This window comes from Bacillota bacterium, assembly GCA_012842395.1.
In the GTDB taxonomy this organism is placed as follows: Bacteria; Bacillota; SHA-98; order UBA4971; family UBA4971; genus UBA6256.
The window spans coordinates 1-57,671 of record DUSX01000030.1 but is presented as its reverse complement, the minus strand read 5'-3'; the positions used below and the strand labels follow the sequence as shown (position 1 = coordinate 57,671).

The 57,671-nt window shown below is 59.3% G+C and carries 36 protein-coding genes (1 of these 36 running past the window's edge); 12 read left to right on the top strand and 24 right to left on the bottom strand.

Annotated features, from left to right (window positions below; all coding sequences use genetic code 11):
* The 8 genes from GX515_09035 to GX515_09000 all read right to left on the bottom strand — a co-directional run.
* A protein-coding gene (locus GX515_09035) for an ABC transporter substrate-binding protein (protein ID HHY33140.1) crosses the window boundary here: on the bottom strand, window positions 1-114 show its start. It extends 1,020 nt beyond the left edge of the window; only the first 114 of its 1,134 coding nucleotides appear in the window; the start codon lies at window positions 112-114; its stop codon lies off the left edge, out of view.
* A gap of 109 nt (window positions 115-223) precedes the next feature.
* Window positions 224-1,447, bottom strand: coding sequence for an amidohydrolase (locus tag GX515_09030; GenBank protein ID HHY33139.1), 1,224 nt, complete (start codon window positions 1,445-1,447; stop codon window positions 224-226).
* 609 nt (window positions 1,448-2,056) lie between these two features.
* On the bottom strand, window positions 2,057-3,007 hold the full coding sequence (locus GX515_09025) for a PHP domain-containing protein (protein HHY33138.1): 951 nt from the start codon (window positions 3,005-3,007) through the stop codon (window positions 2,057-2,059).
* 398 nt (window positions 3,008-3,405) lie between these two features.
* Entirely contained in the window at window positions 3,406-3,870 is a 465-nt protein-coding gene (rpiB, locus tag GX515_09020) for a ribose 5-phosphate isomerase B (GenBank protein HHY33137.1), read from the bottom strand.
* Window positions 3,871-3,886: 16 nt separating this feature from the next.
* Window positions 3,887-4,828, bottom strand: a complete 942-nt coding sequence (locus GX515_09015; protein HHY33136.1) for a transketolase — start codon at window positions 4,826-4,828, stop codon at window positions 3,887-3,889.
* Window positions 4,829-4,853: 25 nt separating this feature from the next.
* Window positions 4,854-5,654, bottom strand: coding sequence for a transketolase (locus tag GX515_09010; protein ID HHY33135.1), 801 nt, complete (start codon window positions 5,652-5,654; stop codon window positions 4,854-4,856).
* A 200-nt stretch (window positions 5,655-5,854) separates the two neighbouring features.
* Window positions 5,855-7,033 carry a transaldolase gene (locus GX515_09005; GenBank protein HHY33134.1) on the bottom strand — a complete coding sequence of 393 codons (1,179 nt, stop codon included), beginning with the start codon at window positions 7,031-7,033 and terminating at the stop codon, window positions 5,855-5,857.
* Between the two features lie 609 nt (window positions 7,034-7,642).
* Window positions 7,643-8,332, bottom strand: coding sequence for a GntR family transcriptional regulator (locus GX515_09000; protein ID HHY33133.1), 690 nt, complete (start codon window positions 8,330-8,332; stop codon window positions 7,643-7,645).
* Window positions 8,333-8,801: 469 nt separating this feature from the next.
* Here GX515_09000 and GX515_08995 point away from each other — a divergent pair, with 469 nt between their 5' ends.
* From GX515_08995 to GX515_08980, 4 genes are all read left to right on the top strand, one after another.
* A complete protein-coding gene (locus GX515_08995) occupies window positions 8,802-10,370 on the top strand; it encodes an ABC transporter substrate-binding protein (protein HHY33132.1) in 1,569 nt (522 codons plus the stop codon).
* A gap of 243 nt (window positions 10,371-10,613) precedes the next feature.
* Window positions 10,614-11,561, top strand: a complete 948-nt coding sequence (locus GX515_08990) for an ABC transporter permease (GenBank protein HHY33131.1) — start codon at window positions 10,614-10,616, stop codon at window positions 11,559-11,561.
* Entirely contained in the window at window positions 11,554-12,438 is an 885-nt protein-coding gene (locus GX515_08985; GenBank protein HHY33130.1) for an ABC transporter permease, read from the top strand. Before GX515_08990 ends, GX515_08985 begins: the two co-directional genes overlap by 8 nt.
* A 130-nt stretch (window positions 12,439-12,568) precedes the next feature.
* Entirely contained in the window at window positions 12,569-13,945 is a 1,377-nt protein-coding gene (locus tag GX515_08980) for a hypothetical protein (GenBank protein HHY33129.1), read from the top strand.
* Window positions 13,946-14,147: 202 nt separating this feature from the next.
* On the opposite strand, the gene GX515_08975 is transcribed toward GX515_08980, so the two are convergent.
* The gene (locus GX515_08975) at window positions 14,148-15,311 is read right to left on the bottom strand and encodes an iron-containing alcohol dehydrogenase (protein HHY33128.1); all 1,164 of its coding nucleotides are present in this window, start codon (window positions 15,309-15,311) and stop codon (window positions 14,148-14,150) included.
* A gap of 823 nt (window positions 15,312-16,134) precedes the next feature.
* Between GX515_08975 and GX515_08970 the strand changes: the two genes are divergently transcribed.
* Window positions 16,135-16,860 carry a response regulator transcription factor gene (locus GX515_08970; protein ID HHY33127.1) on the top strand — a complete coding sequence of 242 codons (726 nt, stop codon included), beginning with the start codon at window positions 16,135-16,137 and terminating at the stop codon, window positions 16,858-16,860.
* Between the two features lie 73 nt (window positions 16,861-16,933).
* Here the strand turns inward: GX515_08970 and GX515_08965 are convergent, their stop codons facing one another.
* Both GX515_08965 and GX515_08960 read right to left on the bottom strand, forming a co-directional pair.
* A complete protein-coding gene (locus GX515_08965) occupies window positions 16,934-23,485 on the bottom strand; it encodes an AAA family ATPase (protein HHY33126.1) in 6,552 nt (2,183 codons plus the stop codon).
* A gap of 763 nt (window positions 23,486-24,248) precedes the next feature.
* Window positions 24,249-26,765 (bottom strand): sigma 54-interacting transcriptional regulator, encoded by a 2,517-nt coding sequence (locus GX515_08960; protein HHY33125.1) that lies wholly within the window; start codon window positions 26,763-26,765, stop codon window positions 24,249-24,251.
* Window positions 26,766-27,523: 758 nt separating this feature from the next.
* On the opposite strand from GX515_08960, the gene GX515_08955 reads away from it, so the two are divergent.
* Window positions 27,524-27,757, top strand: a complete 234-nt coding sequence (locus tag GX515_08955) for a hypothetical protein (GenBank protein HHY33124.1) — start codon at window positions 27,524-27,526, stop codon at window positions 27,755-27,757.
* A complete protein-coding gene (locus GX515_08950; GenBank protein HHY33123.1) occupies window positions 27,709-28,251 on the top strand; it encodes a hypothetical protein in 543 nt (180 codons plus the stop codon). The genes GX515_08955 and GX515_08950 overlap by 49 nt, the downstream gene beginning before the upstream one ends.
* A gap of 1,277 nt (window positions 28,252-29,528) precedes the next feature.
* Here GX515_08950 and GX515_08945 read toward each other — a convergent pair.
* The 6 genes from GX515_08945 to GX515_08920 form a co-directional block, all read right to left on the bottom strand.
* Window positions 29,529-30,335 (bottom strand): class I SAM-dependent methyltransferase, encoded by an 807-nt coding sequence (locus GX515_08945; GenBank protein ID HHY33122.1) that lies wholly within the window; start codon window positions 30,333-30,335, stop codon window positions 29,529-29,531.
* A gap of 567 nt (window positions 30,336-30,902) precedes the next feature.
* The gene (locus GX515_08940) at window positions 30,903-31,949 is read right to left on the bottom strand and encodes an SAM-dependent chlorinase/fluorinase (GenBank protein HHY33121.1); all 1,047 of its coding nucleotides are present in this window, start codon (window positions 31,947-31,949) and stop codon (window positions 30,903-30,905) included.
* 743 nt (window positions 31,950-32,692) lie between these two features.
* Window positions 32,693-33,841 (bottom strand): hypothetical protein, encoded by a 1,149-nt coding sequence (locus tag GX515_08935; GenBank protein HHY33120.1) that lies wholly within the window; start codon window positions 33,839-33,841, stop codon window positions 32,693-32,695.
* 94 nt (window positions 33,842-33,935) lie between these two features.
* Window positions 33,936-34,769, bottom strand: a complete 834-nt coding sequence (locus tag GX515_08930) for a hypothetical protein (protein HHY33119.1) — start codon at window positions 34,767-34,769, stop codon at window positions 33,936-33,938.
* Window positions 34,766-35,491 (bottom strand): ABC transporter ATP-binding protein, encoded by a 726-nt coding sequence (locus GX515_08925; GenBank protein HHY33118.1) that lies wholly within the window; start codon window positions 35,489-35,491, stop codon window positions 34,766-34,768. Before GX515_08925 ends, GX515_08930 begins: the two co-directional genes overlap by 4 nt.
* The gene (locus GX515_08920; protein HHY33117.1) at window positions 35,433-35,894 is read right to left on the bottom strand and encodes a GntR family transcriptional regulator; all 462 of its coding nucleotides are present in this window, start codon (window positions 35,892-35,894) and stop codon (window positions 35,433-35,435) included. The genes GX515_08925 and GX515_08920 overlap by 59 nt, the downstream gene beginning before the upstream one ends.
* A 1,116-nt stretch (window positions 35,895-37,010) precedes the next feature.
* Here GX515_08920 and GX515_08915 point away from each other — a divergent pair.
* The gene (locus GX515_08915) at window positions 37,011-37,856 is read left to right on the top strand and encodes a class I SAM-dependent methyltransferase (GenBank protein ID HHY33116.1); all 846 of its coding nucleotides are present in this window, start codon (window positions 37,011-37,013) and stop codon (window positions 37,854-37,856) included.
* A 559-nt stretch (window positions 37,857-38,415) separates the two neighbouring features.
* Here GX515_08915 and GX515_08910 read toward each other — a convergent pair.
* The 4 genes from GX515_08910 to GX515_08895 all read right to left on the bottom strand — a co-directional run bounded on the left by GX515_08910 (window position 38,416) and on the right by GX515_08895 (window position 44,541).
* A complete protein-coding gene (locus GX515_08910) occupies window positions 38,416-38,649 on the bottom strand; it encodes a hypothetical protein (GenBank protein HHY33115.1) in 234 nt (77 codons plus the stop codon).
* Window positions 38,650-39,013: 364 nt separating this feature from the next.
* Window positions 39,014-39,892, bottom strand: coding sequence for a hypothetical protein (locus tag GX515_08905; GenBank protein HHY33114.1), 879 nt, complete (start codon window positions 39,890-39,892; stop codon window positions 39,014-39,016).
* 586 nt (window positions 39,893-40,478) lie between these two features.
* Window positions 40,479-42,500 carry a UvrD-helicase domain-containing protein gene (locus GX515_08900; protein ID HHY33113.1) on the bottom strand — a complete coding sequence of 674 codons (2,022 nt, stop codon included), beginning with the start codon at window positions 42,498-42,500 and terminating at the stop codon, window positions 40,479-40,481.
* A complete protein-coding gene (locus GX515_08895; protein HHY33112.1) occupies window positions 42,493-44,541 on the bottom strand; it encodes an AAA family ATPase in 2,049 nt (682 codons plus the stop codon). The genes GX515_08900 and GX515_08895 overlap by 8 nt, the downstream gene beginning before the upstream one ends.
* Window positions 44,542-44,820: 279 nt before the next feature.
* Here GX515_08895 and GX515_08890 point away from each other — a divergent pair, with 279 nt between their 5' ends.
* The 3 genes from GX515_08890 (at window position 44,821) to GX515_08880 (ending at window position 51,602) form a co-directional block, all read left to right on the top strand.
* The gene (locus GX515_08890) at window positions 44,821-45,180 is read left to right on the top strand and encodes a hypothetical protein (protein ID HHY33111.1); all 360 of its coding nucleotides are present in this window, start codon (window positions 44,821-44,823) and stop codon (window positions 45,178-45,180) included.
* Between the two features lie 221 nt (window positions 45,181-45,401).
* Window positions 45,402-47,597, top strand: a complete 2,196-nt coding sequence (locus GX515_08885; GenBank protein HHY33110.1) for an AAA family ATPase — start codon at window positions 45,402-45,404, stop codon at window positions 47,595-47,597.
* 354 nt (window positions 47,598-47,951) lie between these two features.
* Window positions 47,952-51,602, top strand: coding sequence for an AAA family ATPase (locus tag GX515_08880; protein HHY33109.1), 3,651 nt, complete (start codon window positions 47,952-47,954; stop codon window positions 51,600-51,602).
* A gap of 173 nt (window positions 51,603-51,775) precedes the next feature.
* Here GX515_08880 and GX515_08875 read toward each other — a convergent pair whose 3' ends face one another.
* Complete coding sequence (locus tag GX515_08875; protein HHY33108.1) at window positions 51,776-53,533, bottom strand: ABC transporter ATP-binding protein; 1,758 nt, start codon at window positions 53,531-53,533, stop codon at window positions 51,776-51,778.
* A gap of 611 nt (window positions 53,534-54,144) precedes the next feature.
* Between GX515_08875 and GX515_08870 the strand changes: the two genes are divergently transcribed.
* Complete coding sequence (locus tag GX515_08870; protein ID HHY33107.1) at window positions 54,145-55,557, top strand: MATE family efflux transporter; 1,413 nt, start codon at window positions 54,145-54,147, stop codon at window positions 55,555-55,557.
* A gap of 226 nt (window positions 55,558-55,783) precedes the next feature.
* Here GX515_08870 and GX515_08865 read toward each other — a convergent pair whose 3' ends face one another.
* Window positions 55,784-56,077, bottom strand: a complete 294-nt coding sequence (locus tag GX515_08865; GenBank protein ID HHY33106.1) for a hypothetical protein — start codon at window positions 56,075-56,077, stop codon at window positions 55,784-55,786.
* Window positions 56,070-57,134, bottom strand: coding sequence for a hypothetical protein (locus GX515_08860; protein HHY33105.1), 1,065 nt, complete (start codon window positions 57,132-57,134; stop codon window positions 56,070-56,072). The genes GX515_08865 and GX515_08860 overlap by 8 nt, the downstream gene beginning before the upstream one ends.
* Window positions 57,135-57,671 lie beyond the last annotated feature (537 nt).

Genomic DNA, 57,671 nt, shown 5'->3' with positions numbered 1-57,671 from the left:
GAATGGCGCCACCAGGCCTATTTTGTAGGTAGGCTCAGCACCAATCGCAATGGGGGCTAGGCTTGTGACCAACAGGACAGCTACAATAGTTGCGATCGAAAGCCGTCTGAACACTTGAAACCGCCCTCCTTAAAGTCAATATGGTTTCGTCTGAAGGCCGCCACGGGATTCACTGCCGCATTGTCTCAGCCCTTCGCCACCACCTCCCACGTGTTAACGTCTCTTATGGTCTAGCGATCCGGTCATGGTCCCGCCGTGGGCTTTTGAATCTCTCCAGGTAGCTCACTGCGATCTGCGACAGGACCCATACCCCAACTTCCAAGACATCTTCGTTGAACATGAACTTCGGATGATGTAAAGGGTGGTTCCCAACACTGCTATCACCTATCCCGAGAAGGAAGATGGCCCCTGGGACGCGCTCGAGATAGTATGCGAAATCCTCTCCTGCCATCACCGGACGAGCTATCTGGAAAGCCTTGTCCCTTCCGAGCAACTCTCCCGCCACTTCTCGCACAAACCTCGCCATCTCATGGTCGTTCACCACGGGCGGATATCCGAATCTATACTCGAAGCTGTGCTGTATTCCGTAACTCTCTTGAAGACCACGGAGCCTGTCGGAGATCTTCTTCTCCATAACCTGGCGTAGGTCTGGGTTTACGACTCTAACGGTCCCGCCCAGCATGACCTTATCCGCAATCGCGTTGTATGCCGTCCCTCCGCATACCTGTCCGATGCTTACAACCGCGGGTTCAGTCGGGTCGATTTCCCGGCTGACAATGGATTGCAGCTCTAAAATGAATGAGGCCGCGCCTAGTACTGCGTCTATGCTCCTGTGAGGAGTTGCTACGTGTCCACCCTTGCCATAGATCTCGATATGTATCTCGTCGAGCGCGGCCATAGCTGGTCCCTCGTGCACTCCGACGCAACCAAAGGGAACGTCCGGCCACAGGTGCGCCGCGAAAATCGCGTCGACATCAGGGTCCTCGAGCACTCCTCTCTCGATCATTGGAAGCGCCCCGCCTGTGCGTTCCTCTGAAGGTTGGAATATGAACTTCACGCTACCGTGAATGAGGTCCCTCACTCCAGATAGAACCATCGCAGTTCCGAGCAGCATCGCCACGTGACCGTCGTGCCCACACGCATGCATCTTCCCTGGGACAGTGGAGGAAAACGCCAGCCCGGTGTCCTCGGTTATCGGCAGTGCGTCCATATCTGCCCTAAGCGCCACAGTATGCCCGGTATCGCGGCCGTGCAGGACGCCTACGACCCCTGTGCCGGCCACTCCTGTTCTGACCTCTAAGCCCAAAGGCTCCAAAACCTCCGAAACCAGCTTCGAGGTCTCGTGTTCCTCATACCCGAGTTCAGGATGGGCATGAACCTTTCTCCGGATCTCGATGACCCTGCCCATCACTTCTCTGACACGCGAGCGTTCAATTCGAGAGTTCACACTATTCCCCCGCGAGAAACCGATTTGTTGCCGCCTGATCAGGGCCATATCTGCTAGAACTCGTTTGGTGCACTATTTCACCGCATACACACAGAATCCTTTGTCCATAACGATGAAAGATGACGGCAATTTTTGTCTATTACAGATATAGCCGATCGCCGATTGCACGGTGCCCAGAGTTCACGGGGCTTGGGGAAGTGGTTCCCGGCTCCGTTACGGCAAGATGGGACTATACAAGATGGGACTATGGAGGGATCTAGGAGGGAACCGCCGATGTGAACGTAAATGTGTCTGTGCGCTGATCGACGTGTTGGTCATACACATTGGTTGGATGTGGGTGGCGGAACACATGATGGCCCGCGTGCTCGGCCTCGACATTCACGGTGAGAGATACGCAGTCGGGCTGCTAGGACGGTGCCACGCAACGTTCAGCACATCCTACAGGGTCCTCAAGAAATGGGAAGGGCTACCGGGCGCGGGGTCAGGCGGCGGCGCGAAGGTAAACCAGGCCCTAAGGTGCACTGAACGGAAGCTCCGCGATGATCCGACACCCTCCGCTGAACCCAGCCGCCGCTTCGCTCACCCGTCTATCGTGGACTGTTTATTCATCTATCGCGTAAGGAAAGGCCTGATCGCCTCGTATTCTTCGAAGGATATGCCGGCCTCCCCAATGTATCTGGGGTTGTTCACGCCCTTTCGTGCGTCTGCGTGGTAGTCCGAGCCGCCGGTGATGATCTTGACTTTGCCGGTGTATTCTCGGCGGATGTAGTCCTCGGCCTCCGCGTCGGACATGCGGCCCTTGTAGCTTGTCTTGCCATACGTGTAACGTGCCTCTATTCCATCCAGGCCTTGGGCTATGAGCCTCGCAATGTATTCCTCGCGCGTCAAGACCTTCCCGTCCGGGTACCGGATTATCTCATCTATGAGGAGCGGATGGGCAAGGACTGCTGTCCCCCCTAGCTCCTTAATGAGGCGGATGGCTTCGCCTGGATCGATCTTCTCTCTTCTGACGTTCAATTCCGGGTCGTCCCTGACGAGCAGTTTCGCGTCCTTCCAACTCGGGGCGTAGCCCTTTCTGGCCATGGCCTCGAAAACGTGCTTCCTCTCAACGTCGTCGGGATCCCGAAATACAACCTGCCCGTCCGGACCCGGGACCGCCAGCACATCCCTGTCGAAATCCACCGGCATGCCCTTCAGGGTCAGCCTCTCGCACAGGCGCCTGTAAGCCTCGGTCTTGCTCTCGCGGGCACGCCTTACCTCCTCGGCTAGGAGGGCGCTGTTCCAGTCCATTCTGTAGCCCAACACATGGACGTCGTCCACGTACGTGTCGCACGAAAACTCATAACCCAGCACAACCTCGACGCCCTGTTCCCGTGCGTACGAATGTATGTCCACACTACCCCCGTTAACATCAACGTGCAAAGGCGGCTGCACGTCATGATCGGTAATGGCTACGACCCTTACACCCAGTGTAGCTGCGTTGTCTATCAGTTCCTTCGGCGTATCGTTCCCGTCGGACCTAACAGTATGGCAGTGAAGGTCACATTCGTACCTTTTCATTCATGGCACCCCACAGTCCGTTGGCGTTTTCGTTGGCGTTTGTCCACCATCGCGCGCCAGCGCCCGCCTGCGATATCACGTCCGCGTCACTCTTTCCCCCTTGTCTCCCCTCCTTTCGGCTTGCACATTCCAGCCGCCGCCGACCGGCAGATCGGCGGATTCCTCACCGGGCAGTCTCCGGGTCACGAGGCGGCGTCCTTCTCTCGCGGGTCTGTCTCGCACACGCGTAAGAGAAGCATGAGAAGCCAGCGAGACATACCGCGTGCGAGCACCGGCGAGCACCGACGAGCAGCGATGGGCACCGACGGGCAGCCGCGAGCACCGGACAAGCGCGCGGCCTCGGCCGCGCACGCAAAAGCGACGGGACTTCTGTGAAGGACCGTGGCGGCCAGCGGCCGTTAGACGGCCCCCTCGTCTTTGCGGTACATACGGTCTATCGCGTTGATTTTCTCGACCTTCGGCCCGGATCTGCCCCCTTGGAATTCGGACTCCAGCCACACGTCTACGAGCTTCTTCGCCAGCTCGGGTCCCACTACCAAGGAACCCAGGGTCATGATCTGCGCGTTGTTGCTCTTCCTGGCTCGCTCCGCGGAATACACATCGTGACACTGGGCCGCTCTCACGCCGGGGACCTTGTTGGCCACGATAGCCATGCCGATCCCCGTGCCGCATACTAGGATGCCCCTCTCGGCCTCCCCGGCTGCCACCCTCCTCGCCACCGCAAGGCCGACGTCAGGATAGTCCACAGGATTCGTGTCGTAGGTGCCCGCGTCTATAACGTCTATCCCTTTCTCCCTCAGATGAGACTTTATGGTCTCCTTCAACTCGAAACCCAGATGGTCAGCCCCGACAATCACTTTCATAGTCATTTCTCCTTGATCATTTCTCTTTGAGCAAGAAGTGGCTTACGGCTGAAGCTATGCCCTCGCCGTCCAGAGATAACGCCTTCTTCAACATGTCTTCCGATCCGGCCCTGCAGAAACCGTTCGTCACACCCAGTCTGAGAAGCCGCCCGCCTATGCCTGCCTCGGACATGAACTCCGCCACGGCGCTTCCGAGACCGCCAACGATATTGTGGTGCTCCACAGTCACCACCCTTTGTATGCGCCCGGTCAGTTCAAGGAGAAGCTCACCGTCCAGGGGCCTAATCGTGGACATCTTCACAACCGCGGGACTCCATCCCTGGGCCTGGAGCAGGCTCGCTGCTTTCAGGCTTTCGTATACCGCACTGCCGCAGGCAACGATCAGCACGTCCTTGCCCTCCACCAGGACCTCCCCCCGCCCTATGGCGAATGGTCTCGTTGGAACGGGAAGCACGGGGTCTTTCTGTCTCCCACGTAAACGTATGTAGACTGGCCCGCGGTACTCGAACATGGCCCGCGTGGCCTCAAACGCCTCGTTGCCGTCCGCAGGATCCACGATCACGATGTTGGGGAGGGCCCTTATCGCGGCCATGTCCTCCAAGGCCAGATGAGTGTAGCCCGACCAGCCGGCGGAGAAGGCTGTGTCGGTACCGACGAGCTTAACATCGAGCTTCTCCGCGGCGATGTCGACCCGTATTTGCTCCAATGCCCTGAAGGCCAGGAAATTCGCGTAGGCAGTCACCACGGCTGTCTTGCCAGTCAGAGCCAGACCAGCCGCGACCCCTATCATGGTTTGCTCAGAGATGCCCACGTTGAAGCTCCTGTCTGGGAACTCCTTGACGAATTCGCCGTAACGCGACTCAGAATCCGCACTTACCACGACTATGCTGGTATTCTTTCTCCCGGACTCAAGCAGTGCCGCTATGAAGGCGCTCCGCGTTGATGCATACTCAGCCATCCGCGTTGATGCATACTCAGCCATATTAGAGCACCTCCAGTCGCACTTCCGGATCCAGTGCGTTGTACTGCTCTCGAGTGAGCGCTTTGTAATGCCATTCCACCTTGTTTTCCGCTATCTCCAGTCCCTTCCCCTTAACCGTGTGAGCGATTACGACGGTGGGCTGGGCCTGCGCGTGCCGGACGCTTGCTATGGTCGCCATCAGCTCGGGGATGTCGTGGCCGTTCACGGTCTTCACGTTCCACCCGAAGGCTTGCCACTTCTGGTCAAGGGGCTCCAGGCGGCTTATCTTCTCAGTGAAGCCTCCCAGCTGCAGCCCGTTCCGGTCCACGATGACCACAAGGTTGCCTGCCTCATGCCGGGCAGCGGCCATCGCGGCCTCCCAGTTGCTGCCTTCTTCGAGTTCGCCGTCGCCCACCAGCACGAAAACAAGGTAGTCCAGGCCGTCCAGGCGGGCTCCTAAGGCCATGCCCAGGCCTAGCGCGATTCCGTGGCCTAGGGATCCTGTGTTGGCCTCAACGCCAGGCAGGCTCCTCTCCGGGTGACCGGCGAGCATCGTGCCGTACTCAGAGCAGAACCCTCCGAGCAGTCGCCTGTCGAAATAGCCCATCTGGGACAGCACGGAGTAGAGCGCCAAACATCCGTGCCCTTTGCTGAGAATGAATCTGTCTCTTTGGGGCCATGCAGGGTTCTTGGGATCATGTCTCATGATCCCCCCGTACAGGACGGCCACGATGTCAGCCACCGACAGCGCCGGGGCCAAGTGTCCGCAGCCTGCCTTCGTGCTCATCCATATGGCGTCCCGTCTTATTTGTCTGGCAATCATCTCGATCGCATGGATTTTCGAACTGTCAGTGCAGCCCACAGCTTTCTTAGCCCCTTACGTTAGCATTGTATTCGCCCCATTCGTGGCGATCGCGCCCGGGGCGCGGAGTCCCGCTCTGGCTACAGTCGCGCGCTGGCAGCGGCTACCGAGTCCGGACCGTTCGGCCCGTCCCTCGAGTCTCTCTTTGGTCGGAGCAGCGGCTATGCCCCGAGGACGCTCTGAACATACGATTCGAGACTCGTCATAGCGCCAGAGAACTGTCGATAAGTGGTAACAAAAGGCTCGAGAGAGTCAAACTCGTCTTCGCGCAGGCCGTCTTCAGCATATGCCCGGGCGAAATAGGGAACACGCAGCAACTGCTCTAGCACGGCCGGCGGTACCGGATCCTGATTCGACTTATTCTCCAGGGGCAAGTTGGCATAAAGCTGCATGAATGCCTGGATGAGCTCCGGGTTCATCGTATACACGATGTTCCGTCCGGCTAGCTGCTCTATGTGCCATATTCGCTGCTGCCCGCCGACGGTCGGCCCCACCCTGCTCGACGCTATGAGCAGTTTGGACGGGTACCCGCCGTCCTCCAGCAGCCTGCACGCCTTCGTGGCTATGGCGATTCCTGACCACCGCTTCATCTCGTCTGTTAGCTGAATGCCCTTCTCCGTCGCCTGGCTCCGGAACGTCTCGGCGTCCTCGAACCGGCCGACCATGAAGGTAATGACCGACCGCCACTTGGCGTAGCTCGTACCAAGCTGCTCACCCAGTTGCTTGCCCTTCCTCACGGCGCGCGCCACAGCCATTATCTGGGGAACGGTGAACGAAAGCGTCGCGTTGGTTGGGACCCCAAGGGCAGTGAGAATACACATGGTCGCGACGCCCGCCCGGGAGGCAGGCACCTTTATCATGATGTTAGGTTCCAACGCCCAAAGCTCGAGAGCCTGTCGGACCATTGCCGGAGCGTCACTGCACAACCTCGGGTCAACCTGCGCGCATACATAGCCGTATCGGTACTCAGATCGCTCGAAAAGCGGAAGGTACCGGCGCGCCCCCCTCCGGGCAGCTTCCTTATAAGCTTCCCACGCTACTTCTTGATGGCCAAGCGAGGGGTTGCCTCGTCGGATATCCTTTATGATTGATACCCCTTCGTCCTTCAAATAGTCCTGAAATACCGCCTTCGTCAGCGGAGGATTAGTGGTCACTCCCTTGAAGACCCAGCCGGTCGGATCCGCGGCCGCGTCCCACATTCCCCTCAGCTCTTCACGAAGCTCGTCTTGTTGGCCCTGGGGAGCCGAGGCGATGAACCTCGCGCACCACGCTTCGTATATCAGCGGATTTGAATCCCACCATAACTCCATGCCTTCGCTCGTCCCGGCGAGCCGCCACATGGCGCCGCCTTTCCGGTTGCCACCCAACGGAATCCCCTCCTCAACTCATTAAGTCATTCTATTGGCTGCCCACGCCCCGCTGGCCTAGTGTAATGCCTTGACGGGGCTTCAAGGCCGGTCGCAGAACTCGCACCAGCATCAGGCCCTGTTACAAAAGACCAGCTTGGCGGGTCTTGTTATAACATCATAGAAGCCTGCTGTTATAGTAATATTCGCTCTCAAGTCTGCTTCTCCTTCTTATGCGGATAAAAACAATGCCCGGAACCAAGCCGTCCAAAGCCCCTGGATGACCCCGGGCGCGCGCAACGCAAGAACCCGATGGCGCCCCAAACAAAGAGCGCGCATCGGGTTCAGCGTGTGACGTGAGATGAGATACGAGTAGACGCGGTCGTTCAGACCTCAACTGTCCTGAAAACAGCAGTCAGTTGCCGTTTTCATCCTCCGGATAGCGGCGTCAGCTGGCCGCCAGGGACGACTACCTTGAATAGGAACTTAAGAGGAAATCCCGAAATCCACACGACACTCGACGCCGGTAGACCTGTCGGCCAGCCCATGCCATCTTTCGGCCAGACCATACCATGCCGCCCCGTTCTTGGACCACTCCCTGGACTACTTGTAGTGCTTGATATGATAATCCACGGCTTTCCCGTCCCCGGTCGAGACGGTGCCAGTGATCCTGAGGATCAGCGTTCCCGCTGGTATTTCCAGCAACCGCGCCTCGTACTCGCCCGCCTCGACCATCTCGAAGTCACGGCTTGCCTTCCTGATAGAAAGCCCGTATTTGGCCTCGAGCACCCCGTACAAGGACCCGACAGCTACGTCTTCCCGAGAAAGCTTCGGGCAGACGGTATACGGGATGTACGATAGGTTCAGCGCCACGACTTTGTCGTCAGCAAAACGACGACGTTCGACGCGAAACACCTGCTCCCCCGGGGACAAGTTGAGGCGTTGAGCCACTTCCACAGCAGCAGGGACGACCGAGAAATCCAGGATCTCGGTTCCCGGGTGGAAGCCCTTTTCGATTAAGTCCTCCGTCAAGCTCGTCAGCATCGTCACGCTAGATGAGTGCCTCGGCGGCGCGACGAAAGCGCCGAGACCTTTCTGCCGAATTACCAAGCCATCGCGCACGAGCTCGTCGACGGCACGTCGCACTGTGATCCTGCTGACGTTGAACTGCTCGACCAACTCGGCCTCCGAAGGCAGGCGCTGCCTAGGCAGCCACCTGTGCGAGACGATGTTGTCTCTCATGGCGTCATACACTTGCACGTACAGCGGAATATTACTGAGCCTGTCGATCATCCCCATACCCCTATGCACTTGCAGGACTATTGTCGGCTCGTCGGCAACCCCCGGTAAACACATGAAAGATAACAAGTGGTACTATCATGATATCATATAACTCTGTGAATTCCTCTCTGTTTGTTCGAGGGAAGCGGTGATTTTCCTGCTCGGTACATGCGGATTCGCACGAATCTCTTCTAAACGTGATGCCGGAGGTTTTCGTCTCTTTTCTTGAGAGCGCTGAAGTTGCCAGCTCCTGCGCGACGGAGCGCCTATGCTTGGCCTTTGGCGCGCCTGCGTACCGAATTCTTAGGGAGGTGCGCCGCGGTGCGCAGGCGCGCAGGTACGCAGGCCGCGCAGGCGCGGACGTCTTGACTGAGATATGGTTTGGTGGTATAAAGTATGAAAACGTCCTGATATGCTGGCAAGGGAGGCGTTACATATGCGGGCTGTACATATGCAGAATATGCGGAAAGGCCGCGCAGCTTTGGGCGTACTCACAGTCCTTCTACTCGTTCTCATCGCGTTCGGCGTGCCTCCGGCAGTGATGGCACAGGCAAGGGACGACGGCACATTGCGTATCGCCGCCTCCTCGATCCAGCAACTCGATCCGTACAAAACCGCTGCCAATGACGAGATCGATGCATGCACCCTCGTCTATGACCCGCTATTCATTCTGAGTAAGAATAACTTCAAACCCATACCGCACCTCGCCGAGAGCTGGGAGAATCCCGACGACACGACGTGGATCTTCCACCTTCGTAAGGGTGTCCTCTTCCACGACGGGAACGCAGTGTTTCCAAAGGGAACCAAGCGCGAGATGACCGCAGACGACGTCGTGTACTCCATCGAGCGCTTCCGCAAGGTGAGCACCGCATTTGTCCTGGGTGACATCGCTAGCGTCAAGGCGCAAGACAAGTATACCGTCGTCATCAAGACGAAGCGGCCGGAGCCGTTCCTGGTCAACGATCCCAACCGCCTGGCGAGAGTGGTCATCATGCCCCACGAAGCCGTCGAGAAGCTGGGCGAGGACGGTGTGGCCAAGACGCCCATCGGAACCGGCCCCTTCAAGCTGAAGAGCTTCACGCCAGACCAAGGTCTCGTCCTTGAGAAGAATCCAAACTACTGGCTCCCGGTTCATCTCGACAGGGTTGAATTCGTGGTCATCCCCGATCCGACGGTGCAGACCATGGCCCTCAGTGCGGGCGAGGTCGACGTGGTTCCCTACATTTTCAATGTGGATTCCATGGGGACCTTGTCGAAAGATCCAAATCTCGTGCTTCTGTCCCGCGGCGGATCGTACCGGGGTCTCGGGATCAACGTGAAGACGCCTCCATTTAACGAATGGGCTGTTCGCGACGCGATAGCGAAGATGCTCGATATCGATAGCGCGGTGAAGTCCGTTATAGGGAATTTCGGGGAGAGGGCCTATGGCCAATGCCCGCCCTGGGTTCCCTTCGGCTACGACCCAAGCCTCAAGAGCCTGTGGCCATACGACCCCAAGGCAGGCCTCGCAGAGCTTGCCAAGGCCGGTTTCAAGGACAGTGACGGCGATGGGATACTCGACCGCAAGGGACAGCCGCTGAAAGTGCAGATCAAGACCATCCCCGGCTCGCAGGTGAGGGTGCTCACGATCCTTGCCACGCAGCTGAAAGCGCTCGGCGTAGACGCGTCCGTGCTGCAGCAGGACATGGCGGTGTGGGTGGACGACCTCATCAAGGGCAATACCGGCGTGTTCTTTGATTTCAGTTACGCCGGCACAACCGGCCTTCATTCCCTGTTCCACAGCAGCATGATAGGCAAGTCCAATACTCACTTCTATTCGAGTGCGCAGGTGGATTCCTTGCTCGATCAAGCGCTCGGGACCACAAACGAGAAAAAGCTTGAAAGCCTGTGGAAGCAGGCGCAGCGCAAGATCATGGAGGATCGGGCTGCCATCCCCCTGTATTTCGAGTGGGGGTACTCCGTCTGCAACAAGAAGGTCCACGATTGGGTTCCGCCGTGGGGCGGCCTGTACCTGGTATCTATCGAGAACAACGTGTGGCTTTCCAAGTGAGCCCGGGAGACAGACTTGCGCGTCCGGACGTGATGGACGTGACGGTGTGGCCGGGGCGCCCGGTTGGCGCCCCGTTTTATCTCCCATCGCTTGTCAGGGATGGTTGTCCGCGTGGTTGCCCGCATGAGGATGAGGATGATGAAGGTCACGAGGGTGATGAACGCGGTTGATGTAAAGCCCCAGAAGCGCTAGGCCCTAAACCCCAAACCCTAAACCCTAGGAGGCCCGAAAGGGAGAAACACGGTGCTCAAGCATATAATCCGTCGTTTGGCTGTGACAGTCCCTGTCTTGATTGGCGTGACGTTCATAGTCTTTGCTATGGTGAGCTTCGCCCCTGGCGATCCAATCAACCTTATGCTTGGGTCAGAGACCGCTAACCCTGAAAACATAGAGAAGCTCAGAGTCGAGCTGGGCTTGGACAAACCGTGGTACGTCCAGTACGCGGACTACATGGCGCGGCTTGCGAGGGGAGACCTGGGTCGCTCCATCACGTTTCGGCGTCCCGTCGCCACGCAAATAAAAGAGCGGCTTCCGAATACTTTGATCCTTGCCACAGCGTCGGCCGTGATAGCGCTGATAATCGCCCTTCCGCTGGGAGTCATTGCTGCTGCAAAGCCGCGGTCCGTTTTCGACTATGTGTGCAGCACCCTTGCCATAGTCGGAGTGTCCCTGCCTGGGTTCTACCTCGGCCTGCTCCTCATAATCGCTTTCGGTCTCAAGCTCCACTGGCTCCCCATACGAGGTATGTCTGGGCTTGATGCCGGATTCCTTGAGTTCGCGAGGCATATCGTACTGCCCGCCATAACCCTTGGGGCTTCAATGGCGGGGATCCTGACCAGGTTGACGCGGGCCTGCGTTTTGGAGACACTCGCTCAAGATTACATACGGACCGCACGCGCAAAAGGGGTCGCGGAGAAGGTCGTGTTATACAAGCACGCTCTCCGAAACGCGCTGCTCCCGGTGGTGACCACCTTCGGCATGCAGTTCGGATCGCTGATGGGCGGCGCTGTCATAACCGAGACCATTTTCTCGTGGCCGGGTCTAGGCATGCTCGCCGTGAACGCGGTCAAGCAACGAGACATACCCCTTATCCAGGGCACGGTGCTGGTGTTCGCGGTGGGCTTCGTCCTGGTTACGCTGGCAACCGACCTACTGTACATTTTCATTGACCCGAGGATCAAATATGAGTAACATGGAACGAGAGGTAGTGCACATAGAGACACAGACCATCCGTTTCGGCAAGATGTTCACCCGGCACAGGCTCGGCGTGGTGGGGGCGGTGATGGTCGCCATCTTTGTGTTGGCCGCCGTGTTTGCTCCATGGGTCGCCCCTTGCGACCCGTACGCCATGGATCTTGCAAACCCCAATCAGCCGCCTGGAACACCCGGGCACATCCTGGGAACCGACAACTTCGGGCGAGACATCCTGTCCCGGCTGATATACGGCTCGCGCATCTCGCTGCTCATAGGGGTGGTCGTGGTCTCGATAGCGAGCGCACTCGGCACGTGCTTGGGGCTCATCTCCGGATACTACGGGGGCTGGGTTGACCAGGCTGTGATGCGCCTGGTTGAGGTGTTCTATTCCTTTCCCTTCCTCATCCTCGTGATAGCCGTGATGGCGCTCTTCGGCCCGAGCATATTCAATGTCATGTGGGTGCTGGGCGTTGTGAGCTGGCCAATGTATGCCAGGCTCGTCCGCGCGCAGGTGCTCTCCCTCAAGACGACCGACCTGGTGCAAGCCGCCAAGGCCACGGGGTGCGGGGACGCTAGGATCATGTTCAAGCACGTGCTTCCCAACGTCCTGACCCCGGTGATAGTATCGGCGACGCTCGGAATCCCTTCCGCGATACTGTCGTCGGCTTCCCTGGGATTCCTGGGTTTCGGGGTCCAACCCCCAACGCCTGAATGGGGTGCGATGGTAAGTGAAGGCAAGGATTTCATCCTGCTCAATCCCAATCTCATTGTGTGGCCGGGTCTTTGCATATTCCTCGTCGTGCTCAGCTTCAACTTCGTTGGAGACGCGCTGAGAGACGCGCTGGACCCGCGCTTGAGCAGGCAGCTCCACTAACGCGCGCCGGTGAGGCCGTATGACCGTGTGACGCGGTGGCGCGGCGTGATTCTACACATGACTCTACACATCGCACGACTTCATACATTGAGGAAAGCCGCGCCGGGCACAAGACAGGGAGGTAAGCGTCTTGGACATCGATCTCCTTCTTTCCCGAGTACCTTCTTACCAGCGTTTCTTAACAGTGGATGAGCTCTTCGATCACGCACGATCCGTGAGCCAGGCCCACCCTGAAATGGCCCGTTACGAGGTAGTCGGCACGTCCACCAGAGGCGATGCGATACCCATGCTCACCATCGGGAACGGTCCTCGTCACGTAATGGTCTTTGCTTGCCCTCATCCGAACGAGCCTGTCGGCGCCATGCTGGTGAGCTTCCTCAGCGAGGAGCTCATCGTCAACGAAGCTCTCAGGGAAGGACGCACTTGGCACCTTCTCCCGTGCGTTGACCCGGACGGGACGAGGTTGAACGAGGGATGGTTCAAGGGGCCATTCAATATCAGGAACTACGCAAGACATTATTACCGGCCTCGTCCCCAGGACCAGGTCGAGTGGACCTTCCCTATTGAATACAAGACGTTCGTTTGGAACGACCCGACGCCGGAGACAAGGGCCCTGATGAATGCCATCCAGATCGCAAAGCCGGATGTGATGTACTCCCTGCACAACGCGGGCTTCGGCGGCGTGTACTATTACATCTCAGAGCCGCTCCCAAGCCTCTACCGGACTCTCCATCGCATTCCGACCGAGCGCGGGCTTCCGATGTCCCTGGGCGAACCGGAGATGCCGTGGGCTGTCGAGTTTCACCCGGCGGTGTACAGAGTCCCGAAGGCGACTGATTCATACGATTACTACGAGAAGTATGCCGAAGGCGACCCTGCCTCGTACATAACGGGCGGCGCGTCGAGCTTCGAATTCGCGGAGCGTGTGAGTTCTCCGTTCTGCCTCGTGACCGAGGCTCCTTACTTCAAATCCCCGAAGATCGGGAACACGTCGCGAATTGACGAGAGGCGAGGCGAAGTCCTCCTCCAGGGGATCGAGAGGGCAAGGAGCATCCTCGGGACACTCGAGCGCCTACTCACCGAGACCAAGGGGGAAATGACGGAAGGCGCCATATTCCTCAATGCCGTCACGGTGTTCGTCGAGTCGGAGCTCAAGTCTCTCCCGAGCCAGGAGAAGTGGGTGAAGGAAGCACCGGGGATGGACGAACCGGCTACGGTGGCTCAAAAGGCCGACGCCCTTTGGGTAAGCGGGTTCTACAGAATGCTCCTTGGCGGAATGCTGCAGCGGGCATTTAAGGCACAGCTTGCCGCGACGGGGGGCGGGAGGAGCGGCAGCGCCGTGAGGCGCGCCTGCGACGAACTCGAGGCGTGCATCGATGAATGGGCAAAAGACATCGAGACCAACCTGCAGTACGAGGTCGTTCCCATTCGCGACCTCGTCCAGGTGCAATACGGGGCGCTTCTCGGAGTGCTGGACGCGCTCGACGGGCGCTGCCAAGGAGTCTAGTTGTAAGCATGTAGCCAAGAGTTCCCGCGACTTTTCGACGGAGGGGCCCTGCCCCGGGTTGCAGGTGCTACGCTCTACGCTCGGGGGACGGCGCGCTTGCGGCGCGTGCAGCCGCGTGCAGCGCGTTCAAATGCTCAAAACCTCGAAGTGGCCGGGCGCGGCGCGTCCTGCCGCGCGCGCCCGGCTGCCTCGCAAGACTCGCCTACCTCGCCAAATTGTATATGCTCAGGACATCGTCTTTCCCGAGTTTCACGAAGCTACCCACAGGGCCACGCTCAGTGCACTTGGCAGCCATCTCCTCGAGCCTGTCCTCGGGGATCCCGAGCTCTTTGAGGGTGACCGGCAACCCGATCGACCGGAAGTATCCCTTGAGCCTCTCGATTCCGGCAAGAGCTGTCTTCTCCAGGGAGGTGAAATCAGGCTCGACGTTCCAGACCCTCGCCGCAAACTGCGCGAACCTGCCGATGTTCCGCTTGTATACATACCTCATCCAGGCGGGGAACACCACCGCAAGGCCGGCGCCGTGGGGAACGTCGTAGATCCCGCTGAGCTCGTGCTCGATCATGTGGGAAGCCCAGTCCTCAACACGGCCGGTCCCGAGAAGGTCGCAGTGAGCAATCGTGCCGGCCCACATGATCTCGGCACGGGCCGCGTAGTTGGTCGGCTCCTGAATCGCGATCGGGGCGTTGTAAATCAGCGTCTTGAGAGTGCCCTCGCACAGCCTGTCGGTAAGGTCGACGTTTTCCGCATTGGTGAAGTACCTTTCCATGACGTGGGCCATGATGTCCGCGACCCCGCATGCGGTCTGATAAGCTGAAAGGGTGAAGCTAAGCTCCGGGTTGAGGATGGCAAACTTGGGGCGAAGCACCTCATGGCCAACGTTCCTCTTGTAGTGACCCTCCTCGTTTGTGATAACGGATGCGCCGCTCGTCTCGCTACCGGCAGCCGGTATGGTCAGGACCACCCCGACCGGCAGGGCGCTCTCGATCTCAGCTTTGCCGGCATAGAAGTCCCACACATCTCCCTGATAGGGGACGCCGATGGCAATCGCCTTGGCGGAATCGATAACGCTGCCGCCTCCCACCGCAAGTATGAAGCCGATTCCGTTCTCTCGGCAGATCGCGATGCCCTTCCTCACCAGGTCCACCCTGGGGTTGGGTTTGACGCCACCCAGCTCGTGAACGGCAACGCCAGCCTCGGCAATGGAATTCATGACCCTGTCGTACAGGCCGGTCTTCTTTATGCTCCCACCGCCGTAGTGCAGCAACACCTTCTTGGCGTACCGCCTTACCTCCTGCCCGACTTGCTCTTCCGTGCCTCTACCGAAGATGACCTTAGTGGTGTTCTGAAAGACGAAGTTCTCCATAGGCACCCTCCTCGCTGAACCGGCGCGCCTGCGACTCTTGCTCGCTTGTCTAGTCTCTCGAGGGACCAACCACTACCCGCCGAAAACGCACCGGCCCGACATGATCCGAGTTGTGGCCTCTACTGCGGTACCATGTTCTGTGCTTTCGCCGGGTGGATTGCAATTCCTGCCGCGCGGCGGCCCTGGTTAGGCGCAAAGCCGCCGCAACCCGCCCTGCCATCGGTGGAGATCGATCGATGACACCGGCAAGATGCGTGATTTCCCTGTGAAAGATGAGGAATGACATAGAATCCTGAACGGACGGGCCGACTACGTCCCGTCGAAGGTCCTCTGCAGCACCGTCATCGCTACGCGGGACAACATGAACGACCAACGCATAAGCAAGTTCTTCTACCCGACCAAATAGGAACATCAGGCACTCTGAAGAGCGGGTCTTCTCGGGGAACGGAGCCGCGGCGTCAGCTCCGTTCCCCCTTTTCAACAACGAGCAGTGCGGGCGCCTCTCACTCCTCTCTCCGACTGGGGCGGCCTCGGGTGTCTCGGTCTCGGGTGCCGAGCACCCGTCCGCGGTGCCGTCTCGCGACGTCGCCTCTCACCGAGCAGAGCTCGCGCTCGTCCTGCGTGTTCGATGCCGGGAGTAAGAAAGGCGGCGTGCTCTTCATGCAGATGTCGGGACCGGAACGGATGTCCGGTCGCGCGAGCTCAATCACTCGGTCGCCAGGTAGGTCCGTCTTCACGGGCACTGGCATCTTGTTCACCAAAGAGGAAATGGCTCGAACGAAGAGAATAACTGCTTGACGTGACGACCTGGCAGGAGGAGCTCATGGCCGGCGAGACTATCTTAGTGGTTGACGACGAAGCAGTAGTGAGGAAGGTGATCGAGCACCACCTGATGCGAGAGGGTTTTCGCGTCGTCGTGGGGAAAGACGGTGGCAGCGTCTTCGAGCTCATTCGTTTTCATGACCCAGCGCTCATCATCCTTGATATACTCCTGCCTGACATCGACGGCATAGAAATATGCCGAGAGATACGCAAGAAGAGCGACGTCCCGATAATATTCCTGACTTCGAAGGGAGACTCTTCCGACGTTGTGCTTGGCCTGGGTGTTGGTGGGGACGACTACGTGGTTAAGCCCTTCAACCCGAAGGAACTCATAGCACGCGTGAAAGCGCACCTGCGCAGGAGCCGCCAGTCAAGCAGCGCGCTCGGGGTCTCCGGATGGAGCGACAGGAAAGAGCAAGAGAAGGAAAGGATCTCTTACCCCGGTCTGGAGATAGATCTCTTAGGCCGTACGGTCCTGGTAGGCGGCTCGCCGGTTGCTCTCACCAACAAGGAATTCGAGCTTCTCGCCCTGCTCGCACAGAATCCGAACCGGGTGTTCTCATACCACCAGTTATTGGAGTCGGTTTGGCAGTTCAAGTACGACGCCGACTACAGGACGGTCATGGTCCATGTGAGCAGGCTTCGCAAGAAGATCGAGCCGGGCCCGTCCAACCCTCGTTACATCGTCACGGTCAGGGGGATAGGATACAAGTTCCACTACCGGTGAACGCGACCACCCCCGTCGTGCGAGCGCCGGCAACCCTGGCACCTTCACGAAAAGAAGACTCGCGGCACCATACCTAGGCTGGATTGCGTCGCGCGTCTTCGAGGAATGCCGATATGCTCCCGCAAAGCTGCCTGCAATCGCTTTCAACGGCCGCCATCAGCTTTTCCAGAGCGTTCGTGTCCGCAGTGGTAGACGCAGCGTCCGCGCACTCGCCGATCGCCGCCACCCGCATCCCGATCCCAATGTCGGGCCTGTCGATCCCGGTCTCTGTGCCGGGGCTGTCTCCCCCGGCGCCTCCGGCAACCTCGGCAACCTCGCGGCCAGCAGGCGCGGCTGCAGCGACGGCAGCGGCGCGTTCCAACTGCTCGCACAGGGAGGCGAGCCTGCTGAGCCCCAACAGGTATGCGCTGGATTTCATGCCGTGGGCATGTCGTCGCACAGTCGCGGCGTCTTCCCGGGCGAGCGCCTCTCGAAGCGCAGCGAGCTTGGCGGGCACGTCCCGCAAGAAGGTCTCCAGGAGCTCGATGAGGAAATCCCCATCGCCGCCTATCAGTTCCTTGAATTGGCTGCGCCTGGCAGGATCAACAAACGCCGACACAAACGACTCGACCAGGCGCGCCCCCTTCGCGTCGGCATCCGTGCTTGGAGCGGCGACATCGGCATCGGCCTCGATACCCGCGCCCGCGCCGGGTAGCCAGCGCTCCAGCACTGCCTGAAGATCCCGTATCCTGATGGGCTTCCTCAGAAGATCGTCCATCCCAGCCTCGAGGCACTTCTCCTCTTCTCCCGGCATTGTACCAGCAGTTGTGGCGATTATGGGGGTTCGCCCCCGCGGGCCACTCCCAGCTGTCTCCATCTTCCGTATGGCCATGGCCGCTTCGTAGCCATCCATCACAGGCATTTGACAGTCCATCAGGACGAGCGCGTAACGCGCCCTTGAGTAGGCCTCCACCGCCTCCTTGCCGTTACACGCGACCTCGGTCGCAAAGCCCAGCTTCCCCAGCTGCGATACGATGAGTCGCCGGTTGACGACATCGTCCTCAGCCACAAGCACGGTGCCCACTCCCTCGCTTCTTTCCGCCCGAGCTCCTGCCTGCGTTGACGCTAGGCCGCTGACGAAGGCATCCCCATGCGCCGCCTGCCATCTCCCCGGGAGATGACTCCAACCCTGACCATGCCCTTGTCGCTCAACAGACCCAGGTTCCGCGTGACCCCGCTCGAATGGGATAGAGAACCAGAAGGTGGACCCTCGCCCCACCGTGCTTTCGAAGCCAATCCTACCGCGCATGAGTTCCACGAGGCGCTTGCAAATGGCGAGGCCGAGGCCGGTGCCGCCACGGACGTGTTTGCTGGCAGCCGGCGAATCGACCTGATAGAACGCCGTGAACAGCGAGTCTTGAGCTTCCCGGGGTATGCCTATCCCAGTATCGTGCACCTCGAAGCGGACTGTCAGTCTGTCCGCATCCTCGCTTTCCACGAAAACCCTAAGCGTCACCCCGCCTTTGTCGGTGAACTTGACAGCGTTGTTCAAGAGGTTCAAAAGCACCTGGCTCAGGCGAGTAGGGTCCCCACGGAGCGAACTAGGGATATCGGGTGCGAGATGGTGCCGAAGGGATATCCCCTTGCTGCGCGCCCTAGGCGCCAACGCAGCTAGAACGTTCTTGCTCAGAGACGGAAGGTGGAAGTCTGTCGGCTGCAGCCGGAACTTGCCCTCTTCAATCTTGCTGAAGTCAAGGATGTCGTTGATGACCGTGAGCAGCACCTCTGAGGCGTCCATGATGGCAGAGACGTATTCCCGCTGCTCGCGGTCGAGCGATGTTTGCAGCAGGAGCTCGGCCGTGCCAATGACACCATACATGGGCGTGCGTATCTCGTGGCTCATGACCGCCAAGAAGTCGCTCTTGGCCCGGTTGGCGGCATCAGCGGCGTCCTTCGCCTTCGTGAGTTCCTCGTTGGTTTGCTGCAGCTGCCTGGTCCTCTCAGCCACCGTTTGCTCGAGCATCCGATTCCACTCCGAAAGCTGATCGCGCGATCGTTCCAGGTCCGCGTACAAGCGCGCGTTTTCAATGGAGATGGCCATCTGCGAAGAGAGCAGCTTCAAGACTTCCACCCGGTCCGGAGTGAACACGCCTGCGGACGCGCTGTTCTCGAGGTAAAGGATGGCCACGGTTTTCCCCTTGCCGACGATGGGCAGACAGAGGACAGACGAAGGGAGCCTGGCGGCCATATAGGGATCCCCTGCAAACGCCCCCGATTTGGCCGTGTCATCCAGTACCACCGTCTCGCCGCTCCTGGCCACGTAATCGATCACAGACCGGGGCAAGAAGTCGCACTGTTCGAGAGGTAACGACTGGAGGACCTGGGCCTGCCCCCAGCTCAACCCGCTTTCCTCATGAAGAGCGCCTTCCGCACGAGAGCCGTCCCCCGCACAAGAGACGGGGTCAACGCGAGTATCGATCCCGGCACGGCGCCCGCTTTCCACACGGAGGCCTGTTTCCATGTGAGCTTCTACGTACCAGCACCCGTCCTTCGGCAGGAGCAAGGCGCCCCGACCCGCCCCGGCGTCTTGCACCACCGTCTCCATCATCTTCTTCAACAGATCTTCCAGGATGATCTCGCCAGAGAGGAGCTGGGCTGCTTGGAAAATCGCCTCCATGTCGACCATCTGAGACAAGCTGCGGCTCGTCAAAGACGACAGCGGTCCCTGCTGTGGGGTACCCGCGGCACTGTGCTCCCCTTCCGCCAGCCACGGATACTGGGACTGGAGCTGCTCGACCTTGGCCCGTGCGCCCCACGCTCTATACCCTTCGTACGCCTCCCTCACGCATTTCTCGGCGATCCCCGCGATGCCTCTCGAGTAGTAAAACCTTGCCGCACACTCGCTGGCGATGGCCGCGTTCTGGACAAAGCCGTAGGCTTTTGCCGACCTGACGGCCTGGTCATATAGCAAGGCCGCCCTGTCGTTCCTTCGGCGTATCCGGGCCATCTCCGCCTCGATGAGAAGCCGCTTGTGCTCGAAGTTCGCGGGACAATGACGTGCCCACTGCGCCATCTGGCGATGCTTCCTGAGGAGGAGCAGCCAGTATGCGACTCTCTTACCGACCGGCAAGGCATGGTACAGGGCAGCGACCGTCAGGCAATAATAGAAGGCGTGGTCAGCGAGATATACTTCACCAAAATACAGCCTGGTCAGACGCTCGGCTTCCCTGAGAAGAGGCAACGCCCGCTCGTAGTCGCCATTGAGGTAGTACAGCTGGTTCTTGCACAGGTAGTAGTCGAAGAGTTCCTTGTCCCTGATGTGGTACGCCGCATCTCCCCCGATGAACCCCTCTTCGTCGAAGGAATCGTCGTTGAGGCTGTTCGGTGCCTGCGTGAGACCCTGCAGCGCGAGCGCCATCTGCCGGTATATCGACAGGAAGCTCGGGAAGTACGGATCCTTCACCCTGGATGCGAATGCGAAGCTTTCCTGTATTTGCTCCACGAGTTCCGGGAGGGGCAGGCCCCTGAAATGCTTCGAGACCAGGGAGAAGGTCATTGCATAGCCGGCGTATGTGAAGTCGCGGCAGGTTAGGCTGCCCGACTTGGCTCGTTCCAGGTACTGCTCGCCTTCTTGGGTGTGTTCCAACCAGGGCGTGAAGAAGGTGCCGTAGAGAAAGTCGACCACGTACTTCTCCGCCGGAGTCCCGTATCGTTCAGCAAGCGCCAAGGCGATTCTCCCCAAGGGGACCCCGATGCGGAAGTCTTTCAGACGTACAACGCTGACCATCGCGAGCGCCATGTAGCCCGAGCCGGAGTTGGGAAAGTGTCCGAAGCGCAGGGAGAGCTCGCAGATCTTCAGCGCGATGGCGAAGAGCAGATCTCCGCTGTTGTTGTAGGCGCACGGCGAGATCGCAAATAGCAGGCTCGAAGCAGCCTGGACTTCCGCATCCCGCGCCGGCGGCAGGTCTGGTATGCGATCGATCCCCGTCCTCTTTATCAGCCTCTTGACCTTGAGCAGCTCCCGGACGATGTAGAGTGCGGAAGGGTTAGCCGGGATGTGGTACCCCAACTCTGCTAGCCCTTCAAGGCCGATTTGGATGGCCCGGTTATCGAAGTCGTTCTTCGTTGCAAACAGGATAGCGATCAAACGTAATTGCGTCCTATCCAGCTTGTCTCGAGCCCGGCCAAGGAGCTCTTGGAAGAGCCTCTCCGATTCGTCGTAGCGGCCACAAAGATACTGGCACTCCAGGTACTCGCTGTGAAGCTGGAAAGCCAAGCGGTAGTCGGTCTTCCAACACTCTTCGTCCAGCAGCCGCAGCCCTATCGTAAGGTATTTGAGCGCCGCGACAAAGGCCGACGCCTGCTTGGCCTTCCTCCCCGCGAGTAGGTTCAGTCTGGCGCCTCGGATCCTCGCAGTCTCACCGACTAGTAGCTCTATTCCCAAGTTCAAGTGGCCGACCGCCGCGAAGAAGGCCGGCAAGGCCGCGCCTGGCACATCTCCCCCCTCCGGTGGCTCCCCTATCTCCTCGAGGATCAGACAGCCCAGGCGGTGGTGGATCGCCCTCCGTTCTCCCTCGGGTGTCACGAGATATGCAGCTTGGTGCACACGGTCGTGGACGAAGCCGTATATCCCTCCGTCGAGTCGTTGGACGAGCCCCTCCGCGACACAGTCCCCGATATACCTTTCCACGACTGCCTCAGGCTGGCGGGAAACCTTGGCGAGCAACGGCACATCAAAAGTGTTCCCGATGCAGGCCGCGAGTCGCAACGCATCTCTGCATCCCGCGGGTAGGTGTGTGATCCTCTGCACGAGGAAGCTCGTGACGTCGTCGCTCGCGATCTCCGCGCGCTCTGTCTGGCCGAGGTCCCAGCGCCACCTACGGTCGCCGCCGCTGCTGCGCGAGACGCCCGCGCCTGTGCGTGCCATGCTTCCCGCGCGCCCCATGCCGGCGCGCGCCATGCCCGTGCTTGCAGCAACCCCAGCAACCTCACCCGTGCCTGCGTCCGCCGTCCCGGCAGTGACCTCCCCGCCTGCGCTTGCGTGCACCGTAGCCGGGGCGGTCGCGCCTTTGCCCGCGCTCGTGTCTGCTTCGGTGCCCGCAGCAGAGGGAACGTCAACAACGCAGCCTGTGGAAGCCCTGCCTGCAGTGCCCGCAAAGCCCTCCGTGGTAGTGCCGACTGTGCCCCGCACGTGCGCGGCATCCTCGGAACCGGTTGCCGCCGCAGCCTCGTCGGGCTCGGGCACTATCAGCCCCTTCTTGTACATAGCCTGCAGGAGCTCCTGGATAAAGAACGGGTTACCCCCTGCCTTCTGGTACAGGAATCTGGCCAACGGCCGTGCATCTTCCACGCTGCAGCAAAGGCTGGCTGCAATCGCCTGCTCGACGTCCGAGCAGCTGAGGGAGGACAGGCGGATCGTGCTGAATCTGGCGGCTGCCCGTTCCATGGACTTGACCGTCGCGTCCAGGAACCGGGCGGAGGGCAGTTCTTCCTCCCGATAGGTGCCTATCAATAGGACATGACCGATCTCGTGCTCCAGGAAGAGCGATTCCAACAGCTTCAGAGACCCGGGGTCCGCCCAGTGCAAGTCGTCGAGGAAGAGCACCAAAGGCGCGCTCTCGGTGGCGAAAACCTGAAGCAACTGCGACAAGGCATAGAAGAGCCGTTCCCCAGCTTCCACGCTCGAGCCCACCCTTGGCCCCGGGTGCCTGCCCACGAGCCGCTCCATGCCGGGTATCAACGCCGTGACCAAGGGAATGTTCGCTCCAAGCTTGGAAAGGACGACCTCGCGCCAAGCGGATAGCTCTTCGCTCCCTCGACCCTCAATCCACTGAAACAACTGCTCGAAGGCAGCTATTACCGGCCCGTAGGGCACGTCCTTCTCAAGAGACTCAGACTTCCCGCCTACGAAAAGGCTCCGCGTCGTCCGAACGCTCATGGCGAACTGCTGAACCAGCCTGGTCTTCCCAATCCCCGCCTGTCCCGTGACGAAGACTGCCTCAGCGGGACCGCGAGCCACCCTATCGAACGCCTGGTGCAACAGCTCAAGCTCTCGTTCTCTCCCATAGAAGCCGACCAAACCCTGGAATCGAGGGACAGCCTCGCGCTGGGCGTCGCCCCGGTCGTGCTGGCCTATCTTGAAAGGGGCGATGCTGCTACGCTGCTCCCACTCCTCGAGACACCGGCGCAGGTCGTGCCCTATGCCCTCGATGCTCTGGTACCTCTTGTCAGGATCCCTGGCAAGGCATTTCATGACGATGTCAGAGAGCACCACGGGAATCCGTACATCCACCTCGTTCGGGGGCGTGATGCGCCCTGCCATCAGGTTGTGGAACCATTCTAGCCTGTTCCTACCCTCCACTGGCAGCCGGCCCGTGAGCGCTTCGTAAAGGATCACGCCCAGCGAGAACAGGTCGGCCCGCAGGTCAACGGGCCTGCTCAAGCGACCGGTTTGTTCAGGCGCAAGGTAGAATACGGCATCGCGGTCGGTTTCCGTTTGCCCGGTGCGAATGGGGTCTGCCAAGTACACCTTCTCATCTTCCAGACTCACCAGGACGCCATCGGGGTTCAAGTTGCCGAGGACGATAGCTTCGCTGTGCGCCCGGAAGATCGCATCGCACAGACGTACCGCGAGGCGCAGGAGCATCCCGAGCGACATCTCCTGACCTTGGATATACCGACGAAAAGGCAGAGCACCCGTCAGGTTCGGTGTACCCGGCCCTGGAGTGCGAGTCCCGTCAGGCCGGCGTGTATCTCCCAAGCGCGCGTTATCGTCCAAGGCGTCATACCCCTCATTTCCAGCAGGAGCGCTTGGCGGCGCCCTGTCGCTCTGCTCTCTATCCGACTGATCGACCGCTCGATCACGGACCGCCCGACCGCGCCACAGGTGCACCGGCCCATCGGCCCTTCGGTCCATGGCCGGTGGTCCGGTACTTCGTCAGGAGAGACCGTTTCCCTTGCGGTACCATCTCAGGCCTCCGCTCTGCCGCTCGGCGGCATCGGTCCGGTCGGGTCCTCGTATCCTCCCTCGACAGACCAAGTGTATCGCCGGGAGATTGCTGAACCTCCCCATTGTCCACCAGATCCGCCTGGCACCCGGCACAACGGCGGTCCTGAGCGATTGAGCTGAAGAGCCGCGCTGCCGCAATAAGGAGGGGGACGAGAACTCGATGAGCCGTAGCTAGGTACATCGCCACAAGTTCGCGCTACTTTTCAGCGCGCGAATCCTGCCCAGGCCCAGGGTTGCCGGTGTTGCCCTCCGGGGACGGCACGCTTGCGGCGAGCCTCGTTCGAATTTGGCGCGCAGGCCTGCCTAATTCTCGACGCCTCGTCGTGCAAGCACCGGCAACCCTAGCGCCCTCAAGAAAAGAAACGAGAACGTATGGCACCATACCTAGATACTGCAATCCTTACACGATCCCGTATTTTCGCAGCTTCTCGTAAAGCGCGGATCGTGAGATCCCTAGCTGTCTCGCGGCGCGGCTCCTGTTGTTACCGGTGGCCTTCAGGACCTCGATGAGCGTCTCTCGCTCCGCCCTCGCGACCACGTCGTTCAAGGCCTCGCCTGCCCCGTGCCCGTAGACGGCTACCGCGCGGCCCGGCCCTTTGGCGGAATCCACGACATGGCTTGGCAGGTGCTCCACCCCGATGACCTCGCCGTCCGCCAGGTTGAGCGCTCTCTCCAGCACGTTCTCGAGCTCCCTCACATTCCCCGGCCAGCTGTAGTCGAGCAGGATCCGCAGCGCCTCCGGCGACACCGATGTCACCTTCGTCGGGCAACGGGCTGAGAGCTTGGCAAGGGACATGCTGATTATCAGCGGGATGTCCTCGATGCGCTCGCGCAACGGGGGTATGCGGATGGTCACCACGTTGAGGCGGTAATAAAGGCCCAACCTGAACGCACCGTCCCTCACCATCGCCTCGAGGTCCTTGTTAGTGGCGGCCATCACGCGCACGTCCACCTCGATCTCCCGCGTCCCGCCCACGCGCTCGATCTTGTGGGTCTGCAACACCCGAAGCAGCTTCGCCTGGAGCTGCACGGACATGTCGCCGATCTCGTCCAGGAAGATGGTGCCCCCGGCTGCCAGCTCAAACTTGCCCGGCTTGCCCCCCTTCACCGCCCCAGTGAACGCTCCCTCCACATAGCCGAACAGCTCAGCCTCCATGAGGTTATCCGGAATGGCGGCGCAGTTCACGCTCACGAACGGCCCTCCCCGCCGCGAGCTCGCCGAGTGGATGGCCCGCGCGAAAACCTCCTTCCCCACCCCGCTCTCCCCCAGCAGGAGCACGGTGGACCCGCTCCGCGCAGCCCTCTCGGCGAGGTCCTTCGCCACCCGGATCTGGTGGCTTGCACCGTAGATATCGTCGAAAGACGATGTCCTCACCGATACGAGCTCGGCCTTCATATTCTCCACCTTGTCCCTGAGCCTATCCACCACATGCTGCACGCACATGTCGGACCGGGCCATGTTCTGGTACACGGCGACGGCGTATGCCCTGCACGTGGGGTAACCGCACATTCCGCAGTCCAGGTGGTCCTGGGGCGAGATCTTCCCTGAGAACGCCAGGATCTCGGCTATCTCTGACTCGCTGGGAATGGGCAGCTTAACCCCGCACGCCTTGAACGTGCGCCCGAGCACATCGGCCTTGACCTCGCCTCCGCCACACGCGCCACCTCCGACCGGCGCGTCGCCAGGCTCTCCGGGGGACGCCGCCTCTTCCAGAGCGAACGCTTGGCATGCATGCTTGCGCACGGAGACCGAGGAGCGCCTGCGAAGCGCGGGCGCGTCCAGGCAACCACGGCACATGGACGCATCGACGAAGAGCGGGCTGAGGACGCCCCGCGCGAGGTCGCCCATCACCTCGACGCACCTCGACCCGCCCGCCGCTATCACGAGCTCTTCGTCGGAAAGCCCCTTCGACATCCCCATGAGCCACGACAGCCCGCCCGCGAAAGCCACGTGGCGCTCATACGGCGCAATGGGACCGTCGAGCGCTCGCGGGCCAAGATCCCGGAGCACGATGTCCCTCGCCTCGAACGCCGCGGCAAGCTCGTCAAACGTGAGGACTGCATCTATGCCCGATGCGGCCCCGAGCTCGGAGACCTCGGCCTTTCGCGCGACACACGGTCCAACATACACGATCCTGACGCCTGCGTCCGAGCGCGCCGCGGCCCCGGGCTTGCCGGAAGGCTTGCCCGCCCGCCTGGCTGCTGCGGGCCCGCCGGGCGCAGGCAGTGCCGCGGGCGGCTCCGACGCCCTGCGGCCCTTGCCACGGCCGGAGATTCGCGAGCCCAGCAGCGCATCATCGTCAACCGCCTGAAGAGCCTCGCGGATCACGCGCGCTGCAACTATGGGAGGCGAGGCGACAGGGACGAGATTGTCCACGAGGTCCGGGTAATGCCTCTCCACAAGGCGCACCACCGCCGGACACGCTGAGCTTATCGCAGGACGCTTGACAGCGACCGGACGCGCCGGGGCGAGTTCGTTCCGGCCCGGGCCGTAGTAGGATGGCCCCGGACCTGAAGACGGGCATGCGGACAGGGTCTGGAGCGCAGCCCGGTACGCCTCGACGACACGCCTTATGGCGGGTGACGTGTCGCGCACCTCCGAGAACCCTAGAGCCGCAACGCCCGCCACCACCTGGCCCGCAGATACGCCTGGGAACGCCGCCGGGAACGACGGGTCAAGGAGAGCGATGGCGCGCCCTTCAGCCAGAAGCGCGTCGAGCAGCCCCGCAGTACCACCGTCCGGCTGCGAGCGTCGCGCCCTCTGCGCGCACGCCTCGATGCACTCCCCGCACGCCACGCACAGCCCGTCCACAGCTCTCGTGACGCCATCCTCAACCTTGATCGCCTTGACAGGGCACGACCTTATGCAGGCGTAACACTTTCTACACCTGCTCTCCTCAACGAGGATGACACTCACGGACGCGTCCCCCTTCCTCGCGAGTTGAACATCCTTCATTGGCACATTGGCATCTTGGCGGCAGATGCCAAGGCACGGCAGACCCTGACTCCAACGGAGATTCCACCAATGGAGATTCCAATGGAATGATAGCAATTGGAAGGCAAGGCTCTCTGAAGCAGACCTAAACTGTTGCCAACGTTTCTCTCAACTTTCAGCTTCGTGGTGCAGGCACCGCAACGCGCAAGCGCGCAGGTACGCTGGCATACGGGCGCACTGGCACGATGACACGATGGCATCGCAACGCGCAGGCTCAGGCACGCACACGTAAGCATGCCAGCGGCCAGCGCGTGGGGACGCTGGCACGCGGGTGCATGGGCGAACAGCATCGTGAAATCACGCGAACACGGCAGCTCGGCCCAATCAGGCAAGATCGTCGCTGCGGCAGGCCAGACTCGCACTCACCAGGGAGTCTCAACGACCCCTCGTCCATGTGACTGCGACCGCCCGGAGTGACTTCCCAAGTAGCGAGGCTCGAAGGTCTGGAGGAGACTGGTTGTGGTTCACGAAAGATGTCCGCGTGAGTTGGAAGGATGGGCAAGGGGACCGCGGGCCAGGGGAGGAATGTCCCGGGACAGGTGAACTCGTGTCCACGCACAAGATGGAGCGTGGGGCCATCGCTCGCGTCCCCTGACGGAATGGTGAAAGCATGGGAGTTCAACTGGGCTTCAGGAAAGGTCGAAGGTCGAAGGAGGGCTTCAGGAAGGAGGGTCTTAGGCATGAAACGCATGGCACCAGCGCCGCACTCGAGGTCGCTCCTTGCTGTTGCACTGGTACTTGCCTTAACCTGCTATGCAGGCGTGGAGTTAGTTCAGCCGCACAAGAAGGGCAATGCCTCATCAGTCGCGGAGGCAGCGACCAAGGCGGAACGCAGCGACATTGACATCATCGACTCAAAGCCGGCATCAATGCTCCCAGTGCGCGCAACAGCCAGCGGTGGCACTTTTCCGTAGTGCGCGATGCGGAGATACTCGAGGAGATAGAAAGCAGCATGGGCGGCGGGGGCGGCATGATGGTTCCTCCTCCAGGCGGGCAAGCTCCCTCGCAGGGTGGGCAAACACCTCCGCCGGGCGGGCCGGCCCCTGCGCCTGCGCAGGGCCGAGTGGGAGGTGCGCCTCGGAGACTGTCGCTCGCGTCGGCCAAGGTCGCCATCGTCGTGTCGAGCACAAGCAACCTGAGCACAGACCCGTTTGACTGCGGGCTTGCTTGTCAGAACATGTCCGTCGCTGCGATGGTGCTAGGGTACGCTACCAAGATAGTCTCTTCTCCCACCGACGCCATCAACGGTGCTAGAAGCGATTACTTCCACAAGCTATTGGGCATACCCAAGGCGATGAACGCCGTGGCCGTGCTGCTTATCGGCGTGTCAGATGAGAGCGTGGACGCGATAACGGGCGCGTCGACACGGAAGGCGTTCGATGACGTGGTGACGTATGTGACCCGCTGAATTGCGGAATAGACTGGTCATGCGGCTTGGGTAGGCAGGGCCGTCAGCTCGGCTCAGCTGGGCGCAGCTCGGCTTAGGCCCTCGCGCTCACACTCACGCTCAGGCGCCGGGAGTCCCCCACAGGTGGTGTCGCCGCGAAACAGGCCGCGACCTGGGGTTTGGAACGGGATTGCGTTGGCAGCCCGAGCCCGATGACGAATGACGATCGCGCCTGCCGGATGATGGTCGCGCCCAAGATCCCGACATGGATTCCATCGGAACCGTTGTGTTGCCCGGCTCTGGCGTCATGGACTCTCGTCTTTCTTCCTGAAGAACGCTGGGGGCTGCCGGTGGGTTGGACGGCGGGAAGCTTCGAATCTGGCCGCCCGTGCAACCACCGGCTACCCTGGTGCCCTTGAGAAAGGAAGTGACGACTCCCGGGCCGGGTAGAGCCGATGCCTCTCCGTGGACCAGCTCCGGTCGCCCCTTCGCCTTGGACCGCGGCACTAGTCTCGAGCGCGCGGGATGACGTCCGCGTCTGTTCCGTGATGGGCATCACCGCTCGCACTCGACGTGTACCGTGCGCCACCCGTTCTCGGCAGACCTCCTCGCGCATCACCCGTCGGACCAGGATGGGTGGCGCACATCACTTCTTTCCGGTGTATCGTTCTGCGCGTCATGCTTCCGATCCATCCCGTAACACATGTCACTCCTCATGGCATCACGCGTCCCTTGCGTCACTCGTCCCCACGCACACGTGCCATCTGTCACCCCTCCCGGCCTACACGTATCGACTGTCCCCCGTCCCGAGCGCACCCGTTCCTCATGTCACGTATATCCCTGGACGCGCGCTGGCCGTAACTCATGTCCGACTACGTGTGCTGGGCCTCAGGTATTCCCGACTATGCGTGCCGGCTTTCAGTTATCCGCAACTACGTGTGCCGGTCCCCACCCATTCCCAACTACGCGTGTCGGACGTCACTCATCCCCAACTGGGCGTGTCGGACGTCACCGCTGCCGCGATGAGCGGGACAACTTCCGTCCCGGCCGTTCTGTCCCGGACCAGTCATCACCAAGCTGATGTACCTATCACGCATCACGGTGCTGATCTCACACCATCTGGCTTGTGGCTTACGCCAGTGGCGACGCCAATGGCGGTTTCAAATGGTGGTTTCAGATGAGCCAACCGGAGGCAGGAGCGCGAAGGAGGCAGCAAACACATGAAAAACCAGGCCGAGGGCGTGGCAGGGCGCCCGGCGTAGGATCCCGCGATGGTCCGGAGGGCCCCCGGAGAGCCCCTACTTCTGAGACACAATCAAGAACCTGTGGCATGTGAATTCTATAAAGCCTACTCTCTTTATAACTTCGTCCATGTACTTTAGCCCCTCGTAATAATCGTCCTTGTCTAACGTGAAGTCAGGCACCTGCCAGGGAATCGTCTTGACATAATAAGCTATGGCGCCAATGTCGTAAAACCGGGTCTTTGTGTAGTCCTCCTTCTGTTTTAGAATCCGCATTCCTGCTTCTTCAAGCTCACGGACGGCTGTAGCCAGATTCCATTCATGATACACGGGCTCGCCAGCATGCAGAATCTGGTTGATTTCATAATCATTCATCCCGCCGACCTGCTGAGTGACAAAAACCCCGTGGGCCTTCAGGATCCGGTATACCTCCCTGAAGTGGTAGGATTCATGCCTGTTGATTATCAGGTCAAACACGCCATCATCGAAAGGCAGCTCGTCATCGCTCGACACCCGCCTAACTTCAACGCCTAGCGGCGCTAATCTTGCCCGTGCGACAGGTATGTTCGGCTCGTAACCTTCGGTTGCAAACGCAATCCCTGGTAAAGGATGGAGGGAGGCGAGGAGGGACAAATACTCGCCGCCACCCGTCCCCATATCCAATAATGACTTGGCTTGCTTCAAGTACGGGAGAACCTCAACTGTGTAGTTCCACGACAGAGGGTATTCGTGCATCCTTCTGGGGGCCTCAAGATATGTGAAATCCCACCCCCTAAAATCCTTGCTCAGTGCTTCCTCTAGGGTTGCCCTGAAAGCGTCGTTTTCACTTCTATTCAACCCTCTTCCACCCTCCTCAGCCAGCATGACGCAAGTCTGGCAATTCGACAAGAATAGCATAGACAAAGTAGTCCAGGTTCTTCAAGGCATTTCTCCGCGACCGCCAACCGCCCTCCTGCTCCCGGAGCAGACGGGTGCCCCGATGCGAAGTAGACGAGAGGGGTGGGAGTCACCGGGCCGCTGCACCGGGCCGCTGTATGAGGAGGGGACGAGAGGAAAGGCGAGGAGAGGAGAGGGGGAGGGGAGGGGAGGGGGACGACTCTGAGATAACACCCCACCACCGCCACGGCCGTCCCAGGACCGGGAGGAGGCGGGCCATCTGTTTTGTGTTGCGCGTGCGGCCGGCCAAGCCGTCTAGGCTGTCTGGGATGGCTGGGCTGGCCTGCGCTGGCCAGGTTGGCCAGGGCGGTGTCAGGCCCGTGGCCCGTCACCGCCCCATGTATGCGGACCATCGATTCCGGAACCTCACTACACACAATCAGCCCAACGTCGATGTCATACCCACGTACACACATCATCCCGATTCCGGAACCCGTCTCTCATCGCCGACTTCGCGACCTCGAGTTCGCGACTTCGAAAGGCGCCTCCTGCGCGCTATTCGGCCTTTTCGATGATCACTTGCGAACCGATGTCTCCTCCAAACCTATCTTTTGCGCTCCCCATGTTGACCGAGATCTCCACCCATTCGGTGCTCGCTACGAAAATCAGGTCGCTGCCCTCGGGCACATCGCCGTATGTATTCACAAACCTGCTTTCGATGGTCTTGTCGCCCACCGTCACACGGACTTTGTCGTTGAACTTGAGACCAAGCTTTGCAACAAGGTCCCTCGAGATGTTCGCCTGCATGTTTCCATACTGGTCGACCAGGACCACTTCGCCGATCAATTTGCCGTCTTCCAACCTCGCTGGCTTAACGTCCAGCACGACAAAGTCACTGATAGCTGGGCCCACGTCACTTGCCTTGCGGCCGGCAGCAATGCGGGCGGCGGTTGGCGTAAAGATGTCGCGCCCATGGAATGAGAATGATATTGGTCCGGGACGCATGAAGTCCTTGTTTGTTATCTGATAGACGGCTTTCACGCCGAACTCCTGAGCCACGAACGTGAACAGTCCGTTATCGGGACCAACGAAGAACTTGTCGTCTTCGGTCCGAAGGACGATCGGACGCCTCTCAGTGCCGACTCCTGGATCGACGATTGCAACAAACACGGTTCCCGCCGGGTACTCCCTGGCCGCGAGCAGGAGAGTCACGGCGCCTTCCATTATGTTGTAGGGTTCCACCTCATGCGTGATGTCAACGAGAGTAGCCTCCGGGAAGATTGACAGGGCGACGCCTTTGACAGCACCGACGTAGAAGTCTCGGGTTCCCCAGTCCGTCAGGAACGCGATAATGCCATTGGTCTCGCGTTCCGCGGAGCTTGCCGCGGAGGCGCCGGTGGAAACGGAGGCGCCGAACACTGCCAAGAGGGCCAGTACGACCAGCACAGACAGGATCCGCTGAAGCCGCTTCGATAGCATCGCTATCTCCCCCTTACCTATGGTGTCTGTTTGGTATGTTCCGCACCTATGGATATTCTGCGACGTTCCAGAAAACTCCTCCCTATTTACTCGTCGGACGCTCCCGTCCGGCACCATCCTCAACCACCATCCTTGCCGTCCTTGGTGCCACCGGCCGCGGCGGGAACTGCCATTTGGCTGCCCCCCCCCCGAAACCCCTTCTTGCGCTACGCGCTTCCCACGTCCCGGCGGTTCGCCTCAGCTATTCCTCACCGCAGCCTCCTCGACCAAGCCTTCTCGATCATTCCCCGAGACGCTCCGCGGACAGCCCGAACGACGCGCCCCGTCGCTCTGTCGCTCTTCGGACGCATCGGCACAACCCTGGATGGGGCTTGCACGCTCCAAATCACCCGTACGTGTGGATGCGTGCCTGGCGTCACAGTCTCTGGCCCATTCCTGCTGGACACCACTCACCACAGTCCCTCCAGTTCCATGTGTCACCAGTCCTTATGCAGGCGTGATTTCTGCCGTCCCTCCCAGCCCATGCGTGTCGGCCGTCACCCCTCCTCAACCTGCGCGTTCCCTGTGTCACGCCTGCACCCGGACGAGTGCCTGGCGTCATCCCTCCCAGCCGATGAGTGCCTGGCATCACCGCTCCCGCCGCACGCATGCCCTCCATCATCCTTCCCCTCCTACCACGCGGCCGCTCGGGGTCTGGGACAAGACTCGCCCCTCCGGAGGGGGACGGCGATGCTCGCGCTCCCGGCGCGCGTTCTGCCATGTACGCTCCGCCGCGCATGCTCCGCTGCGCCCGCTCCGCCGCGTACACTCCGCCGCGCGCTCCGTCGACACTTGACATTGCTGGCTCTTCGCCTCCGCTACCTCGTCTACCTCGTCCGCAGCGTTATCGTCCCAAACTCGGATTCCACATGCACAGGGATCCCTCCCCGCCCTACTACAGCGGTCGCCTGCTCCTCGTTCTGAACGCGTCCGCCGGTTGTGACAGGCACATCCGCATCGATGCTTCCGAACCGGGTGCGCATCTCTACCCTGTAACCCTCGGCCGCCTCCCCGAGTTCCACCCGGACCGGGGCGTATGTGGACCGCACACGCGTCTCGTCGTCGATCCCGCTGATCTCCACCAGGCCGTGATCGGAGGTGAGGAGCACACTCCCGCGAACGTTTCGTCCGCTCACCGGGCAGAAGCTGCCTTTGCCCGTAAGGCCGCCGCCCACGTCCGCCAGGTTGACCTGGCCATGCTCTGCGATGAGGTCAACCGCTCCCGCGATGGCCGACGCATCAACCCGCGAGAATCTCGCCCTCAGCGTGACGTTGCCCCCGACGCTGTTCAAAGTGAGACTACCCTGCTGAACCGTGATGTCGGCGTCCTTGGCGATCCCGGAGATTTGGGCGGCGGCAAACCCGGTTCTCGCAACGAGCGAGCCGCCGAGGTTGGACGTCCTGGTGGCGCCGTATTGGTTCTGGAGGTCCACGTCCCCCGACACCCCGTCAATGCTCACCTCGCCGAAGCTGTTTACCACATCGACCTTGAGGCGTGGAGGAAGCTTTACCCTGTAGTTTGTGACCACCCCCATTATCCTCTCGGAGCTCTCCCGTGGCTGACTCAGCGCCACCCTCGCCTCGCCGCCGCTCGCGCCGAGGTCGACCGAGCATCTGTTGGCAAACTCCTTTGCCCGCTCCTCAGACTCGGCATAGACCGTGATATCGTAGTCCACTTCTATGGAGTCTTCAGCCCCGGCTGCTCCCTCTGCGCCGGCCGTAATGGCCACGCTGCCGAAATCGTTGGCGATCCCAAACTTCGTGATACCCGCGGCGCTCATCGTGAGGCTGCCCGACTTCGTAACGTGAGGCGTTCTCGAATCCACGGATAGCCCCGAATTCATGTCGGCATTCCCGGACTCGATGAGCACCGGGCCAATCCTGTCTAGCTTGTTCAAACCGCCGGTGGCGGCATCCATGACCGCCACGACGGTCAATGCGGCCAGTATAAAGAGGAACGCAAGTCTTGCTCTCATCTCGTTCCCTCCTCGCGCTGTGCGTTTCCTGTGGCGCGCGTCTCTTGTGTTGTGTTCCGCTCCTGTCTCAAACCCCACCTCAACCCAGCGGATCTCACACCTCGACATGACGCTCGAGCAGCCAGGATCCAGCCGCAAAGAGGGCGAGCATCCACAGCGCCGCTACCATGAAGGGCGCGCTATCGAGGTGCACAGTTCTCAGGCTGATGAGGCCGTTCACGTTGCTCCAAACCTGGAACGGCAGGTCCGGAAGCCACCTGAGCGCAGGCGTCACGACGGACATGAGCCGGAATAGTCCCCAGAGGCTAAGGAGAAAGGTCCAGACCATCACGAGCCCTCCGGATCGCTGAAACATCCTGCCAGCGATGTAGGAGAACTGGACTGCGATGATGACGGCGACCACCGAGAACCACAGCAGCGCCGTGGCTAGGATCACCAGCTTGTAAGCGAGGCCGGCAGGGACTGCGTTCGGCGCCACTCCAGTGTTGCGCAGCAGCGTTGCCACAGGACCGAGCCCCAGGAGGGAAGCTCCCCCCATGGTCACCAGGGTGATGGCCACGGTCTCGCAGAATGTGGAGAGCGTCTTTGCGCTGAGTATCTGCCAACCACGAACCGGAAGCGAAAGCACAAGGTGCATGTGGTTCCCGCGCCACTCCTGGCTGAAGGACATCGTGCCCGAGAACAATGCGTAGAAGTGCAGGAGCGCCAGCGGCATCCACGCAAGACCCGCGACAAGCTCCTCCTGCCACTTTGCCGTCCTAGTTGCAAGGAAGACGTCCAACGCGATTATCGCCGAAACTGAAAGCAGCAAGACCAGCTTTGAGCTGCGGACCTCTTTGCTGAGAAGCTGCCAATACGCGCCCGTGCAATGCACACTTCCACCCTGCACGTTCCCGCTGTACTCGCTTCTCCAAAACGAACTACTCATGCGTACTCCTCCTCAAGCATGGCCTGGATTGAGGTGCCGCGGCTCTGGCGAAGCTCCTCCGCGTCTGCCATCATCTTCACCCGGCCCTTATGCAGGAAGATCACTTTGTCGAATATGCTCTCAGACTCCGCCACCTCATGGGTGGACAAGATGATGGTCTGCTCGCCCGCCTCGTACTCGGACACGATGGCCTTTAGTATCCTCGCTCGTGAGGGCGGGTCGATGCCAGAAAGCGGCTCGTCGAGCAGCACGAGCGGCGCGCTCCTTGCCATGGCGAGGAGCAGCTTGAGCCTGGCGCGCTGGCCCCTGGAGAGCCTGCCCACCTGAACCCTTGGGTCGACGTTGTTGATGAGTTCCAGCAGCCTCTGCACACGCTCAGGCTGCCAATCCCTGTAGAACGCCCCTACGAACTTTATGGTCTCAGCTACCGACATCCACGGATAGAGATGGTCCACTTCAGGGAGGTAAGCCACCTTCGCCTTGGTCACAACGTCGGGCTCCCTGCCTTCGATCAGCACCCGCCCTGCTGTGGGCCTCACAAGCCCCATGAGGCACTTGAGAAACGTCGACTTCCCGCTCCCGTTGGGACCCAGGAGACCAACGATTATCCCCTTCTCTATCTCGATGTTTACATTATCAAGGGCTTTGGCAAGAAAGTAGCTTTTAGAGAGGCTCTCCGTCTTGACGAGGGGTGGTCTCCCGCTCGTTGCCAGGATGCTCATTCGTGCTCACCTCGGTTTCTTGAATCTCGTGAAGGACGGACTCCCCTGTCCCTTTCAGCCCGTCCTCAACTAGTTCTCGGATCTCCTCGTCCCGGAACCCCAGGCTTCGCATCTCCTTGATGAACGCGGCAAGGGCTTGGTGGGCCATGCCGGTGCGTATCTCCCTCAAAAGCCTTGGGTTGTCTTTGATGAACGTCCCCTGTCCGCGAAGCGTCTCCACCAGCTCCGCCTGTTCCATCTCTCTGTATGCCCGCTGCACCGTGTTAGGGTTCACGCCGGCCTTCTGCGCGAGTTCGCGATGAGACGGCAGCTTGTCGCCGGGCTTGAGATCGCCACGAGCCACCGACCGTTTGACCTCGTCGATGATCTGCTGGTATATGGGCTTAGCGAGGTCTAGTTCGATTCTCACTACAGGTGCTCACCCTCCTTTCATGGCAAATCATGGACGCGGGTGGCAATCTGTTCAATGGTTGGATTCCGTGGTTGGACGCAGGCCCACATGAGCGCGTGCTGATATCATAGTGCACTAGTGACCTAGTGCACTATGAGTATATATCTCCTAGTTGGCCGCTGTCAATGCCGAGAGCGGATTTTCCTCAAGGGGGAATTTCCCAAGAAGGAAAATGAGAGGGACAGGCGCCAGGCCTGCCCCTCTCGTCCGATTACATTCTGTCTGACGTTCGCATGTTTCATGCCCAGCGTGTGTCGTGCCCGGAGCCGAATGGCGGGATCGTCCGCCCCCGGCCAGCTTCGCTCATGGAACCGCACGTCCCCCGACCCACCTCGCCCTTTCAGGGCTTTTTGAGTCGGCTTGCGCCCGCGCGCTGTTCGCCCGCCCACGGGTTTGAGCATTCTCGCGCGTGAGGTGACGGTGGGTAGCTACGTACCGATCCTATGCGCGTGGGATCCCGACATATGACAATTTCTCACCGCTAAACCATAGAGCATCATTTTCATGATAGTTTTGCCATCCTGCCTTCCCCTCCATCACCGCGGCCAACGCCGCCTCTACCGGCTTTACCGGGTTTCTCCTCCGTCATCGCGGCGAGCGGCGGCTTTGCCGACTTCTCCTACGTCATCGTGACGAACTGCGGCTACGCCAGCTTTTTGCTCCGTACCGAGGGGCGGGTCGGCTCCGACCCAGGCTCGCCATCATTTCCAGTTGGAAAGGAGGACATGGTGCCCGGATCTTGAATTGAACGTTCGAGCCATCCAGGTGGGGTAGAGCGTGCGGTGAAGCTTATGACCGTGGGGAGGACCCTCCGAGGAGGTGCACCGAACGATCGTTGAGGGATGGCGCATCCGGCCCATCCGGTCCATCCGGCGCATCCGAGCACTTGAGCGCCACCTTCGGTTCCTCAAGCATAGGACGCATCTGGTGCCAGGGAGCCGAGCGGCAGAGGCGGCGAGGTGGGCTGGAAGGACTTGCTCCGACTAAGCTTCACGCGTGTGGTTTGCGAAGGTGGACGCGTACTGGCTGCTCCCGTGTTCGGCCACGTCAACAATTGGAGGTGGTAAAATGTCAGACCGTAAAGAAAGGATACTCCTGGCGAAAGAACAGGAAACGCTGTTGGTTCCTCTGTACTCTAAGGCTGTCGAGAGCCAGCAACCTAGCCCCATCTTCGTCGATAGAAAAGCGCAAGAGATTTTGGACCGCATCGAATATGACTTTACCAAACTCAGAATTCCTAGAAAAACAGTCGTGTTGCTTTGCCTAAGAGCAAAGAAGTTCGATGCCTATACGCGAGAATTCTTAGCCCGCCATCCCAGGAGTGTTGTAATTCATCTAGGGTGTGGTCTTGACAGCCGCTATACCAGGGTGAATAACGGTGAAGCCGAGTGGTATGATTTGGATATGCCTGACGTCATTGACCTCAGGCGAAGATTTTACAGGGAAACCGATACTTATCATATGATTCCGTCTTCCGTCACGGAGTTTGGTTGGATGGCTGACGTTTCATCGCGAGGTCGCCCTGTGCTGGTAATTGCGGAGGGGCTGTTCATGTACCTGAAAGACGAAGAAGTAAGGGCGTTGATCCTCAAATTGAAAGAGGTTTTCCCTGGATGCGACCTCGTGTTTGATGCGTATAGCGTTCTGACGGCGAGAAATGCCCAAAGGCATCCATCGATCAACAAGACGGGGGCTGCCATTCACTGGGGAATCGATGATGCCAAGGCGATAGAGCGGTGGGCAACAGGTATTCAGCTGAAGGAAGAGTGGTACTTTACGCAAGCTGAGGATATTGAGAAGCTCGGGTTAGCGTATCGCCTGGCATTCAAGATGGCGGGCCTTTTCACAGCAGCCAAAAAGGCGCATCGAATTCTCTATTACAAGCTAGGCAGTCGTGAAGGGAAAGATGCGTAGTGGAGCAGTTCGGGCGCTACGTGGACCAGCCGTGCAGCGGTTCGAGCCACCACGTCATCAGCCACGAAGCCCGAAGCCGTCTCAAGGATGGCATTGCCGATGGAGGCATCTACCTTTTCAACCTCGAAGAGAAGCCACACCCCTGCCTCCTCCGTACCGGGCTGGACACGCTTCGGCAAACGCGCGTTACCCGATCGTCGTCGGCGGCGATCATCGCCCCGTTTACAACGGCCGAAGGTCGCGCGAGGGACATTGGCAGATGTCGTCAGACCTGAAGAGATTTAGGGATTCGTGCAGAAGAAGGAAGTGAGTCACGCAACCAGTGGGGGCTACGGACCTTGGCGGGCCTCACCTGGTTGTCCCTCATTTGACCGTCATCGAGCCATGGAATTGTCACGGAAGGCCGGGAATGAGAGTGGGAGACAGCTGAGAACCTCCGTCCGTTCCTGGAAGGCGTGCTTGTGGCTGCCATGTTGTTTGAAGAGGCCGGGGTCCGTACTCCGATGACCGGGGGCATCGGCCCTTCTCGACCCGAGGGATACCGGGTGTGAAGACCTGCCTACTGCGCGTTCTTCGGCGCCCGCTCGAGAACGCAGGCGACGTAGTCGGTCTCCCCGGCAGTGAGGTGGTTGAGGTGGTTGTGGAACGGGATGCCGATGCTCGTCCGCCCGGCAAGCCCCGTGACGGGGAAGGCGCCCTCCTTGGACCCGAACTCGGCTCGGTAGAAGGGCTGCAGGCGGATGGGAGTGAAGTACGGACGGCACCCGATCCCCGCGTCCTGGAGGCGCCGCATCACGTGGTCGCGCACGGGATCGCATGGACAACATCGGGCTTGGCCGGCTGGTGGTTGGGGGGGCGTTGGTCGGCGAGCTCCGCCCCTTGTTGATATCTGCTGACGCCAGCTAATGCCATTACAACGCTTACCAACTAGGTACCTCTCGTCGTAATACCCGAACCTATCGTGCTCCGGCGCGCTGAGACAAGCCCCATTACATATGTTAGCAACCTGCAACAGCTTCACCTGGCGCGCCGTTTGGCACAGAGCCCGGCTAAGACCAATCCCGCGTCTCCCCTTGACCTGGCACGACGGATCCTACTGGCCGCCGCCAGTTATAGCGCGTCCCAAGGTAGGCGCGACCCCCACGCGTTCCAATGAACTAACGCGACGTGCCCGTCATGTCGTACCGAATTGCGGCTGCAATGACTGTTTTTGCTATGCGGCCTGCCCGACTGCAGTCCTCAAGCAGCCTGGCCGAGTCAGGTCTGCCCAGACGATAGTGTGCAACACCTGACTGATTGCGCATGTCCTCGCGGAGCCATTCGATTTCACCCTTGAAGAACGCCTCGTCAATACCGTATTGACGATAACGCCTTTGATAGTCTCGATCCACTGAAGGATCGCCCACTATCGCAGAAACAGCCTTCCAGTAATTGCTGATAGCTTCCACCATCAGCTGCGCCTGAAACGAATCAAAGTGAGAGCTACCCGTTTCTGCCAAGAGCAAGCCCAGCCGATAGTAGCGCAGAGCAGCCATCAGGTGTTCTTGCAAGTTACAAGAACTCCACTCACGGACAGATCCCTCTATAGTTGGGACATGATACCATCGGTATTTCATGGCCGTACAAGTTGTCCTAAGTGGCAGAACCTGTTGGGTTTCGGGAATGACCGCCTGCAGGGGCTCGGCGAAGACAGGCGTGGACGCGAAGTGGGTAAGCCACAGACAGAGACTCTCAATCAGGCTTTCGCACTTTTCGAGATCCAGAGACCGGCCGTCAATATCTAGTGTCAGAGTCACATAGTTGTCTACAAGTTGCACTCCTACACCCTCGCGTTCAAGACGCAGGGACAGTCTCTCATCAAACCTTCGATACTGGCTTAATGTTCCGAGGCCTACAACCGAGCCCGTCAGTGTATCAATCGTCGGGCCTACGACGTCCTTAATGCCGGCTTCTCCCCCAGGTATCACTGTGTAATCGTCGCCGGGAAGCCCGAAGACTGAGGGAGGATGTAGCTTATAGAAGACCTCGACTCGCATTGTCCTTCCTCCCAGTTTTTGTGATGATGCACTTCAACGTTGCCGCCGCCCACGTTGCCCTTCTGCCCTTGGACCGCTGGTTGCAGCATGCATTTTCACGGTGCTCCGGTCGCAGGTACTCGAAGGGGCCAAGGTTGAGAAAGGGCAAGCACCTCACGTCACGCGCAAAGCAGGCGTCGGCACACCGCGGTGACTCGCACTTGTCCATCCTCTGAATGGAACGTGGCTCCAGCTCATCATGAGCGAGGAATATGGGACAAGAGATAACACCTCCGCTCCCCTTCTAGCCAGCTTTGCGCTGCACCCACGCGGTAGGCATTCACCTAAGCGTGGCTAGGCCCCTAGGCCTTAGCCTCACCCTTCACCACCTGCATGGGGAGAACCATTGCGGCGACACCGGCCTGGACCACGGGGTGACAAATCGTCTTCGGGCAAATGTCCGCTCGTATAGCCGAAGTTGGCGGACATGGCCAACTCCTCATTCCGTGAAACCCGAGAGAGACGCCCTTTGTTGTGTCGGCGTAAACATCGAGTGCCATCGAGAGCTGAAATGTAGCGCAACTGTGCCGGCAGAATGTGGACGCGGTCACAGCCACACTGGATCTCCATCGGTAACCCGGGCAATCCGCCAGTGCATGGACTTCAGCCGATCGAGTTCTCCCTTCCGGAAAGCATCTTCTCTCATGGCAAGACACAGGAGATGACTGGGCCGCGTCATCGCGACATAGTGTTGCTTAAGTCGGAGTAGAGTCACCGGACGCTCGGTTCCTTTGCCCGATTTTGCCCCAAGGAGCCAAGGTATGAGCGTCGCGAGATGGTGCTTCCCCCTGTAGTAGGTGTCAAGAACAAGCGTAGCCGTGTGAGTCTGCCCTTTCATCGAATGAATAGACCCTACGCGGATATGCACCTTCGGTGCCAGGGCAGGATACCGGAAAACGTTGTCACGCTGCCGCGAGGCGCCCGTCGTTTGACCGCCATCATCCGGTATCGGCCATTCCAGGAAGCGCTGGACATCTTGCGAAGCAGCGGATGTATTGCCTATTGCCGCGGCGATGTCTGTGATGACGGCCGACCACCTTCCGCACCAGTCCTCAACAGTCGGACCGCGTTCGTCAATGGTAAGCGCTGTAACGAGTTCAAGATATGCTGCCCTAAGGTCCGGCCTGTCGGCCAGTAATTCAAGGACATACCGGTGCTTTCGTGTTGTGGTGACTAGGTTCACCGTTGGGTTCAAGATCCGTACCGATTGCAGGATTCCGTCAGCTATCTTCTCGACGATCCAATGACACTCGCCGGACTCCCGTGCCAGCCTCCGACCTGCTTCGACATACTGACGGAACGTGCTTGGCTTCGGCTCCGTGCGGGTCAGCTCGGGGTCGTAATCTCGCCAGTAGTCGCGGACTGAGTGAGGCAGGCTGTCGTTTGCCTCAGGCCTATGAACAGCGCCCACAGCAGTGAACGTCCCAGCCCGCAGCTCGCTATCTGAGAAAACCTCCATGAGGTAGCCAGCATAGCTTGGGAGCACGTTGAGGATGGTCTGATCGCTAAAGACAAAGATGGCGTGCTTACCCGTTGTGTCAGTTGTTATGGTGTCTCTACGAGGGCCGCAGCCAACAAGGCCCTGAGGTTCAAGCGCCAGAGGATTGGCGATGTCGGCGATCTCCTGACCAAATCGGTGGCTGTTCGGAATACTCACGCAGACCGATGGGTCGGGAAATGGGTCGGTAGTTGCACCCTCGGTCTGACCGATGTTTTGGTAGATCCCCTGATTTGTATCGCCAAAACGTTGGCGAACAACAGGGTGGTCTCCATCCATGAACAACCGAAACAATAGACGCGACTGCATCTCGCTGTTGTCCTGTACCTCGTCGATGAAGACAGCCGGAAAGCGATCTCTCACGGCGTTTCGAATGCTAGGCACCTGGTCAAGAAGCTCATTCGCCCAGACAAACATCTCATCGTAGCAGAAGAATCCTTCCTCACACACTGTCTTGCACGCAGCTTGAATGGCCTGGTAGATGAGAGTGGTTTTCCCCAGCTTGCCCCCACGCCAATTCACATCTCCCACGCTGAAATCGCTGGCAGAGATCGTGAGGATGCTCGGGTCTTTCCTGGCTCGTCTCAAGGCGTGCCGATGGTTCGAAGAGAGTCTTTTCCACCGACGACCCCGGCTTACCTCGTCGTCGATCATTCGTATCGGAAGCGGCTTAGAGCGAAGCCATGGTATCGCCAGGAACTCGTTCACGAATGCATGGATTGTGCCAATAAAGTGAGGATAGGAGAGCAGACGCCTTCCCTCGGGGCTATTGCCTAGGCGGTTCTCTATCTCCTGCCTGGCAGCATTCGTGTGCGAGAGTACGCAAAGGCCACGATGTGGGTCTGTCCATTTTCGCGACAGAATGGCAAGCTTCGCGACGAGTAGAGTCGTCTTGCCACTACCTGGGCAAGCCTCAACGTCCAGAGTTTCGACGCATTTGAGGATTTCCAATCGGGGATCGTTGCCATCATGGCCAGAAAATGCGTCCGACGGAAGACCCAGCAGCTGGCATACCCAGCTGACATCCTCGTCGCTGATGGCCGGCAGTGTGAATCGTGAGGAGTCATGCATGCAGTGCACCCTCCTCTCCGCCGCCCACTCCGTTGCTGGTAGTACCAGTGACATAGTCGATTGCTCCAACAAGATATGGTGGTAGAATAGACCGCCAGCCGTCTGGCGGCAATGGCTCCTTTCTCTGTCGTTCTTGCAGTAGGTGTGCAAGATACTGAGCTGCAGTGGCCTTCGAGATGCTTGAGTCCAACACGAAGGGTGCGTACACGCGTGACGCCAGTTCCTCCTTCGACAGGCCTTGATCCAACAGGTCCTCGAATGCGCGCGACGCTTCGCAGATCACACACTCGAGCGACGTCTTGCCTGTGCTAATCTGGTCATCTGCCTGAGCCAGATGCGCGGCAGCCCAGACTTCCTTGGCCAGCCCGAAGAAAGCCAAATCGTATTCCAAAGTCCATTGATCTGCGACGAATGTCTCAACACACTGACCACTGGCCCTCTTCCGGATCGCATCCCGACGCTCTCGAAGCATATCCTCCGTCAAATCCCTCTTGGCCAGCCAGCGACGGCTACTTCTGGTGGGCCAGCCTTCATCAGCCTTGACCTTCCCGATGATTTCCGGTGCACAGTCTGGCATCACATCGAAGTCTGCCACGCAGGCGACGGGAATGCTGATCATTCCGTCTCTCTCAGGATCCTTGCGCTGAAAGATGCGGGCAAACCGACGCAGACCAGTGCCGCCCACATTGACTATGGACACACCATACTCAGTGAAATCCCGCCCAAGCAGTTCGGCAATGGTAGGCAAGAGGATATTCTCGGCATCACCCTCGACTATCATTACACCGCGGGCAAAGAACAGGTTCGCTTTTGTAACGTCAAGGAATCGCCTGAGGAACCCGTAGTCCGACTTGTCGAGTTTCGTGTTGCCGAACGCCAGCGAGTATGCCTTGCCCTCATGCAGTAAGACAAGGTTGTCCAAATCAATTGCTGACGCGAGGTTCGGGCTATGTGTCGTGACAATGATTTGGATGCCGTGTCCCTTGGGGTCGCCTGTTTGCTCAGCAAGGTATCGCTGGCTAACGCTCTCCTGAAGAAACTGCATGAGGCGAAGTTGTCGTTGTGGGTGAAGATGCGCCTCCGGTTCCTCGATGAGTAACAGCGGGAACCCATCTTCTTCTGACCCCAGGAGTAGTAGCTCGCAAGCCATGAACAACAGATTGTTGGATCCAAGGCCGTGATTGGGCGGAATGCTCTCACCTGTCCCATTGCGCAGTTCAAGGTCGAGCTTCTCCAGCAGCTGACGAAGGCGCGAACTCGCATCTCCTCTTGACCCGCTTACCGAAATGTGCCCTTCCAACGGACTGCCGCTGAACGAAAGCGGCTTGAGGAATTGATCATTTAATCGTTTGCGTGCGGCCTGAATCCCCTCGTGATTACTCAGAAGCTCATCTGCGAGCCTGCCTATCCCGAGAACGCTCAACTTGGCGAGCTCCTTAGGTGGTCCCTTCTCGGGATCGTAGTCCTCGCCGTATTCTTTGACTTCTTTGGCGTTCTGCAGGATCTGGGAGAGGCGCGAACCGCGACCGGAGGCCAGCGCGCGCTCGGCATCACGTAATGGTCTGAGATAAGTCGATCGCAGAAAGTCTCTGCATTCACGGTCAATCTGAGGACCGTCTCCTGCCTTTCCTGATCGCGTCTCGAAGAGCACAGATCGCCTTTGGCTGGTTCCTCTAGCTGTCTCAGTAGCCTTCCAGTTCACATAGAGGACGGGGACTCTCGTGCCGTTCTCGTCCTCATAGGTTAGGTGCTCCAGAAAAGTCCCGAGCTCCTGCCGAGTGAGCTTCTCAAACTTGCAGCGAATCCGTATCTCCGTTGACCGCGAGCCGTCCACAGCCTGGTGAAAGTCGTCTTCATCGATCCTGATCGTCTCTTGATCACGAGTGCCGAGGGCAAGTCTAAGGGCATCTATAACAGCAGTCTTACCAGCATCATTCTCCCCGATGAGCGCGGTTAGACCTGGCCTGACAGGAAGCACTAGCGCGTTCTTCCCCTCTCCGAACATGCGGAAATTCTCGATGCGCAACTCAGTAAGCAGCACATTAAGTCACCCCCAGTTACGTCCGGTCCGGCAGTCAGCGATATTGGCTTCGGTGCGCCGGCCTACGGTCGCTGTCGGTCCTCAGGAGTGATGGTTGGGGTGAAATGAATGTCGACGCGTGGCGTAGAAGATGGCTGTGGCCTTGGCAACCTCGCATGGTACTGTCGCTAGGCCCCGAGTACTGACACACGACCAGCCGCCAAGAATCGGTAGGACAGAGAACACGATCCATTCGTGATCAATCGACGGTTTCGACATGATACCGCTTGATCCTGCTGAGTGCCAAGAAACAATGGGTGGAGCAGCATTGCGGTCACGGAAGCCGAGGGCCGCGATGGTTTCGATAGAAAGGCGGAGGAGTTCGGCAGGAAGGCATGCGAACGCAAGGATGTTGCGTGCGTGCTCAGTAATGCCTTGTATCCGGGACTGTCGGCGGAGATGAGGGAAGCTACGGACCGCTCAGAGAAGGTCAAGGCCGCTGCGAACTGTAGGGAGGAATGCGAGGCGGACTGCAAGGGGGCCGCCAGGGCAAACTCGTTCCGGCGGTATCTCATGTGCCATCCTGCGTCCCACCTTATGGGCTATCTTACGAAGGAGAGCAACAACCCTTCGCGAAATAAGCGAAATGAGAAGACATGAGGCCAAAACCAATGACGCTGCGTTGGCGCGACTGGTCGTGTCGAGAGCCCACCACCGGTACCACCGTGGGGGCCTTACCGGATGAGCGCGGGGGGCGTGCGGGAGCGTAGGCGCGTCGCGGAGGATGGCGTGGTATCGCAGGTCGCCTTCACATCCGGCACACCCGCATCGTCGGCGGATCCTGCCGCAAGTATACTTTCAGCGACTCTGGGGGTGGGATTGTGGCTAAGCTGTATCCCGCAAAGCTCGGAAACCACGTCAAGAGCATGGCAGAACGCCGCTTCCACGAAGAATGCAGACGCTTACCGGACGATTTCGTGGCGATGTTCGGATTGTCCCTCTTCCCGAGAGCAGGGTCCGAAGCCGAGGCCGACGTGATTATCGGCGACACGACCTGGGGCTACTTGGTCGTTGAGATAAAGGGTGGTGCGATCGAATTCGACCGGGAGACTGGTACGTGGTACAGCACCAGCCTGAACGGCAAGAGACACGAGATAAAAGACCCCGTGCGACAGGCGCAAGACAATGCGCATGCGATCGAAAGAAAGCTAAAGACCGATCCCCGCACGTCAAACATTCAGTACAGATTTGGCTGGGCTGTAGCCTTTCCCGATGTATCGATCTCCGGCAATCAGCAGGTCGGCCCGATACCCAGGGAACGCATCATCGACTCGAATGACCTGAGGCATCTCGAAACCAGGCTGGGACAGATCGAAAGGCAATTGGGCGCACCTAAGTGGAATGACGTCGCTTCCGGCAAGAAGGCTGTTGACGCGCTTGTCGAAGTCCTCTGCCCCGCTGTGCGGCTGCCGGTTGATTTGTCGCGAGTCATTGACGAGATTGAGGGAGGCATCTCACGCCTCACGGAAGCCCAGGTCAATATACTCACCGCCCTTGAGCAGCAGAAAGAGGCGCTTATAAGTGGGTGTGCAGGCTCCGGGAAGACATTCCTAGCAATGATAAAGGCTCAGCAATTCTACGAGCAGGGTCTGAGTGTTCTATTGACGTGCTTTAATAGACCGCTTGCCGATTGGATCAAGCCGGAGCTCCACACAAGGATCAGAAGCAGCACGGGCAATCTTCCGGACCTACTGAGACTGGAAGTGGGGACCTTTCATAGCCTTTGCCGGTCTTTAGCTGCGAGAGCAGGCCTCAACGAGATCGCTAGTCAGCTTGACCCACGTAGATTCGGACGAGACGACCCGCAATGGGCCGAGGCTCTTACGAAGGCAGCCGAGCGCCTGGGTCCGCAATTCGATGCAATCATTGTGGACGAGGGTCAGGACTTCGACGAACTCTGGTGGGTGCCCCTGGATTTGCTTCGCAGGAAGAATGGGGCGTTCTACATCTTCTATGACGACAACCAACGGCTGTACTCGGCAAAGCGCTGCTGGCCTATTGGCGGCCCGTCATACCTCCTGCCTCAGAGCGTGCGCTTTACCAGGCCAATTCATGATATGGTAGTCAAACTCTATCAAGGCCGTACTCCTAACCCTCCAGACGTGCCGGGACCCGAGCCCCGGATATACTTGGGAGGCGGGATTAGCGAGAATCCGAAGCTATTGAGTCAGGTTTTGCATGAGTTCTTCGTGGAGAGACATCTGAGCCCTCGAGACTTCGTCATTTTGACGCCGTTGGCGGGGAAGTCTCAGCTCTCCGAGGGAAAGCGGGTCGGCAATTACATCCTTACGTGGGACCCACGCAATGTAAAAGAAAACGGCCGGCATGTGCTCGTATCGTCCATCTGGAGATTCAAAGGGCTTGAGCGACCTGGGGTTGTCCTGGCCGAGATCGAGGTTCTAGGCGGCTGGGGCTGGGATGCGCCCGTGAGGACCGCTCTTCTGTACACTGGGATGTCTCGCGCACGGGCAATACTCACTGTCCTCGGCGGGCAACCCGAGTGGTTCGAGTCCATCGAGGCCGAAGCGCTGTCGCCCGATAAGGAGCGCAGCCTGGCCACGGTTATCGCGCAGATCGAAGGCGGCGTCGAGCCATCGAGGCGGGAATCCGATGCTAACGCAAGCGACGTCTCGAATGGCGGTCCCGACGAAGACGAACACCCTGACAAGGACGAAATCGAGCCCAAGGACGAAGTCGAGTCTTCAGTCTCAAGGTCAGACCACGGGCCCGACGCTCGCCCCCATGAGACACAGAGCGCCCCCGAGCCTGTCACGAGTCCGAATAATGTCAGCTACGCCGTTCTGCGCGAGTTCCCTGGTGAGGCTTGGCTCGATAATCCAGGGGTGCAAGCGGCCATCAACGCGGGGCTGGCTGCCAGAATCGATTCTCCCCCCGGACTGCTTATGCCTGCTTCAGGGGCAGCGCTCCCAACTGGTCCTTATCTAGGCATCGAGAAGGTTGCACGATTGCCGTTTTCGCAGCATGCCTGGTTCGTGAGGGTAATCCGGAAGACATGATGTGCTAATTGGCTTTGTCGGTTTGTCACAGGTGCGGTAGTAGTGCTCTGTTCCGAGGGACAGCAAGACTCTGGTTCACACAGCCATCGCGCGCCCGCGGCAGGTGGCGTACGGCTGCCTAGGAGGAAGGGCAGCACTGAGCCTCGTCAGCGGTTGTCAATAATGGGACTCTTGGACCTCACCGGCAGCCGGTGGTTTCGGCCGGGCGCGGCGGTGGTTTCGGTAGTGGTGGTTTGGAACGATTTAACGTGGCGGCGCTGACATAGCAAACGCAACACCGGTAGCTTGACCCTCGGCTGCTCGCGCCTCCGCGGCATGACGAACGCCTGACAGCGTCTGAGAGCAAGGAAACCAATGAGGGAGGTTCTCGGGATGCACATCTCAGCACGGCTCGCGTGGCACGATGATGGCTGGAACGGCTGCATCTGCCGGAACCCGGCCGCAAACACCTTCTGCGTAGGAGAATATTCGTACCCCGGGCAGCACATCGCAGAAAACCGCGACTTGAACTGGGAGAAACAGTGCGCCGGCAAACACTGTGGCAGCCTCGACCGGATCCCTCCGTGTTGCTACAGTATCAACGCTTTTGGAGCCGAAGAGGTGCAGGCCGAGGCTGAACCCCCTAGCTGGTTCAAGGACGGAACGTCGACCCGGCGATGGCCCGTGCCGCCCGCCACTGTGTGCGTCTGGCCATACGAAGAGATGTATGCGGACGATGTGCGTGTCGGGAATCGCTTCGACTACGACAGGCGCCTGGAACGTGCCCGCACATACTTCGATAGTATCAAGCCTGACCGCAGCCTGGTCTTCTACTACGCAAACTACTCCAACCCGTTCAGCGAGGACGAGATGAAGCGGTACGTGCTCGTGGGCCTTTCGAGGGTGCAGTCGGTAGGCGATGAGCTTTTCTACGAAGGATGCTCCCAACGAGTCCGGGAACGATACGGTGGTGGGTTCGTATGGCAGCGCAACATAACATCGCACTATCCGAACCAGGGGTTTCGAATCCCGTACCACAAATATCGCAACCAGCCGGAAGTGCTCGAACAGATTGCTCTCTTCCCGGACAACCCGCGAGTCTGCAAGTACGCTACCCGCCTCCTGTCTGACGACGACGCGCTTGGCCTCGTCGAGAGCTTCCTCCGGGTCGTCGAAAACCTGCGAGACATCGGGGACACTACAGAGGATTGGCGAAGCCGTACCGCGTGGCTCCAGGGACTAATCGCCGAGCTGTGGCGGCACCGAGGATTGCTGCCAGGAATGGGAGCAGTGCTCGAAGCTATCGGCTTCCCCGCTGCCATACCCTATTTCAAGAAACAAGCCCTTGATGGCCGCGAGGTGGAGGCTCACGACGCAATCTTCGGTTTCCTTGAAGGCCGCGTAAGCACGGTCCCCGGACTCGATCTGAAGCCCGACGAGGCAAAGGGTGCCCTGCGTAAGTGGAAAGTGCGGACCCCGGCCGAGCAACACTTGCTTCGCGATGTATTGCCACGTTTTGATCTAGAGTCCGCACAAATCTGCAGCATTCTCTCTGAGAACAGGGAAGAGAACGGCATCACTGCCGACCTTGACGCCATAGCGAATAACCCCTATATCCTATGCGAGCAATACCTCGGCAACGACCCTGATGACATCATACCGTGGGGTACAATCGACCGTGGCATGATTCCTTCTCCGGACCTGGGTTGCGACTCTCGCGCCGCGGTCGACGACCCACGGCGTCTGAGAGCGCTGCTCGTGGATGCTCTGAAGAGGCAAAGCGCCCACTGCTTCGCGGCTGCCGATCAGCTGATCGAGAGTGTCAACCGACGGTTGAGCGCACTGCCGGAATGGAAACGGTGCGCCTTTCGTGAGCGGCACCTCGAGGTTGACGCGGATGTGATGCACGGAGCGCTCCATATCCGTCGCGAGGGCGATCGGACTTACCTGTACCTCCGCACTGTGTACGAAGACGAGCGGAGGCTGGAGGAAGACCTCCGCTTTCTCCTCGGAGGTCCCGACATCCAGCCGCAATTCCCGGTCACCAGGCAAAGCTGGCGCGACTATTTGTACGACCCGCAGAGCGTTCTTGCCGGACTGGCCGAACAAGACTACCGAGAAGCAATCGAGCGCCAGGCGGAAGCCTGTGAGAAGATCTTCCGGAAGCCGCTCGGCGTCTTATGCGGGGAGGCAGGTACCGGCAAGACCACGGTGGTGAGAGCTATCGTGAAGGCCATCAAGAAGGGACACGGCGCAGGCGCGTCGGTGATCGCGCTCGCACCCACCGGGAAGGCCACTGACCGAATCCGAGAAGTGCTCGAGGCAGATGACGCTCTCAGAGGAAAAGTGGAGGTTGCAACTATACATTCTTTCCTCGCACGCCACGGATGGCTGAATCCCAACATGTCCTTCAAGCGCCAGGGAGGACAAATCGAAGACCAGTACTCCACGTATATCCTCGATGAATGCTCGATGCTAGACCTCTCGCTCGCAGCAGCCTTCTTCCGGTCCGTGAGATGGTCGTCCGTACAGCGTTTGATTCTCGTTGGCGATCCGAACCAGCTTCCCCCGATCGGCCGTGGGCGTGTATTCGGCGACATCATCAAGTACCTCGAGAAGGACTATCCGGAGAATGTCGCGGTGCTCACTGAGAACCTACGTCAGGCGCAAGGGAGGCTGACCGGGGGCGGCACCGGGATCATCGACCTGGCGAAGTGCTACCTGCGTACGGCGCTCCGCGATGCCAAGAACGAGGATGCCAGCACGGCAGCGGAGATCATGCTCCAGCGGGTCCAGGAAGGGGGCGACATCGACCACGACCTCCGCGTTCTGTACTGGAGCAGCCAGGCAGAGCTGAACGACCTCCTCATCAGCCAGATCGAACAGGACATGAGGACTGACCTGGAACGTAGACCGCCTCGCGGCAAGAGCAAGCCAGTGGAGGACGAAGACAAACCGTGGGTACTCTGGAGCCAAGCATTCGACAGGCGTCCCGACTATCTTCAGATCATTACTCCCTACAGGGGCGAGTTCTTCGGAACGGAGGAGATCAATCGAATCTGCCAGGAGCGGCTCCGCAAGAGCCTCCTCAGTAAGGTGGGAGCGATCGACGGCATCACGCTTTTCGACAAGGTTATCCAGGTTGTCAACCGCCCGCGCTCCAGGCCGATTAAGGCCTGCTACAAATGCGGAAAGGGCAAGCCCGAGCCCATTGAGGTCTTCAACGGACAAATCGGTTTCGTCGTGCGCCACCCCCTTGATCGCGACAAGGAGCTGTCACGAAGTCTTCGCCTCGAGCGGTTCTGTGTCGTGTTCGCTCGCCGAGAAGGCCTACTGGTGGGCTACGGCCGCAATCTCGGCGATGGGTGCCCTGACGAATCAGTGGGTGAAAACCTCGAGCTGGCGTATGCGCTGTCGGTGCACAAGGCCCAGGGCAGCGATTTCGATCGGGTGTACCTGGTGGTTCCAGCGAGCAAGCAGGGTCTGCTCTCTCCTGAGTTGCTCTATACCGCCTTGACGCGAGCAAGAAAGCACTGCACGCTGCTGGTCGAGAGGGACGTATCCATGTTGCTCAAGATGCGACGGCGGGAGTACTCCCATCTCGAGCGCATCAACTCCTCGCTGTTCGCTTTTCGCCCCGTCCCTGACGGGTTGATGGCAGCACAGGAATGGCGTGGGCGTGAGGACGGACGCGGGCACGGCACTCTTGCTGACGTGATGGTCCGGTCGAAATCAGAGGTCATTATCGCCAACATGTTGCACGAGCGCGGCATTCCGTTTAGGTATGAGGAGCCCTTGTACGGTCCGGATGGTAGCTTCTACCTGCCTGATTTCACTATCACTTGGAGGGGAAGCGACTATTACTGGGAGCACGTAGGCCTACTAAGCCGGCCTGAGTACCGGGCTCACTGGGAGAAGAAACGCGCCTGGTATGACCGCTTCTTCCCTGGTCGGCTCATCATCACGGAGGAGTCAGGAGACCTGAGCCGGGAGGCAGACGCGATTATCCGTAAGTACTTCATTTGAACGATGTAAACGCTAATCTGATAGTTGACCACTTTTAGTGGGTCGCCGAACGAAAAGAGACCATCCCATCAGGTCCATCAGGCACGGAGATTCCGGGCCTTTCCGCGACCGGTGCAACATGCGAAACCCCGTGAGTATATGCGAAACCTCGTGAGTGTGGAGGTTGCATCCCCCTATGCCTTTTCCGGCGCAAGCCACGCTCCGTCTGAATCAACCGTGACCAATCTGGCGTACAGGCCGCCCAGAGCCATTAACTCTTCATGTGTCCCTTGCTCCACTATCTCGCCTTCATCCAGCACAATGATCCTGTCCGCACGGCGAATTGTCGAGAGACGGTGCGCGATGACTATGGTAGTCCGGCCCCGAATGAGCTTTTCCAGCGTAGCTGCGATCTTGGCTTCGGTTTCGGTGTCTACCGATGATGTCGCTTCATCCAGGATGAGAATGGGCGCATCGTAGAGGAGTGCCCTTGCTATGGCAAGCCTCTGTTTCTGTCCGCCCGAGAGCCTTACGCCGCGCTCTCCTATGTGGGTGTCGTACCCGTTCGGCATCTCTCTGATGAACTCATCAGCTCCTGCAGCTACTGCAGCGTCGACGATTTCTTCCAACGTAGCGTCAGGACTGCCGTAAGCTATGTTCTCAGCGATCGTCCCGTTAAACAAGAACACGTCCTGCAGCACCATGCTCACATTCCTGCGGAGGGAAGAGACCGTCACAGTGCGGATATCCACGCCATCCACGAGAATGCGTCCTTCGGTGGGATCGTAGAGCCTCGGGATCAAGTTGGCCATCGTTGTCTTTCCCACACCTGTCGGACCTACGAGAGCAACCATCTCGCCAGGTTTGATCTCCAGGTTTATGTTCTTGAGCACAGGGGTGCCGTCATAGTTGAAGGAGACGTTCTCATACGTTATGCGTCCTTCAACCCTACCGAGTTGGATGGCGTTGGGGGCGTCATCTATGTCGGGTTTTGTGTCGAGCACTTCGAAATAGCGGTCGGAGGCGGCCAAGGCTTGCTGAAGAGACTCGTTGAGCTGGTTAAGCCTCATGATCGGCTCATAGAAGAGGCTCACATAAAGAAGAAATCCTGTGATGTCCGCGACAGATATCTGTTCTCTGAGCGCCATCAAACCGCCCAGCAAGACAACAGCGACTGTTCCGAGACCTGCGAAGAAGTCGATCGCCCCATGGAAGCAGGCGCTTGTAGACACGGCTTTCGTTATAGCCTTAGAATGCACCATAATGCGTTTTCCCACGGACTCCATTTCTCGCTCTTCCTGCGCGAATACCTGGATCTCGCGCATCCCGCTTAGATTGTCCTGTAGGATCGCGTTCAGATCCCCCAGCTTTGCCTGGGCATAGCGAAAGAGAGGACGCACGAATCGGTTGTACGCGATGAAGCCGAGTATGATGAAGGGGATGGGCACCAAAGTGTATAAGGCCAGCCTTGGATTGATCGAGAAGAGCACGACAAAGACCCCGCCGACCGTCAGGAGGCTGACTATGGCCTCGGGGATCACGTGGGCGATCAAAGCCTCAAAAGAGGCTGTATCGTTGATTGCCCTGGACATGATCTGCCCTGTCTGAGTGGCCGAGTAGTACTTCGGAGAGAGCCTTTGCAGATGCCCGTATATCTGCTTCCGAGCCGCAGCCACACTGCCCCACCCTGCAACGTGAGTGGACCAGACTTGCAGGGCTGCGAGCGCGGGCCTGAGAGCATACACGAGGAGCAGAATCACCGACGTCTTGACTACCTGGCTCGCGCCTGCCGTTCCATGGCTGAAGCTTTCCTCAATTGTGCCGACAAGACTTCTTATCAGCCAAGGGCCTGCCAAGTTGGCGGCAGTCGTCCCCAGCATCGCTATGAAAGCCAGTACCATCCAACTCCAGTAGTCGCGCGATATTGCAATGAGACGGGTTATGTGTCGCAAAGCCGAGTCACCTCATGTTGACCTCATGTTGATCCTTCTGTGCTGAGATTTCGCCCTTTCCTGAAGAGCTCCTTCGGAAAAGCCTGCCGATATGGAAACTGGATGACCCGGTGCCCCATGCGTGCGGAGGCTAGCCCGCCCGCAGATTGCTCGCCCGCAGATTGCCGCTTGGGCGTTGCCTGACTCTTACGATGAGGGGGGAGAACCACAAGCACAGCGAATCTCTAGCAGAGGGCTATAACTCCATTCCGCGCGTCGTTCATCCACGCGTCGTTCACATTCGGCATGACTAACTGGGCCAGCCGGAACTAAAAGGAGTTGGGCAGGGTTGCCCGTGTTCAACTATGACGAAGCATACTCCAAACCCGGCCTGTACTGGGAACGAGCGCCCAATCCGTTGTGCCTGGAGACAATTACCCTCTATTCGGCGGCTGATCGGGAGCGCAAACGCGCGATTGACCTTGGGTATGGCAAGGGTAGAACCTAGTTCGGTTTGCAGGGCCTCGTCCGGTTTGCAAGGGAGGGAGGGATGGATATGAGGCAGCTTGAAACCCTACATTGCGTTATCGGCATTTAGGTGGCATAATCATCGGGGAAAAGGTGGTTGCTGCATGTTCAGGAAGCTTAACGCACTGTTCGGCGCGCAAGACATGACGGTGGGAAAGCCAAGATCTGCCTTGCTGAGGTTTTCCATACCCTTGCTCATCGGCAACCTAGCCCAGCAGATGTACAACACTACCGATTCAGTCATTGTAGGTCGCTATGTGGGTGATAAAGCTCTCTCAGCCATCGGGACGACCCTTCCTGTTATCAACCTGCTGTATGTCCTCTTCATAGCGATCTCGACGGGCGCAGGTATCATGGTTGCACAATACTATGGGGCCAAGGACAAAGAGTCGCTTTCGCGCGCAATTGGCAATGCCATCAGCCTGATCGCAGTGTCTTCGCTTCTGGTTATGGCTGTCGGCATACCTCTGGTGGATTCCCTATTGAAGCTGACAAACACGCCTGTGGAGACATTCGATATGGCCCACTCCTACCTCACCATCATCCTCTGGGGAGTCGTGTGGGTCGGATTCTATAACATATTGTCGGGAATCCTGCGTGGGCTGGGCAATTCCATCTTTCCATTGCTGACCCTGCTGCTGACGTCGTTCCTGAACATAGTCTTGGACATCTGGTTTGTCGCAGGCCTCGATATGGGAGTCGCAGGCGCTGCCGTGGCAACGGTCATTTCGATAGCCGTCTCCGCGGTGTTGTGCATTATCAGGCTGTGTAGTATGAAAGATGTCGTGAACATGGATGGCGCGAACCTAATCCCCTGCAAGAAGCTGACCGGGCAGCTACTGCGGTTGGGGCTACCGGCAGGCGTTACGCAGGCGATCTTCTCGATGTCCATGGTGTTCGTGCAGGCACTGGCCAATAGCATGGGCTATCAGGTAGTGACCTGTACAACCGCGGTCATGCGAATTGACGGCTTCGCAATGATGCCCAACTTCACCTTCGGCATGGCTATTGCTACTTTTGTCGGCCAGAACATCGGGGCGGGCAGAATGGACCGGGTCAACCAGGGAGCAAAGGACATACTGAGAATAAGCTTGACTACGTCCTTTGTGCTGGTGGCCTTATTGTTGTTGTTCGGCAAGAACTTGATAACCATGTTCACCACAACCGAGGAGATCATCCGCCTGGGCGTAAGGCAGATCCGCATATTGGCCGCGGGATACGTGGCCATGGCGGTCTCCCAGGTCTTCGGAGGCATCATGCGCGGAGCCGGCGACACCATGCCGCCCATGTGGATTTCGATGTTCACCACTGTCGTAGTGCGTGTGCCCGTTGCGTATCTCTGGGCATGGCTTACCAGAAGCCAAACGTACCATGCAGGGTCCCCCGATGCGCTGTTCTTCTCGCTTCTCATAAGCTGGACCGCCGGGGCAGTCGCCAATTACCTTTGGTACCGTCGAGGGACCTGGCGAAACAAGTCTCTCATCCCATCTTCAAGACCCTTGACTGCTTTCGAGTGACGGCTTTTGCAGCTCAAACGTTCGACGATCGACGCCTACCAGGCGCGCGTTTCGGCAATCGTTAGCCCTTAAGGAGAAGGTATGCGGCCCTAACCAGCTTTGGGAGATGGCCGTTAAATGCGGCTACGTCACAGAGGATGCAGTTGCCGGACACGACAAAGCTGAGCGGAGTCCGAAGCTAAACGGAGTCGCAGTAACCTCGTCCCCCTCGCCGATGCTGGAGGTCCTATTCTCTTACATCCCCGTTTTGAACCAGCAGCCCCTCATATTCCTCACGTGACATGGGGCACTCGATCAGTCGTCTGAATTGAGCATAGGACAGCCGGCACTGATCAGCCATCTTGTGAAGGATGAATTCTGAGAGGTCCCTGTGGCTGGACCCGTGACTTATCTCGGTCCACACCGACGTCTTCTTTCCGCCGCGCGTGTAGAACACGAACTTGCGGTGACTGCCATTTGACCGCCGAAACCCCTTCTTGTGTAATGCGCTTTCCACGTCCCTACGGTTCGCCTCACCCATTCCCCACCGAAGCCTCCTCGATCATCCCACGAAGACGTTCCGAGAGCTCTCTTGCGTCCTGAGACAACTCGTCGTGAGGTGCGAGCACATACTCCTTCCACAACCAGACGAGATCGGAAAAGAGCTTCTCCACAGCGTCCTCACGCGTGGCGCCCGATGCGACGATGTGCAAGTCGGGCAGTTCGAACACGACCTCCCCGTTCTCAAATGATGGCTTGACTGACTCCGCCCGCCTGAGAACGAGCCTCCCCCCAGCAGTCTCGATTGATTTGAGCACAAGCGGTCGAAGGTCAAGGGCACGGATGTCGGAAACATTGACGATCTTGTCAGGAAACCCGTTCGCATCGAGTTGGACCCTGCCGGTCACATGGACGATTCCTTTCAGATTCTCCACGATCAGGTCCTCCAGTTCAGGGTCGTAGTAGCAGTCCAGCACGCGGCTTGTCGGCTGATAATAGATCCCAAGCTTGTGCTCGTCCAGATGTATACGCACAAGCTCGCCGCTAACGGTCATCTCCTCGAATCCCGGTTCAGCAAGGAGTTTGACTATTTGCGCGCGGGTCGCGGCTGAAAGAGTTGCCGTACTCCCTTTGGGCTCGCGACTGACGGTTAGGTGCCACTGGTCCCCCTTCTTCGGGCAATAAGCCTCCAGGGACCGGAGTATCCTCCTCCGCCATGTCGTGTCAGGAAACAGCGCTGACAGCGTGCGGTCGCCGGATTCCGAAAGGGCACCCAGAAGGGCCGTGTACTTCTCAAGCACCGCCGTCCGCCCGTTGGGTTCGAATGGTAGAGACGCTTGCACGGGGGGTGCAAACATGGCTTCAATGGTATATGCGCTGTTGTGCTCCGCCGTGCGTATCAACTGGTACTGCGTCCGAATATCGTCGGGCACGCGAGCCCTCGTGCGTACATCGCGGCCGGATTCGGCCATCGCGATGTAGTAAATCGTGCTCTGCAGGCCGCTGAAGACTGTCGCAAGGAGTAGCAGCGGTACCCCTTCTCTGATCTCTTCCCCGTCAATGGTTATGCGAAGACTGTGTTCTGCCATCGGCATCACCCGGTCGGCCTCTTTTCTGGGTCCGGTTGGAGAGCGACGCTCTGTCCGGACAGCATACTTGACGGTTTAGTCTTACGCCCCCTTCCTTCAGAACATGCGACGTTTCAAGCATCCAGAGCCCATGCCACGACCGATGACGAGAAACCGACGATGATCCAAACATATCCAGTAGCCTACTTCGACAAGACATCGCTTGATCCTGCCGCGCGTCAATGAACCTTTCGATGCCTCTACGGCAACCGCTCTCGCCCTGCCACCGTCGCGAAAACTGCACCCGGGCCTATTGCATCTCCTCGAGCGCCCGCTCGAGGACGCAGGCGACGTAGTCGATCTCCTCGGCAGTGAGGTGGTTGTGGAACGGGATGGCGATGCTCGTGCGCCCAGCGAGCTCCGTCACCGGGAGGTCCCCCTCCTTCCCAACCTGCCTTGCACGTAATACTCCCATCTGGTATCATATATGGTGCCCTGTGGAATACTCACGGAGGGAAAGGGCTTGAGCAAACGCGATAAGCGCATAGAGAGATGGCGTAACAACCC

What these genes read in the sequence shown, in the direction of transcription:
- GX515_09025 (HHY33138.1), bottom strand. Translation starts at nt 3,007, where the DNA reads ATGAAAAGGTACGAATGTGACCTTCACTGCCATACTGTTAGGTCCGAC.
- rpiB (HHY33137.1), bottom strand. Translation starts at nt 3,870, where the DNA reads ATGAAAGTGATTGTCGGGGCTGACCATCTGGGTTTCGAGTTGAAGGAG.
- GX515_09015 (HHY33136.1), bottom strand. Translation starts at nt 4,828, where the DNA reads ATGGCTGAGTATGCATCAACGCGGAGCGCCTTCATAGCGGCACTGCTT.
- GX515_09010 (HHY33135.1), bottom strand. Translation starts at nt 5,654, where the DNA reads ATGATTGCCAGACAAATAAGACGGGACGCCATATGGATGAGCACGAAG.
- GX515_09005 (HHY33134.1), bottom strand. Translation starts at nt 7,033, where the DNA reads ATGTGGCGGCTCGCCGGGACGAGCGAAGGCATGGAGTTATGGTGGGAT.
- GX515_09000 (HHY33133.1), bottom strand. Translation starts at nt 8,332, where the DNA reads ATGATCGACAGGCTCAGTAATATTCCGCTGTACGTGCAAGTGTATGAC.
- GX515_08985 (HHY33130.1), top strand. Translation starts at nt 11,554, where the DNA reads ATGAGTAACATGGAACGAGAGGTAGTGCACATAGAGACACAGACCATC.
- GX515_08975 (HHY33128.1), bottom strand. Translation starts at nt 15,311, where the DNA reads ATGGAGAACTTCGTCTTTCAGAACACCACTAAGGTCATCTTCGGTAGA.
- GX515_08970 (HHY33127.1), top strand. Translation starts at nt 16,135, where the DNA reads ATGGCCGGCGAGACTATCTTAGTGGTTGACGACGAAGCAGTAGTGAGG.
- GX515_08965 (HHY33126.1), bottom strand. Translation starts at nt 23,485, where the DNA reads ATGCTCCTGCGCCTCGCGGTACGTCTGTGCGATGCGATCTTCCGGGCG.
- GX515_08955 (HHY33124.1), top strand. Translation starts at nt 27,524, where the DNA reads ATGAAACGCATGGCACCAGCGCCGCACTCGAGGTCGCTCCTTGCTGTT.
- GX515_08945 (HHY33122.1), bottom strand. Translation starts at nt 30,335, where the DNA reads ATGCTGGCTGAGGAGGGTGGAAGAGGGTTGAATAGAAGTGAAAACGAC.
- GX515_08935 (HHY33120.1), bottom strand. Translation starts at nt 33,841, where the DNA reads ATGAGAGCAAGACTTGCGTTCCTCTTTATACTGGCCGCATTGACCGTC.
- GX515_08930 (HHY33119.1), bottom strand. Translation starts at nt 34,769, where the DNA reads ATGAGTAGTTCGTTTTGGAGAAGCGAGTACAGCGGGAACGTGCAGGGT.
- GX515_08925 (HHY33118.1), bottom strand. Translation starts at nt 35,491, where the DNA reads ATGAGCATCCTGGCAACGAGCGGGAGACCACCCCTCGTCAAGACGGAG.
- GX515_08915 (HHY33116.1), top strand. Translation starts at nt 37,011, where the DNA reads ATGTCAGACCGTAAAGAAAGGATACTCCTGGCGAAAGAACAGGAAACG.
- GX515_08910 (HHY33115.1), bottom strand. Translation starts at nt 38,649, where the DNA reads ATGCGGCGCCTCCAGGACGCGGGGATCGGGTGCCGTCCGTACTTCACT.
- GX515_08905 (HHY33114.1), bottom strand. Translation starts at nt 39,892, where the DNA reads ATGCGAGTCGAGGTCTTCTATAAGCTACATCCTCCCTCAGTCTTCGGG.
- GX515_08900 (HHY33113.1), bottom strand. Translation starts at nt 42,500, where the DNA reads ATGCATGACTCCTCACGATTCACACTGCCGGCCATCAGCGACGAGGAT.
- GX515_08880 (HHY33109.1), top strand. Translation starts at nt 47,952, where the DNA reads ATGAGGGAGGTTCTCGGGATGCACATCTCAGCACGGCTCGCGTGGCAC.
- GX515_08870 (HHY33107.1), top strand. Translation starts at nt 54,145, where the DNA reads ATGTTCAGGAAGCTTAACGCACTGTTCGGCGCGCAAGACATGACGGTG.
- GX515_08865 (HHY33106.1), bottom strand. Translation starts at nt 56,077, where the DNA reads ATGGGTGAGGCGAACCGTAGGGACGTGGAAAGCGCATTACACAAGAAG.